We start from the raw sequence: 57,671 nt of genomic DNA, 5'->3' as shown, positions 1-57,671 counted from the left end.
GCGTCTGCCGGCTGATCGGCTCGCCGCAGACCGGGCAGTGCGGACGCCCCGCCCGTGCGAAGAGGAGGCGCAGGTAGTCGTAGATCTCGGTGATCGTGCCCACGGTGGAGCGCGGGTTGCGGTTGGTCGACTTCTGGTCGATCGAGACCGCCGGGCTCAGGCCCTCGATGAAGTCGACATCCGGCTTATCCATCTGACCCAGGAACTGCCGCGCGTAGGCCGACAGCGACTCCACATAGCGACGCTGCCCCTCGGCGAAGATCGTGTCGAACGCCAGCGACGACTTGCCGGACCCGGACAGGCCGGTGAACACGATCAGGGCGTCCCGCGGCAGATCGAGGGAGATATTGCGGAGGTTGTTCTCGCGCGCGCCGCGCACGAGGAGTCGATCATTCACGGCGCTCATCGTAGGCGGTGGCTCCGACACTTTCCCCGCGGGGATGCCCCCGAGGGAAGGAGGCCCTAAGTTGGAGGCATGCGCGACATCATCCGCCTGGGCCAGGTCGAGACGGTGCGCAAACGCCTCAACGAGGCCACCCAGAGCCTGCTGGGCGACACGATCGTGCTCAGCGACGCCGAATGGCAGCAGCCGAGCCTGCTGCCGGGCTGGTCGCGCGCCCACGTCGCCACCCACCTCGCGCGGGGCGCCGACGCGCTGTCGCACGTCGTGCGGAACACGGCGTCCGGGCGGATGGTTCCGCTGTACGCGAACGAAGGGCAGCGACTCGCCGACATCGAGCGCGGCTCCGAGCGCTCGGGGCTGGAGTTGCAGATCGACCTCGACACGGCCGCCGGAGCGCTGGAGGAGGCCTTCGCCGAGGTCGTCGACTGGCTCGTGCCGGTGACCCTGCCGATCGGGGAGCATCCGCTGGCCGCGGTCACGATCGCGCGGCTGCACGAGGTGTGCCTGCACCACCTCGACCTCGACACCGGCTTCGCCAGTCACCTCATCGACCCTGTGCCGGCGCGCTGGCTGCTGCAGTGGTCGTGCGATCGACTGGCAGAGAGCGCGCACGTGCCGGCCGTGGACGTGCGCAGCGCGTCCGGGGTCAGCGAATCCCTCGGGGGCGTGGGTGAACGACGCGAGGTGACCGGCACCGATGCCGCCCTGTGGGGTTGGGTCACGGGCCGCGAAGATGGCAGTACCGTGGACGCGGCGGAAGGCGTCCTCTTCCCCCTGTCGAGCTGAAAGGGCCGCACTCATGCGCGTGTCGACCATGTCCGTCGGGCCGATGGACAACAACGCTTACCTGCTCACCGACGGCGACGTCGGTGTGCTCGTGGACGCCGCGAACGATCCCACCAAACTGCTGGAACTCATCAACGGCACACGGCTCGAGACGATCGTCACGACCCACCGGCACCCCGACCACATCCAGGCGCTGGTGCCGGTCGCGAAGGCGTCCGGGGCGCGGCTCATCGCCGGGACGCCCGACGTCTCGGCGATCGAATCGGCCACGACGCTGCCGCTGGAGGGCGTGTGGGACGGGGACTTCGTGGACGTCGGCGCCGAGCGGCTCGAGGTGATCGGCCTCGTCGGGCACACGCCCGGGTCGATCGCGCTGGCTTATACGCCGGAGGGGGGCCCGGCCGAGCTGTTCACGGGCGACTCGCTGTTCCCCGGCGGCGTGGGCCGCACGAACAACCCCGAGGACTTCGACTCCCTCTACCACGACGTGACGACGAAGCTCTTCGACCGCTTCGGCGACGACACGGTCGTCCGGCCGGGCCACGGCGCCGGCACGACGCTGGGCGCCGAGCGTCCGCACCTCGCCGAGTGGCGCGAGCGCGGTTGGTGATGGAGATCCGCGCGGCCCGGGAGGAGGACGCCCCCGGCATCGCCGCGATCTACAACGACGCCGTCGCCCACTCGACCGCCATCTGGAACGACGAGCTCGTCGACGCCACGAATCGCGCCGCCTGGCTGACGGCCCACCGCGACCTCGGCTACCCGGTGCTCGTCGCCGCCGAGGACGACCGGGTGCTGGGCTACGCCACCTTCGGCGACTGGCGCGCCTTCGACGGCTACCGCCACACGGTCGAGCACTCGGTGTACGTGCACGCCGACGCGCGCGGACGCGGCCTCGGCCGCACGCTCATGGTCGCCCTCATCGACGAGGCCCGCCGCCTCGGCAAGCACGTGATGGTCGCGGGCATCGACGCGAGCAACACCGGATCGATCCGGCTGCACGAGCGGCTCGGGTTCACGTCCGTCGGTTTGCTGCCCCAGGTCGGCATGAAATTCGGCCGCTGGCTCGACCTCGCCTTCCTGCAGCTCACCCTCGACGGTCGGCCGGCCCCCGACGGGCCCGCCGGGGCCTGAGCGGACGCCTGGCCTACCCTGAGTGGCTGCGGCGGCACCCCAGCGCGGACGCCGCCGGCTTGATCGCCAGCGCGACGACCGCCCCACCCACGACACGCTCGTCGAGACGGCGGACGGCCGGGAGGCGCTGCGCCAGCAGGACGCCGAACGCGATGCAGCACCCCTTCACCAGAGCAATGTCGCCCGGCGACAGCCGTCGCGTGGCCGTGGTCACCCAGTCCGGATACGTCATCATGAGCCCTCCTTGCGCTCGCGTCCGTGCTGCGCCGACCGGCGTCCGAGAGCTGCGACCCGGACGCCGCGCGGCTACTTCGTCGCCGCGACCATCTGCCGCAGCGTCTTCTTCAGGTCGGCGATCTCGTCGCGCAGGCGCGCCGCGACCTCGAACTGCAGCTCCTTCGCCGCCTGGTGCATCTGCTCGGTGAGCTCGGTGACCAGCCCGGCCAGCTCGGACGTCGGCAGCGCCTCCACGTCGCGCGCCTCCCGGGACGGCGTCGGGGAGACCTTCTTCGCACCGGCCTTCGCGACGAGCTCCGCCGTATCCGCGTCTTCCCGCGCCAGCATGTCGGTGATGTCGGCGATCTTCTTGCGCAGCGGCTGCGGGTCGATGCCGTGCTCGCGGTTGTAGGCGATCTGCTTGTCGCGGCGGCGATTCGTCTCGTCGATCGCCGCCTCCATGGACGGGGTGATCTTGTCGGCGTACATGTGTACCTGGCCCGCGACGTTGCGCGCGGCGCGGCCGATGGTCTGGATCAGCGAGCGTTCCGACCGCAGGAAGCCCTCCTTGTCGGCGTCCAGAATCGACACGAGGGAGACCTCAGGCAGGTCGAGCCCCTCGCGCAGCAGGTTGATGCCGACCAGCACGTCGTACTCCCCCAGCCGCAACTCGCGCAGCAGCTCGACCCGCCGCAGCGTGTCGACCTCGGAGTGCAGGTACCGCGTGCGGACGCCGTTCTCCATCAGGTAGTCGGTCAGGTCTTCGGCCATCTTCTTCGTCAGCGTGGTGACCAGGACGCGCTCGTTGCGCTCCACGCGCAGCTTGATCTCGCCCATGAGGTCGTCGATCTGGCCCTTCGTGCCCTTCACGACCACCTCGGGGTCGACCAGGCCGGTCGGCCGGATGACCTGCTCCACGAACCCGTCGCCGCGCGCCAACTCGTAGGGCCCCGGCGTCGCCGACAGATACACGGTCTGGCCGATGCGCTCGGTGAACTCCTCGAAGCGCAGCGGCCGGTTGTCCATCGCGCTCGGCAGCCGGAACCCGAAGTCGACCAGCGTGCGCTTGCGGCTCATGTCGCCCTCGTACATGCCGCCGATCTGCGGGACGGTCACGTGCGACTCGTCGACGACGAGCACGAAATCTTCGGGGAAGTAGTCGAGCAGGCAGTTCGGCGGCGTGCCGGGGCCGCGGCCGTCGATGTGGCGGCTGTAATTCTCGATGCCCGAGCAGGTGCCGATCTGACGCATCATCTCGACGTCGTACCCGGTGCGCATGCGCAGCCGCTGCGCCTCCAGCAGCTTGTTCTGCCCCTCCAGCTCGGCGAGCCGGCCCTCCAGCTCCGACTCGATGCCGTCGATCGCCCGCTCCATCCGCTCCGGACCCGCCACGTAGTGCGAGGCCGGGAAGATGTACACCTCCTCATCCGTGCTGATGATCTCGCCGGTCAGCGGGTGGAGCGTCGTGAGCGCCTCGATCTCGTCGCCGAAGAACTCGACGCGCACCGCGTTCTCCTCGTACACCGGGAAGACCTCGAGCGTGTCGCCCCGCACCCGGAACGTGCCCCGCGTGCCCGCCAGGTCGTTGCGCGCGTATTGGATGTCGACGAGGCGGCGCAGCAGCGCATCCCGATCCCACTCTTCGCCCACCCGGAGCCGCACCATGCGGTCGACGTACTCCTGCGGCGTCCCCAACCCGTAGATCGCCGAGACCGTCGCGACGACGATGACGTCGCGCCTGGTCAACAGCGAGTTCGTGGCCGAGTGACGCAGCCGCTCGACCTCTTCGTTGAGCGACGAATCCTTCTCGATGTACGTATCGGTCTGCGGCACGTACGCCTCGGGCTGGTAATAGTCGTAGTAGCTCACGAAGTACTCCACCGCGTTGTCGGGGAAGAACTGCCGCAGCTCGTTCGCGAACTGGGCCGCGAGCGTCTTGTTCGGCTGCATGACCAACATCGGCCGCTGCAGCCGCTCGGCCAGCCAGGCGATCGTCGCCGTCTTGCCCGTGCCCGTGGCGCCCAGCAGCACGACGTCTTGCTCGCCCGCCTTCACGCGCCGCTCGAGGTCGTCGATGGCCGCCGGTTGATCGCCGGCCGGGGCGAAGTCGGCCACCACGTGGAAGGGTGCGACGCGGCGCTGGATGTCTGTCACGGGGCGCATGGCTCCAGCGTACGGTCGGACTCCGACAAAAACGGACGCCCGCCGTCCGCCCACGGCGGACGGCGGGCCCGGCGTCCCCCGCTCTGGGACCACTCGCCCCCGGGGGACGGCGCGTCAGCCGGCGAACGGGTCGGGCAGGCAGACGTAGATCGTCTCGAGGTACTCCTCGATGCCGTCGTGGGCGCCCTCGCGCCCCAACCCGGACTGCTTGATGCCCCCGAAGGGCGCCGCGGCGTTCGACAGGACGCCCTGGTTGATCGCGATCATGCCCGTCTGCAGCAGCTCGGACGCCCGCAGCGCCCGCTTCAGGTCGCGCGTGTAGACGTACCCGGCCAGCCCGACGGACGCCGCGTTGGCCAGGGCGAACGCCTCCTCCTCGGTGGCGAACGTGACGATCGGGGCGACCGGGCCGAAGATCTCCTCGGTGACGACGCGGGCGTCCCGGCCGACGCCGGTCAGCACCGTCGGCGGGTAGAACCAACCGGGTTCGTCTCCGGGCTCGCCGCCGGTGAGCACCGTGGCGCCGGCCGACGTCGCCTCGGTCACCAGCTCGTGAATGCCGTCGCGGGCGTCCGCGTTGACGAGGGCGCCGATGTCGTGGCCCTCCAGGCCGTCGCCGACGCTGAGCCCCGAGAAGCGGTCTGCGAGGAGGCGTCCGAACTCGTCGGCCACCGACTCGTGCACGATGAACCGGTTCGCGGCCGTGCAGGCCTCGCCCATGTTCCGCAGCTTGGCGAGCTGGGCGCCCTCGGCGGCCGCGGCCAGGTCGGCGTCCTCGAACACCAGGAAGGGGGCGTTGCCGCCCAGCTCCATGGAGGTCCGCAGGACGCCGTCGGCGGCCTGCTTGAGCAGCGCTTTGCCGACCGGCGTCGAGCCGGTGAACGACAGCTTGCGCAGGCGCGGGTCGGCGAGAAGGGCGTCCGTCACGTCGTGCTGACGCGAGGTGATCAGGTTCACCACGCCCGCCGGGACGCCGGCGTCCTCGATGGTCTTGAGGAACAGCAGGGCCGTCAGCGGCGTCAGGCCCGCAGGACGGACGACGACCGTGCAGCCGGCCGCGAGCGCCGGAGCGACCTTGCGCGTGATCATGGCGAGCGGGAAGTTCCAGGGGGTGATGAGCAGCGACGGCCCCACCGGACGCTTCGTCACGAGCTGGCGGAAATTGCCCTCCGGCGAGGGGCGATAGTTGCCGTCGATGCGGGCGGCCTCCTCGGAGAACCAGCGCAGGTACTCCAGGCCGTAGGTCACCTCGCCCTGCGACTCCGCCAGCGGCTTGCCCATCTCGAGGGTCATGACGCGGGCCAGGTCGTCGGAACGCTGCCGCGCGAGCTCGAAGGCGGCGCGCAGGATCTCGGCTCGCGTCCGGGCGGGCGTGCGGGCCCAGGAATCCTGGGCGGCGACCGCGGCGTCCAGGGCAGAGATGCCGTCCTCGACGCTCGCATCGGCCACCTCGGCGAGCACCTCGCCGGTCGCGGGGTTCTCCACGGCGAAGGTACCCCGGGAGCCGTCGACCCAGCGGCCGTCGATGAACAGTTGGTTCGGCACATCCTGTGGGAGCGAATGATCGGTCATACTCACCATCTCATCACTCGTGGCAAGGGCTGGGGCCACCCCCGCGGGGTTTCAGGGCTTGAACCCCGGGACGCCGGCGCCCAGCCAGGCCAGCCCCTTGGGCACCTGTGGACGCCAGACGCTGAAGTTGTGCCCGCCCGCGGAGTCGATGGCGGCGGTGACCGACATCGGGGCCCGCGCGCTCTCCAGGAACGGCTTCGTGCTCGCCCAGGACGAGGCGTCCTTCCTGGTCGAATGCACGGAGAGCGCGACGCGCGGCGGCTTGGTTTTCGCCAGCGCGACCAGGTCGTAGCCGGCCAACCGCTGCGCGTTGAGCGGCGGCTTGGACGTCCACGCCGGCCGGAAGTAGCCGCCCAGGCTCACCGCCGCCGAGAACCTGTCGGGGTGCCGCATCGTCACCATCGACCCGCACCAGGCGCCGGCCGAGAAGCCCAGCCAGGCCCAGCCGCTGCGCTGGGGCACGACGCGCAGCCGCTCGGCGACGAACGCGGGCACGTCCCGGGCCAGCCACGTCTCCACCTGGGTGTCGCCGCCGGGGCCGTGGACACACTCGGTGTCTTTCCCGTTCGGCATCAGGCTCGGCACGACGGTGATGAATGGGGCGATCTTCCGTTGCGAGACGGCCTGGTCGCCGACCGTGGCCATGTCGATCACCGACTGGAACTGCCGCGTCGAGCCCGGCATCCCGTGCCCCGCCATGAGCACCGGGTAGGCGCGCTGCGCCTCGCCGGGCTCGAAGTAGCCGCTGGGCAGGATCACGGTCACCGCCCAGGTGGCGTTCCCGACCGACGTCGGCACGTTGAACACCTGGGTGCGCTGCCCGGGGGCGGGCAGCGCGGGAAGGGCGCGGGTGTCGGTGCGGGTCACCGCGTCCTCGCGGACGAACGTGTCGGACGCCGCCCCCTTCTGCTGATGCTCCTCCTTGCTCTCGGCGCCGCCCAGGATGTCGGACGGCTTCTCGAACCAGGCGTTGGAGCGGTTCAGCACGAGCCCGACGCCGGCCAGGATCAGCACCGACGAGACCAGGATCACCAGGCCGTTCAGGGCGGCGCCGCGGAGGTTCCGCGGCGTCCGGGAGGTCAGCCACGCTCCCCCGCCGAGCCCGGCCACGGCCAGCACGGCCACGACGACGTAGATGGAGTCATCAAGCAAGTTCACGGCTACCCCCCGGGCGCACGAAGGGGAAGGCCAGCACCCCACGGATCGGTTGGCCGGTGAGCAGCATCACGAGGCGATCCAGCCCGATGCCGAGCCCGCCCGTGGGCGGCATGCCGAGCTCGAGCGCGGCGAGGAAATCCTCGTCGACCTCCATCGCCTCGGGGTCGCCCTCGGCCGCGCGGAGCGACTGCTCGGTGAGGCGACGCCGCTGATCGAGCGGGTCGGTGAGCTCGGTGTACGCGGTGCCCAGCTCCATGCCGTCGACGACGAGGTCCCACCGCTCGACGTGGCCGGGCGCGGTGCGATGCGGCCGGGTGAGCGGGGAGGTCTCGAGCGGGAAGTCGGTGTAGAACGTCGGCGCGGTGGTGCGCGGCTCGACGAGCTCGCCGTACAGCTCCTCCAGGACGCCGCCCGCGCCGAGCCCGTCGCCGACCTCGATGCCGTGGTCGAGCGCCAGCCGGACGAGGTCGTCCAGCGGGTCGGACAGGCTCACCGGGCGGCCGACCGCGGCCGACACGGCGTCCGTCACGCTGACCACCGCGAAGGGGCCGCTGAGGTCGACCTGCTCGCCCGAGCGCAGGGTGAGCGACGGGCGTCCGGACGCCGCCACCGCGGCCGCGCGCACCAGGTCTTCGGTGAGGAGGCGCATCGCGGTGTAGTCGGCGTACGGCTGGTAGGCCTCCAGAGAGGTGAACTCGGGGTTGTGGGTCGCGTCGACCCCCTCGTTGCGGAAGTTGCGGCTGATCTCGTACAGGGGGCCCATGCCCCCGACGACCAGGCGTTTCAGGTAGAGCTCGGGGGCGATGCGCAGGGAGACGTCGAGGTCGTAGGCGTTCACGTGCGTCACGAACGGACGCGCCGTCGCGCCGCCGTGCACCGCGTGCAGCACCGGCGTCTCGACCTCCAGGAACCCCCGTTCGTCGAGCAGGCGGCGCACCGCCCGGACGATCGCCGTCCGCGTCCGCAGGACCTCGGCCGCCGCGGGGTGGACCACCAGGTCGTCCGACCGGCGGCGCGCCCGCCCCTCCGGGTCGCCCCAGGACGCCTCCGGCAGCGGCCGCAGGCACTTGGCCTGCAGGCGCCACGCGGTGAGGAGCAGCGACGGCGTCCCGGTGCGGGAGGCGCCCCAGCGACCCGTCACCTCGACGAGGTCGCCGCGGTCGGCCCAGCGGGCCAGCCGGTCGAGCGCCTCCGCGCCCAGGCCCGCGCGCTCGGCGAGCGCCTGGACGCGGGCGGCGCCGTCGATCAGGTCGACGAAGACGACCCCGCCGTGGTCGCGGACGCGGGCGACGCGCCCGACGGCCGACACCGTCTGAGCCCCGCACGCCTGCCCAGACGCCAACTCGGACGCCAGCTCGGCGAGCGTCGCCGTCGGCGGCTCACCGGCCGCCGGGTAGCCGTCGCCGCCGGCGTCCGTCAGCTCGGCGAGGTGCCGCAGCCGGACGCGCTCGCCGTCGGTGCGCCGGACCGACGGCAGCGCGAGGGCCGGCGCGGCGGCGTCCAACTCGGCGACGGCCGCGAGGTCGAGCGGCGACAGCGAGCGGTCGCGCGCCCGCCGTCGGGCCAGCGGCCCCTGCGGCAGGAAGCCCTCGGCCGACCCCATCGCCAGGATCGTCTTCGGCAGCAGGAACGCCGCGTCGTAGCAGACGTAGCGCGGCACCCAGCGCGGGCGGTAGCGACGGTTGGAGCGGTACAGCCGTTCGAGCTGCCAGAAGCGGTCGAGGAAGCCCAGCACCGAGCCGTTGAGCTTGGTCAGACCCCCGGAGCCCAGCTTGGCCGATTCGGCGAACACCGACCGGAACATGCAGAAGTTCAGCGAGACCCGCGCGACGGAAACCTCCGGGCCTCGGCGCATCAGCTCGCAGACCATGAGCTCGGTCACGCCGTGCGGCGCGTCCGGACGCCGGCGCATCACGTCCAAAGACACCCCGCGCCGGCCCCACGGCACGAACCCGAGCACCCCGGCCAGCGACCCGTCGGCCTCGTGAGCGGTCACGTAGAGGATCCGCCCGTCCGCCGGATCCATCTCCCGGTTGAGCGCCATGGAGAAGCCACGCTCCGACTCGCCGTGCAGCCACGACCGCGCCGCCACGGCGATCTCGCGGCGCTCGGCCGGGGACAGCTGGGCCTGGCGACGCAACTGCACGTGCAGCCCGGACGCCTCCGCGGCCCGCACGGCGTGCCGGACGTCCGCCATCGCGGGCCCCTCCAGCGTGAACCGGGACGCCTCGAGCACCGCCTCGTCGCCCATCGCCCGCACCTGGAAGCCGGCGTGCGCGTACGCCCGCGCGCCGGACTCGCTCGCACTCAGCACCGCGGGCGACCAGCCGTGCTCGCGGGCCTCGGCCCGCCAACGGCCGATGGCCTCCTGCCACGCGTGTGGGTCGCCGATCGGGTCGCCGGCGGCCAACGCGACGCCGTTGACGACCCGGTACGAGACGACCGCCCGGTCGCCGGGCGTGAGGATCGCGGAGCGGTCGCGCCGGGTCGCGAAGTAGGCGAGCGAATCGTCCTCCCCGTGGTCGCGGACGAGCCGCCGGATCGCCAGCTCGTGCCGGCCCGACCACGCGTGCGGGTCGCGGGCGGTACGGAGGAACACCACGGACGCCGCCACGATCGACAGCGCCGTCAAGATCGAGGTGAGCCCCGGAACCCACGGCGGGACGCGGCCGATCGCGCCGGCCAAGGCATCGCTGTACCCGAATCCGTCCGCGACGACGGCCAGCAGCAGCGCGGAGGAATCCACCGCCGTCAGGCCGAGCCCCCACAAGATCGCCACCGTGACGCCGACCGTCACCGCCAGCCCGGCGAGGCCCGCCACGGTGGCCAGCACCCAGGAGCCGGGACGGATGCGCGCGCGGAACGCCGGTCGCAGGCGCCACAGCCACCAGCACGCCACGACCCCGACGACGATGGAGAAGACGTCGAGCCAGGTCCACCACGCCAGCTGTCCAGCGCCCGCCCCCTCGGCGTCGGGGGTCAGCAGGTCCTCGGTAGAGGCGGCGATGCCGAACACCTGGAAGGCCACCACGGTCCATAAACCGAGGCGTTTACGGCGCGCGAGTGCCGTCGCCGTCAGGCTCAGGAGGGCCACCGACACGACCGAGAACGAGAACGGCATGTTCAGCGCGCTGACGAAGCTCTCCGCCCACGTCTGATCGGCCCGGCCGCCGTGCAGAATCAGCCACCCGACGAACGCCGTGCAGGCGGCCACGAGCCACACCGTGGTGAGCAGCCGGCCACCGCGTTCCGACGAACCCTGCCGCCCCACGTGTACCTCCCGAAAAAAGCCGTCGCCCACACTAGCCATGCCGGGGAGCGCGCAGGGGCGACCATGGGCGTCCTTGGGTCAGACCAAAGTCGACGTCTGCACCGGACGCCTACGACCGCGGCTCGCCGGCGAGCCGGGGCCACAGCGCGTCGACCTGGGCCTCCAACTCGGGCAACCCCGCCGAGTTGTCGATGACAAGGTCGGCCGCCTCGAGCCGCTCGGCCCGGGACGCCTGCGCCTTGAGCCGCGCGCGCGCCTGCGAGGGCGTGTAGCCGTTGCGTTGCATGAGCCGCCGCAACTGCACCGCTTCGTCGGCATCGACGACGACCACGAGGTCGAAGTCGTCGGCCTGCCCGGTCTCGACCAGCAGCGGGATCACCTGCACCACGACCGCGCCCGGCGGCGCCTGGAGTTGCAGTTCGGCCGCCCGCGCCCGGACCGCCGGGTGCACGATCGCGTTCAGGTCGGCCCGAGCCACCGGGTCGTCGAACACGATCTGACCGAGCTTGGCGCGGTCGAGCGCGCCGTCGGGTGTCAGCACGGTCGTGGCGAAGCGCTCGACGATGGCCTCGAGCCCGCGCGTGCCCGGCTCGACCACCTCGCGCGCGAGCGTGTCGGAGTCGATGATCACCGCTCCCCGCCGCGCCAGCATGTCGGAGACGGCCGTCTTGCCCGACGCGATGCCCCCCGTCAAACCGATCCTGCGAGTCATGGTCGTCATGCTGTCAGCCGCCTGTGACATTGTCCGGCGACGCGCGCGTTTCTACCTGACACTCTCCACACGCCAGTGTGGAGAGTGTCACACGCCCCCCGCGGAGCGAGTCCGCTCCTGAGATCCCCCGGACGCCTGCCGCAGTCCGCCTCGGCTGGGCCGCGCGTGCGCCGGCCGCTTCGGCCCCGACCGCGCGTGCGCCGGCCGAGCCCGGGGTTGGATCGTCCTGTCCTGGGAGCGTCCTGCCCTGGGAGCGACCTGCCCTGGGGGCGTCCCTGTCCGGCTGACCCTGACTGGCCCGTTGCCGGTCCGGCGTCCCGAGCGGACGTCCGCTCAGTGACCAGGCGCGAGAACGCGCCAGTCAGGGTCGCCCACCGAAGGACGCCTCGCCGCCGGGCGTCCGACACCCTCGCCGCCGGCCGACACGCGACACAGACACGCCCCTCGCAAGGACACGCGCTCGGACGCCACCAGGCGGGCGTCCGTGGGAAACGGCGCGGCGTCCCGTTAAAGCGTGTGACGTTCTCCACACCGGAGTGTGGAGAACGTCACGTAGAAACGCCCTCAGCGGGCCGGGGTCACCCTCAGCGGGCGCCGCCGGTCAGCTTGTCGCGCAGGGCCTGCAGGGCCTCGTCGGACGCCAGCGAACCCTCGGGGGCCGCCTGGCTCGGCGCGCCTCCGGCGGAGTAGCTGGAGGTGTTGCTCGGGGACGCCGCCGCGTTGAGATCCGCAGCCTCGGCCTCCTCGACCTGACGCTTGTGCGCCTCCCAGCGGGCCTGAGCCTCGGCGTACTGCTGCTCCCACGCGCGCTGCTGCTCTTCGTAACCGGGCTTCCACTCCTGGGTGTCGGGATCGAAACCCTCGGGGTAGATGTAGTTGCCCTGGTCGTCGTAGCTGGCGGTCATGCCGTACAGCGACGGGTCGAAATCGTCCGCAGCCACGTCGACGCCCTCGTTCGCCTGCTTCAGCGACAGGGAGATGCGGCGACGCTCGAGATCGATGTCGATGATCTTGACCATGACCTCGTCGTTGACGGAGACGACCTGCTCGGGGATCTCCACGTGGCGCTCGGCGAGCTCGGAGACGTGCACCAGGCCCTCGATGCCCTCCTCGACGCGGACGAACGCGCCGAACGGAACCAGCTTCGTGACCTTGCCGGGCACGATCTGGCCGATCTGGTGGGTGCGCGCGAAGGTCTGCCACGGATCTTCCTGCGTCGCCTTGAGCGACAGCGAGACGCGCTCGCGATCCATGTCGACGTCGAGCACCTCGACCGTGACCTCCTGGCCCACCTCGACGACCTCGCTCGGGTGGTCGATGTGCTTCCAGGACAGCTCGGACACGTGCACCAGGCCGTCCACACCGCCGAGGTCGACGAACGCGCCGAAGTTGACGATGCTGGAGACGATGCCCCGGCGGATCTGGCCGCGCTGCAACTGGTTGAGGAAGGTGTGCCGCACCTCGGACTGCGTCTGCTCGAGCCAAGCCCGGCGCGACAGCACGACGTTGTTGCGGTTCTTGTCGAGCTCGATGATCTTCGCCTCGAGCTCCTGGCCGACGTAGGGCTGCAGGTCGCGGACGCGCCGCATCTCGACCAGCGACGCGGGCAGGAAGCCGCGCAGGCCGATGTCGACGATCAGACCACCCTTGACCACCTCGATGACCCGGCCGGTCACCACGCCGTCCTCTTCCTTGATCTTCTCGATCGTGCCCCAGGCGCGCTCGTACTGAGCCCGCTTCTTGGACAGGATGAGGCGGCCTTCCTTGTCTTCCTTCGTCTGGACGAGAGCCTCGATCACATCGCCCACGTTGACCACGTCGAACGGATCGACGTCGTGCTTGATGGAGAGTTCCTTGGACGGGATGACGCCTTCGGTCTTGTAACCGATGTCGAGCAGGACCTCGTCCCGATCGACCTTGACGACGGTACCGGTCACGATGTCACCGTCGTTGAAGTACTTGATAGTGGAGTCGACGGCGGCGGCGAAGTCTTCCGCCGAGCCGATGTCGTCGACAGCGACCTGAGCGGCCTCAGGAGAGGAGGTCATGTAGTAGGGCTCCGATTACAGTGTCAATGGTTGTGGACGGCGTAACCCTGCGCGCCTGCCACCCTAGGTCCGGCAGCAGACAGACCACGCCGATTCCTCAGCCTACCCAGCGCCCCTGACCAGGTCAAAGCCGGACCCCTCAAACCACCCCTTGGGACGCCCGCCTCCGCGTCCTCCTCCCGAGGACGGACCGCCGAACCCTCTCGCCGGAGGATGCCCGCGCAGGCGTCCGGACGATGCACTGGTCGCCATGCCACACAGTGCACCCACCCACACCGCCGTCGCCGCGGGGCTCGCGGCGTCCGGGCTGACGAAGACCTTCGGGAGCGTCCGCGCGCTCGCGGACGTCGACCTGGTGATCCGCCCCGGAGAGGCCGTCTCGATCATGGGCCCGTCCGGCTCGGGCAAGTCGACGCTGCTGCACTGCCTCGCGGGCATCCTCGTCCCGGACGCCGGCGCGGTCACGCTGGGCGCCGACCGGGTCTCCGCCCTCCCGGACGCCGCCCGCAGCCGCCTGCGCCGCGAGCGGTTCGGCTTCGTGTTTCAGGACAACCAGTTGCTCACCGAACTGCCCGCCGACGAGAACGTCGCGCTCCCCCTGCTGCTCACCGGACGCCCGCGGCCGCGCGCGATCGCCCTCGCCCGCGACTGGATGGCCCGGTTCGGGCTCGCCGGCCTCGAGGGACGCCGCCCGGGCGAGCTGTCCGGCGGGCAGGCCCAGCGCGTGGCGATCGCGCGGGCGCTCGTGGGGCGTCCGGCGGTCGTCTTCGCCGACGAGCCCACGGGCGCGCTTGACCAGGCCACCGGCGCGGAGGTCATGAGCGTGCTCACGGACGCGGCGTCCGACCTCGGCTCGACGCTGATCGTCGTGACGCACGACCCGCACGTCGCCGGCTGGTGCTCGCGGCACGTGGAACTGCGCGACGGGCGCGTCAGCGCCGACGAACGGCGGTGAGCGCGGTGCGCACGATGACGTCTCTGGCCCCGCACCTGTTCCGCGGACGCCGCGGCACCGCCCAGGGCGGGATCGACCTGCTCGCCGTCGCCGCGTTCGCCGCGAGCGCCGCGCTGCTGGAGGCCGTCGTGGGCGGCTTCCATCTGTTCTGGCAACGGCAGACGGACGTCCCGCCGGCGCTCGCCGCGGCCGCCGACCCCAGCATGGGGGCGGCCGCCACCGCCGCGGTGTGGACGATGCTCGCCGCGGTCGCGTCCGCGATGTTGCTCGTCCCGATCATGACGCTCGGGGGCGCCGCCGCCCGGATGGGCGCCCTCGGACGCGATCGCCGGCTGGCGGCGCTGCGCCTGCTCGGGGCGACGTCCGCCGACGTCACCTGGCTGACCACGCTCGAGACCATGCTGCAGGCCGCGGTCGGTTTCGCCGCCGGGACGCTCGTCTATCTCGTGACGCTGCCGGGCTGGGCGCTGCTGACGTTCCAGGGGCAGCCGCTCGGGGCCGGTGAGATGCTGCTGCCGCCGCTGTGGATCGCGGGGATCGGCGCCGGGCTCGTCGTCCTCGCGGGGCTCGCGGCCCTGCTGGGCCTGTCGGCGGTGCGCATCTCGCCGCTCGGGGTGGCCCGCTCCGCCGGGCGCGCCCGGCTGCGCCTGGTCCGGCTGCTGGGGATCGCGGTGGTCGTCGGGGGCTGGCTCGTGGTCGCGCCGATCGTCGGCCGGCTCGACGTCGCGCTCGCCGCCGTGCTGATCGTCGTCTCGCTCGGTCTGTTCCAGGGGACGATCAACCTGGTCGGACCCCTGCTGGTGCAGCTCGCGGGCACGGTGCTGCGCCGGGGACGCGGGGCCGTCGGCGTCCTGGCCGGCCGGCGCCTGCTCGCCGACCCGAAGGGGGCCTGGCGCGGCGTGGGCGGGCTGGCGGCGGTCGGATTCGCCGCCGGGGCGATCCTCGTGATGCCACCGGCGGGCGCGTCCGCGTCCCGCACCACCCTCGCCCGGATCCTCGCCCACGACCTGCCCGCCGGGCTGCTGCTGACGCTCGCGATCGCGCTCGTGGTCGCGGCGGCGTCCACGGCGCTGAACCAGACGGCGTCCGTGCTCGACCGGCGGGCGAGCCTGGTGAACCTCGATCACCTCGGGACGCCGCGCGGCGTCCTGCATCGCGCCCGGCTATTGGAGTCGGTCGTCCCGACGGTGATCGCCGCGCTGGGCTCCACCGCGCTGTCGACCACCTTCTTCGCGGCCCTGCTCGGGACGTCCGGGATGGCGGGGGCGACGGCGTCCGGTCTGCTGCAGCTCGCGGCCGTGCTGGGCGCGGGGTTCGCGCTGGTCGTCGCGGCGTCCGAGGGGTGCCGTCCGGTGCTGGCGGCCACGCTCGCCGGCGCCGGGGCGCGGATCGACGGACCTGTCGCTCGCGCCAAAGGAGCCCGCGGCGTCCATCTGCCCGCGCCCCTCGCACCGGCTGCACGGATGTCACCACCCCGGACGCCCCTTGTGGCCGGTTTGCTCGGCCGCGGCCGGGCGGCGTCGGCTAGCCTTCCACCTGAGCAAACCCAGCGAAGGAGAACCCTCATGAGCGGCATCGCAGAAGTCCACCCGGACGCGACCCTCGTTCCCAGCAAGCTCGAGCTGATCGCCTCCTGGCTGCCGCAGCAGCCGTGGTTCAAGGGCGACGCCGCCGACCTCGAGAAGGTCGCGCGCTTCCGGTTCGTCGACCCGGCCGGCGAGGTGGGCATGGAGACGATCCTCGTGAAGTCCGGCGGGGTCACCTTCCAGGTGCCCCTCACCTACCGCGCCGAGGCGATCGACGAGGGCGCCGACTACCTGCTCGGCACGATGGAGCACTCGCTGCTCGGCACCCGGTACGTCTACGACGCCACCGGCGACCCGGACTACCTCGGGGAGCTGATCCGGGTCATCCGCGAGGCGGACAACGAGGCGTCCCTGTCGTCGGGCGAGAAGACCATGGCCGTCGAGGGCAGCGGGGCGAGCCTCGTGGCGAACTCGGCGGGGCAGGTGCGGCTGGCGCGCGTCCTCGACGACGACCACAAGCTGCCCGGCCGCGTCGTCGGCAACCTCACCGGCACGTGGACCGACGGCGACACCGAGCGCACCGCAGTCCTCGCGACGCTGCACTGAGCGACGCGCACTGAGCGACACTGCACTGAGCGCTTTGTGACGTTTCTGTGCTGCGTTCTCCACGCCTGAGTGTGGAGAACGCAGCCTAGAAACACCCACGGGCGGCCCCGCGACGCCTCAGTGCGCGGCGTCGTGCCAGGAGCGCCCGACGCCGACGGAGACGTCGAGGGGGACGGCGAGGTCCACGGCGTGGCCCATCTTCTCCCTGACCAGGCTCTCCAGGGCCTCCCGTTCGCCGGGCGCGACCTCGAACACGAGTTCGTCGTGCACCTGCAGCAGCATCCGCGACGACAGACCGGCCCGGGCCAGGGCCGCCTCCACGTCGAGCATCGCGACCTTGATGATGTCGGCCGCCGACCCCTGGATCGGAGCGTTCAGCGCCATCCGCTCGGCCATCTCGCGCCGCTGCCGGTTCGACGACGTCAAGTCGGGCAGGTAGCGCCGGCGTCCGAGCAGGGTCTCGGTGAAGCCGGTCTTGCGCGCGATGTCGACCACCTCGGTGAGGTAGTCGCGCACGTGCCCGAACCGCTCGAAGTACTCCTCCATGAGGCCGCGGGCCTCGGCCGTCGAGATGCCGAGCTGCCCCGACAGCCCGAACGCGCTCAGGCCGTACGCCAGCCCGTAGTTCATCGCCTTGATCTTGGCCCGCTGCTCGCCGGTGACCTCCAGCGGATCCACGCCGAACACGCGCGCGGCCGTCACCGAGTGGAAGTCGGCGCCCGAGTTGAACGCCTCGATGAGCGCCGCATCCTCCGACACGTGCGCCATGATGCGCATCTCGATCTGGCTGTAGTCGGCGCTCATCAGCGCCTCGTAGCCCGCGCCGACGACGAACCCGTCGCGGATGCGGCGGCCCGCCGCCGTCCGGATGGGGATGTTCTGCAGGTTCGGGTCGGTCGAGCTGAGGCGTCCGGTGGCCGCGATGGTCTGGCTGTACGTCGTGTGGATGCGGCCGTCGTCCGCGATGGACTTCTGCAGCCCCTCCACCGTCTGCCGCAGCCGGATCTGGTCGCGGTGCCGCAGCAGATGCGCCAGGAACGGGTGCTCCGTCTTCGCGAACAGCTGCTCCAGGGCGTCGGCGTCGGTCGTGTAGCCGGTCCGCGTCCGGCGGGTCTTCGGCATCTTCAGCTCGTCGAACAGCACGGCCTGCAACTGCTTCGGCGAGCCCAGGTTGATCTGCTTGCCGAGGACGCCGTAGGCGTCCGACTCCGCCTGCCGCACCTCGGCGTCGAACTCGACGTGGAGGCGCTCGAAATGGTCGGCGTCCACGGCGATGCCGGTGCGCTCCATGACGGCCAGCGTCCGCGACAGCGGCAGCTCGACCTCCTCCAGCAGCGGGGTCCCGCCGTGGGACGCCAGCTCCTCGGCGAGCACCTCCGCCAGGTCGACCACCGCCCGCGCGCGAATCATCGCGTCGGACCCCACCGCGTCCTCGCCGACGTCGAGGTCGAGCGTGAGTTGGGCCGACTCGGCCGCCGGCTCGGCGGCGTCCAGGGACAGCTCGCGCTTCAGGTGCCGAACCGTCAGATCGGCCAGATCGAAGACCCGCTGATCCGGACGCAGCAGGTACGCGGCCAACTGCGTGTCGCAGGCCAGCCCCGCCAGGTCCCAGCCGCGCGCCCACAGGGCGAGCAGCGGCCCCTTCGCGTCGTGGAACGCCTTGGGACGCCCCGCGTCCGCCAGCCACGCCGCCAGCGCCTCGTCGTCGGCCGGGGACAACGTCGACACGTCGATCCACGCGCCGTCGCCGGCGGGCGTCGCGAGGGCCAGCCCGACGAGGTCGCCGGTGCCGGCCCGCCACTGCCCCACCGGGTGGACGCCGACCAGCCCGGACGCATGCTCCTCCAGCCAGGCGCTCACCTCGCCGGGCTCGAGCGTCGCACCGTCGAGGTCGAAGCCCCCGGTCGGCTCATTCTCCGACTCGGGCAGCGTCTCCAGCAGCCGGTCGCGCAGCACGCGGAACTCCAGGCTGTCGAACAGCGTGTGCACGGCCTCGCGGTTCCAGTCGCGCCGCTCCAGCCCGCCGAGCGTGACGCCCGGGAGCTCCAGGTCGGCGACGAGGGCGTTCAGCGTCCGGTTCCTCCGGACGTCGTCGAGGTGCGCCCGCAGCGAGTCGCCCACCTTGCCGCGGATCTCGTCCGCGTGCGCCAGGACGCCCTCCAGCCCGTCGTACGCGGCGAGCCACTTCGCGGCCGTCTTCGGCCCCACCCCCGGGACGCCGGGCAGGTTGTCGGACGTCTCGCCCACCAGCGCCGCCAGCTCGGGGTACCGCTTCGGCGCGACGAGGTACTTCTCCTCCACCGTCGCGGGCGTCATGCGCGCCAGGTCGGAGACGCCCTTGCGCGGGTAGAGCACCGTCGTGAGGTCGTCGACGAGCTGCATCGAGTCGCGGTCACCGGTGCAGATGAGCGTCTGGAACCCCGCCGCGGACGCCTCCCGGCTCAGCGTCGCGATGATGTCGTCGGCCTCGAAGCCGTCGGCGTCCACGTGGACGATGTTGAGGGCGTCCAGCACCTCCTTGATGAGCGCGACCTGCCCGCGGAACTCCTCGGGCGACGTCGCGCGATTCGCCTTGTAATCGGCGTACGTCTCCGACCGGAAGGTCTGCCGCGACACGTCGAAGGCGACCGCCAGGTGCGTCGGCTGCTCGTCGCGCAGCACGTTGATCAGCATCGAGGTGAACCCGTAGACCGCGTTCGTGTGCTGCCCGGTGCTCGTCGAGAAGTTCTCCACGGGCAGAGCGAAGAAGGCCCGGTAGGCCACGGAGTGCCCATCGATGAGCAGCAGCCGGGGCCGGTCGGACGTGGTGTCGGGGCTCGTCGCGGTCACAGGCGCACTCTAGTCTGGGCCCCGTGACCGAGCTACCGGACTGGCTGGCGGCGTGCCGCAGCCCCCTCATCGAGACCATGGGCTTCACGCTGACCGAGATCACGCCCGAACGCTGCGCCGGCGTCTGCCCGGTCGACGGCAACACCCAGCCGGCCGGGTTCTGGCACGGCGGGGCGTCCTGCGTGATGGCCGAGACGCTCGGGTCGATGGCCGCCTACGCCGAGGTCGGCGAGGGCGGGATGGTGTTCGGGGTCGACATCAACGCGACGCACCACCGCGCGGTGCGCAGCGGCAGCGTCCACGGGGTGGCGACGCCGCTGTTCGTGGGGGGCACGACGGCGTCCTACGACGTCGTCCTGACAGACGACGACGGGCGGCGCATCTGCACCGCCCGTCTCACGTGCGCCCTGCGGCGCCCTCGTCGCTGATCAGTCGTCCGCCTCGTCCTCGGGCTCGGGACGCCGCGCCCGCCGCCTGGGCTTGGGTGCGGCGTCCTTCTTGTTGTGCTCGATAACGCTCTCGGCGACCTCGCGCATCGACTTGCGCAGGTCCATCGCGGTCTTCTGAATCCAGCGGAACGCCTCCGGCTCGGAGAGCCCGAGGCCCTCCATGAGCAGGCCCTTCGCGTGATCGACCGCCTTGCGCGACTCGAGACGCTCGGTCAGGTCGCTCACCTCGTCCTCCACCGCGCGGATCTCCGCGTAGCGGCCCATGGCCAGCTCGATCGCGGGGACGACGTCGGAGGCGTCGAACGGCTTCACAACGTACGCCATCGCGCCGGCCTGCCGCGCACGGTCGACCAGGTCGCGCTGGCTGAACGCGGTCAGCATCACGACGGGCGCGATGCGCTCCTTGGCGATCTCGGACGCCGCGGTGATGCCGTCCATCTTGGGCATCTTGACGTCCATCACCACGAGGTCGGGGTCGAGCTCGCGCGCCTTGGCGAGCGCTTCTTCCCCGTCGGCCGCCTCGCCGACCACGTCATAACCCTCGCCGGTCAGCAACTCGACGAGATCGAGGCGGATCAGCGCCTCATCTTCGGCCACGAGCACGCGGGGACGCCTCGCCGCCGGTTGATCGGAACTCACTTCAATATCCTCTTCCTTGTCGTCCCGGGGGATTCCCAGAATACGGGACGTTTGTCCACGGTGGGCGCTTCGCGTCTCGGACGCGCGCCCACCGCGGCTCTTGTGGCACACTGATGCAGCACCCGGCCGGGGTGGCGGAATGGTAGACGCGGACGGCTCAAACCCGTCTGGCCGTAAAGGCTGTAGGGGTTCGACTCCCCTTCCCGGTACGGCCGCCCGCGGCCCCTCACGGCAGTTCGGCGACCCGCAACGAGTTGGTCTTACCGGCCGAATGGCGCGGGTTGCCCGCGACGATCACGACCTTGTCTCCCGACACGACCCCCATGTCTTCCTGCTTCAGGGCTGCGGTGACCGCCTCCACCATCGCGTCGATCGTGGTGAACTCCGGCGTCGTCCACGCCTTCACGCCCCACACCAGCGTCATGCGCTGGCTGGTGTGCGAGCTCGGGCTGAACGAGAGCACCTGGATGTCGGAGCGCAGCCGCGTCAGGCGCAGCGCCGTGTCGCCCGACTTCGTGAACGCGACGAGGTACTTCGCCCCGACCCGCTCGGCGACCTCGACGGCGGCCTTCGCGATGATGCCCGACGTGGTGTGCGGGTTCCACTCGATCGGGTGGATGTCGCCGATCTCCTCGCTTCGGTTCACGATGCGCGACATGGTCTCGACCGTCTGGACCGGGTACTTGCCGACCGCGGTCTCACCGGAGAGCATCACGGCGTCCGCGCCGTCGAGCACCGCGTTCGCCACATCGGACGCCTCCGCCCGCGTCGGCCGCGGGGCGCCGATCATGGATTCCAGCATCTGCGTCGCCACGATGACGGGCTTCGCGTTGCGCCGGGCCAGGTGGATGATGCGCTTCTGGGCGGCCGGCACCTCCTCCAGCGGCAGTTCGACGCCCAGGTCACCGCGGGCCACCATGAAGGCGTCGAACGCCGTCATCAGGCCGTCGAGGTGCTCGAGCGCCTGCGGCTTCTCGATCTTCGCGATCACCGGGAGGCGCAGCCCCTCCTCGTCCATGATCTGGTGGACGATCTCCACGTCGCTCGGCGAGCGCACGAACGAGAGCGCGATCATGTCGACGCCGTGACGCAGTGCCCAGCGCAGGTCGCGCTGATCCTTCTCCGTCAGGGCCGGGACGCTCACAGCCACGCCGGGCAGGTTGATGCCCTTGTGGTCGCTCACCGGGCCGCCGACGACGACCTCGGTCAGGACGTCGGTGTCGGTCACCTCGAGGGCACGCAACTCGATCGCGCCGTCGTTGATGAGGATCTGGTCGCCCGACGTGACGTCGTCGGTCAGCGTGGAGAGCGTGGTGGAACAAATGTCCTTGGTGCCGGCCACGTCACGCGTCGTGATCGTGAACCGGTCGCCGGGGGTGAGAATCTGGGGGCCTTCGGCGAACGTGCCGAGGCGGATCTTCGGGCCCTGGAGGTCGGCGAACACGCCGACCGGACGCCCCGCTTCGGTCGCCGCCTCCCGGACCGTGTGGAGGCGCTGCAGGTGCTCGTCGTAGCTGCCGTGGCTCATGTTGAGCCGGGCCACGTTCATGCCCGCGCGGATCAGGGCGCCGACCACCTCGGGGCTATCGGTGGCAGGACCAAGGGTGCATACAATTTTGGCTTTTCGCACGCTCAAACCCTACTCAACCGCCGCCGGGGCATCCATCCGAGGTTGCTCGGTTGCACAGCTTTCTCGGATCCGTTACATGACGCGGCTAGTCGGCTCTGACGACGGCCAACGCGTGCTCGAGATCGTCGGGATACGGCGAGGTGAACGTCACGCGGTCGCCCGATGACGGATGGATGAACGACAACTCGACGGCGTGCAGCCATTGCCGGATCAGGCCCAGCCGCTCGGCCAAGACCGGGTTCGGGCCGTACAGCGGATCTCCCACCACCGGGTGCTGGATCGCCAGCATGTGCACCCGGATCTGGTGGGTCCGGCCGGTCTCGAGGTGGACCTGCAGCAGCGTCGTCGACCGGAACGCCTCGAGCGTGTCGTAGTGCGTCACCGAGTGCCGGCCGCCGTCCACGATCGCCATCCGCCATTCCGAGCCGGGGTGGCGCCCGATCGGGGCGTCGATCGTGCCGGCGAACGGGTCGGGATGGCCCTGGACGAGCGTGTGATACACCTTGTCGACGCTGCGATCACGGAACGCGCGCTTGAGCGCGGTGTAGGCGGGCTCGCTCTTCGCGACGACCATGAGCCCCGACGTGCCCACGTCGAGGCGCTGCACGATGCCGCGCCGCTCCGGCGCCCCCGACGTCGAGATGCGGAACCCGGCCGCGGCGAGATGCCCCAGCACGTCCGGCCCGTCCCACCCCAGCGACGGGTGCGCCGCGACGCCCGCGGGCTTGTCGACGACGACGATGTCGGCGTCGTCGTGCACGATGCGCATGCCCGCCACCTCGCGCGGCACGACGTGCGCGACCTTCGGCTCGCCGATCTCCACCTCGAGCAGCTCGCCGCCCCGCACGCGCTCCGACTTGCCGACCACCCGCCCGTCCAGCCGGACGCCGCCCTCGGCGATCAGCTCGGCCACGCGGCTGCGGCTGACGCCGGTCATGCGGGACGCCGCCGCGTCCACCCGTTCCCCGGCCAGCCCGTCGGGCACCAGATGCACGCTCACGAGGACGCCCGCCCCCGCGCCTCCTGCTCGCCGGCGTCCATCCGACGGCCGTCGGCGGAGACCTGCCGGACCACGCTCAGCCAGATGATGAGTACGGCCGCCCCCGTGATGCACATGTCGGCGACGTTGAAGATCGCGAAAGACGGCAACTGGATGAAGTCGATCACGTGGCCGTGCAGCGGCGACGGGGGCCGGAACAGCCGGTCGGTCAGGTTGCCGAGGATGCCCGCGAGCAGCAGGCCCGTCGCGACGCCCCACGCCCGGACGCGCACGCGCGGCACGAGCCACGCCGACACGACGACGAACGCGGCGATGGCCACGAACGAGAGCACGACGGTGAAGTTCTCCCCCATGCTGAACGCCGCCCCGGGGTTCGAGATGAGCTGCAGGGTCACCAGCCCGCCGAGCAGCACCGGCGGGTTCGCCGGATCGAGGTGGGCGAGGGCGGCCGTCTTGGTCGCCAGGTCGGCGGCGTAGCCGGCCACCGCGACGACGAAGACGAGCACCCGCGCGGTGGTCGCGTGGGTGCTCGTCTCGTCGGTGTGCTCGGTCGTGGTTATCGCCGTTCCTCCCGCTGCTTGCAGTCCAGACACAGCGTCGCGCGCGGGAACACGATCAGCCGATCCTTGCCGATCGGCTTGCCACACACTTCGCAGTAGCCGTAGTGACCCGACTCGAAACGCCGGAGGGCCAACTGGGCCTGCTCCAGCATCTCACGGGCGTTCTGCACGAGCGACATCTCCTGATCGCGTTCGAAGTTGGTCGACCCCACGTCGGCCGGGTCGCGGCCCGCACCCTCGGTGCCTTCGTCGAAGAGGTTGGCGAGCCCGGCCTGGGCGGTCTCGATCGCCCGCTCCATGCGCGCGATGTCCGACTCCAGCTCGTCACGGACGTCGTCCAACTCCTCCTGCGTCCAGGGCTCTTCCCCGTCCGCGATCGGGAATGCGGCCTGCGCACCGGCATCCGATGTAGCCATCTGCGACAACCTCCTGCTGGGTGATGAGCGCAGAGACTAGCACCCGCGGGCGCGAAGAAAAGAACCTCAGGCGTTCTCTCGACGAAGGAGGGCGTCCAACCGCGGCGACTGCGACTCCGGCTGCTCCCCATCGAGGAGTTCCGGCTTGTCAGCGGGCTCAATTACGCCGTTGCGAAGGTTATCGATGTGCCCCTGCAACTGGGCCGCGAAGCGGTCGCGGAAGCTGGCCTCGAAGGCCCGCAGTGCGTCCACCCGCTGCTGCAGCGAGCTGCGCTCGTTCTCCAGGGTGCCGAACAGCTCGTCCCGCCGGCCGGCCACCTCGACGTCCAACTCGTCGGCGCGCCGCTGCGCGTCCGACGTCACCCGGTTCGCGTTCTCGTCGGCCTCCGACTCCAGCCGGGCCTTGTGGTCGTTCGCCTCGCCGACGATGCGGTCGGCGTCCGCCCGCGCCTCGCTCACCAGGCTGTCGGCCTGCTCGGTGGCGAGCTGCAGCAGCCGGGCGACGGCGGGCGAGGCGTCCGACGCCGCGCTGACCTCGATGCGGTCGACCCGCGGCTCCCCGGACGCCTGCCCGCGCGCCTGCTCGAGCTGGGCCTTCAGGTCCTCGATCTCGGAACGCTGCCGCTCGATCTCCGTGTCCTTGTCGGTCAGCTGCGCCTGCACGTCGTCGCTGTCGGACGCCGCCGGCGCGGCCTGCGCCTCGCCGGCCCCCTCCTCGCCGGAGTCGTGGTCGCGCACGGCCTCGTCGCCGACGGCGGCGAGCTGCTGCTTCAGCGCGTCGTTCTCCTCGGTCAACTGCACCAGCGTCTCCTCGACCTGGTCGACGAAGTTGTCGACGTCGGCGGGCTCGTAGCCGGTGCGGCGGGCCAGGTGGAACTTGCAGTTCCGCACCTGATCGATGGTCAGGGTCATCTGTTCACCTCATGTGAGTAAAAGGACGCGGCAACCGCCGCGCAGGTCCAACGGCCCCACTGTAGGGCTGAGTGCCGCTCACCAGAAAACGGCGTACACCACCCGCTGGGCCAGCAACAGCAGCACCCACAGCAGGATGAATCCGAGGTCGAGCGAGACGGTGCCCAGCCGCACCGGCTTCACCACCCGCCCCAGCGCACGCAGCGGCGGGTCGGTCACGGTGTACACCGCCTCGGCGAGCACAAGCACGACGCCCTTGGGCCGCCAGTCGGGCGCGAACAGCGGGACGATCGACAGCACCGCGCGGGCGACGAGGACGTACAGGTACAGGGAGATGAGTCCGGACAGAATCGTCCCGATGAGGGTCATGCCACGCTCCGTCGCTTCGGGCGCCCGCGGCTAGCTCTGGTTGAAGAAGCCGCCCGCGATGCGCTCTTTGTCTTCGGCCGCCACGCTCACGTCGTGAGGCGACAGCAGAAACACCTTGCTGGTGATGCGTTCGATCGTGCCACGCAGCCCAAAGATCAGCCCGGCGGCGAAGTCGACGAGACGCTTGGCGTCCACATCTTCCATCTCCGAGAGGTTCATGATCACCGGGACGCCGTCGCGGAAGTGCTCGCCGATCGTGCGCGCCTCGTTGTACGTGCGCGGGTGCACGGTGATGATGCGGCTGATGTCGGCGACGGTCGGCTTCGGGGTGGGCGCCGGGGCCGCGGGGGCGACGGGCGCCCCGGCCCGCCGGCTCTCGATCGCGGTGATGCTGGCGCTCGGCTCGTCGGCGGGGAGCGCGGGACGCTGCCGCTCGGACGCCGGCTGCGGCACCTTGTCGGTGCGCTCTTCGCGCAGCTCCGCCTCCTCCGAGTACGTCGTGTCCGACATCAGGCCAAGCCACACGGCGGCCTTCTTCAACCCGTCAGCCATCGGTGTCCTCCCGTTCGCGCTTCGCCAAAACACTACCGTGCCCGTCGGCGTCGCCCCAGGTGGCACGCCCGCCGCGCAGCCAGATCAGGCCCGCCTGCCGCCCGGACGCCGCCCCGTCGCGCCGGTACGAATGCAGCGCCGGATCGGTGAGCGTGCACGCGTCGTACGCGTGCACCTCGGCCCCCAGCGACGCCAACTGCGCCGCCACCCCCGCCTGCAGGTCGATGCCGGACGTGCCCCAGCGCGTGGTCGTCGGGGGCACCCCGGTGACGCGCGCGTAGGCGTCCGCCATCTCGCGGGGGACCTCGTAGCACGCCCCGCAGACGTGCGGCCCGACCCACGCGGTGAGCCTGGTCGCCCCCGCGGCGCCCATCTGGGCGGCCACGGCGTCCAGGACCCGCTTCCCCACGCCGGCGCGCCCGGCGTGGGCGGCCCCGACGACGCCGGCGTCCTCGTCGGCCAGCAGGATCGGCACGCAGTCGGCCACCCGGATCGCGAGCGCCACCCCGGGCACCGTCGTCACCAGCCCGTCCGCCTCGCGGCCGAGGTCGACCAGCCCCCCGGACGCCTCCGCCAGCTCCGCCTCGCCCACGCGCAACACCGCGCGGCCGTGCACCTGCCGGACCACCGCGACCGCGACGCCCAGCCCGGACGCCAGCCGCCCCAGCGCGTGCCGGCGCGCGGCCGCGTCCTGTTGGTCGCCGAGGTCGTGGGACGCCGACGTGAAGACGACCCCGACACCACCGGTGCCGAGGTCGTCGTCGAGAAACGATGCGCTCACTTCAGGAAATCGGGCACGTCCAGCTCGTCGTCGCCGCCGGAGGCGGGCCGGCTCGCCGGGCGCTGCGTCGGGTAGCCGCCCGGAGGCGTCCGGTACGTCGGCGCTGCCGGCCGGCGCGGCGGCGGCGCGCTGGGCGGCTGGGCCGGGCGCTGGTGCGCCGGCGGCTGCTGCGCCTGGCCGGGCTGCGGCCGGGCCTGGCCGGGCACCCGCTGCGACGGCTCGGACGCCGACGGCGCCGACGGCCCCTGCCCCGGCTGCTGCCGCGGCGGGTTCTGGCGGGCGGCATCGGGCTGCCGCGTGACGCCTGGCTGACGCTTCGGCGGCTGGCCGCCGTCGAAGCCGGCCGCGATCACGGTGACGCGCACCTCGTCGCCGAGGGCGTCGTCGATGACCGTGCCGAAGATGATGTTCGCCTCCTCGTGCGCCGCCTCCTCGATGAGGTTGGCGGCCGCGGAGACCTCGAACAGGCCGAGGTCGGAGCCGCCCGCGATCGACAGCAGCACGCCGTGCGCCCCGTCGATGGACGCCTCCAGCAGCGGGCTGGACACCGCCATCTCGGCCGCGGCCCGCGCCCGGTCTTCGCCCCGGGCCGAACCGATGCCCATGAGCGCCGACCCGGCGTTGCTCATGACGGCCTTCACGTCGGCGAAGTCGAGGTTGATCAGGCCCGGCGTGGTGATCAGGTCGGTGATGCCCGAGACGCCCTGCATGAGCACCTGGTCGGCCTGCTTGAAGGCGTCCAGGATCGCCACGTGGTGGTCGGTCATGTCGAGCAACTTGTCGTTCGGGATGACGATCAGCGTGTCGACCTCTTCGCGGAGGTTCACGATGCCGTTCTCCGCCTGCGTCGAGCGGCGCTTGCCCTCGAAGCTGAACGGCCGGGTGACGACGCCGATGGTCAGCGCGCCGAGCGAGCGGGCGATGCGGGCGACGACGGGCGCGCCGCCCGTGCCCGTGCCGCCGCCCTCGCCGGCGGTGACGAAGACCATGTCGGCGCCCTTCAGCACCTCTTCGATCTCGTCCGCATGATCTTCAGCCGCCTGACGACCCTTGTCGGGATCGGCACCGGCGCCGAGCCCGCGGGTCAGATCGCGGCCGATGTCGAGCTTGACGTCGGCGTCGCTCATGAGCAGCGCCTGCGCGTCGGTGTTCACCGCGATGAACTCGACGCCACGCAGACCGGCCTCGATCATCCGGTTCACGGCGTTCACCCCGCCACCGCCGACGCCGACGACCTTGATGATGGCCAGGTAGTTCTGGGATGCAGTGCCCACTGGGAGGAACCAACTCTCTAACGTTTTCCGTTGTCATGCCCACGCTCAAAGCTGCGGCGCGCCGGGGGAAGGCAACCGGGTCGGGGGCGTTGGGACAAGGCTACGGTTCCCCGCGAGCGCCTGCCAAACATCCCCAGCCCTCCGGGCGCGCCCCTCAACCTGAGGTTGAGACTCGCTCATTCTACCGGGCGGGCTACTGCCGGGTCGTCGGGTTCGCGGGCGCGGACACGTCGTAGACGGACGCCTTCGTGTTCACCAGGGCATCCGCCACCTGACCCTTCAGGGGCGAGGAGTCGGCGCTTCCCCAGACGATCTTCGAGCCCGACGTGAGCGCGATCTCGATCGAATCCGGCCCGGACGCGGTGATCTGCTTGGTCTGCCCGCGCAGCTTGGGCGACAGGGCCTGGGCGACCGTCGCGACATCCGCGCGGAGCTGGCCGTCGTTGCCGGAGAGCTGGCCCAGGACCGATCCGCCCGGGCGCTGGGCGGTCTCGTTGAACACCTGCCCCGACGGGTCGACCCACTGGAACTTCTTGTTCTGGTTCGTCACGAACGCCACGACCCGCTCGGACACCGCGATCGAGACCGTGTCGGGCAACTCGACGCGCACGTCGACGCTGCCGACCCCCGGGATGACCGAGACCCGCTGCGCGATCGCCGCGGTGTCCACCCTCGCCAGCGGCACGTTCAGGGGCACGGCGGCCGCCTGGCGGATCTGGCCCGCCGGCACGGTCTTGTTCCCCGACACGGCGACGGTGCGCACGGAGAACACCGGCGACTGCGCGAGCCCGACCAGCCCGACCGCCACCACCGCGAGGGCGACGACGACCAGCACGAGCCGGCGCAGCCAGACGCGGCGGCGTCCGCGGACCCGCTCGCGGGACCGGTGGGCGAGGTCGATCGGGGAGGTCACGCGCCGGTCGCCTCCTGGGCGTGGAGCAGCCCGAGGAGGGCTGGCCCGACGGTCGTCACGTCGCCGGCGCCGAGCGTCAGGACGAGGTCGCCGGGGCGCACCAGCGCGGCGAGGGCGGCCGGGGCGTCCGCCACCGCGCCGATGTAGGTGGCCTCGCGGCCGTGGGCGGCGACGGCGTCCGCGACCAACTGGCCCGTGACGTTCGGGAAGTCGGCCTGGCTCTCACGGGCCGGGTAGACCCCGAGGACGACCGGCACGTCGGCCAGGCACAGGGCCCGCCCGAACTCGTCGGCGAACTCCTCGGTGCGCGAGAACAGGTGCGGCTGGAAGCAGGCGACGAGGCGTCCCTCGCCGACGCGGGGGCGCGCGGCCGTGAGGGTCGCGGCGACCTCGGTCGGGTGATGGGCATAGTCGTCGAAGATCGCGACCCCGCCGGCCTCGCCGACCGGCTGGAAGCGGCGGTCCGTGCCGCGGAACTCGGTCAGCGCCGCGCGGAGAGCCGGCCCGTCGAGCCCCAGCTCGCGGCCCACCAGGTAGGCGGCCGCGGCGTTCAGCGCGTTGAACTGGCCCAGCACGCTGAGCTCGATGGGCCCGGAGTCGCCGTCGGCGTCCAGGTGCGCGGTGAATCCGGACGCCGTGGGCGCGTAGGCGGAGACGCGCACGTCGGCGTCCGCGGACTCGCCGTAGGTGACGACGCGCTTGCCGGCCGCCCGGAGACGCTCGGCCACCCAGCGGGCGCCCGGATCGTCGGTGCCCGCGATGACGACCCGGACGTGGTCGGCCGACCCCAGCGTCACGAAGCCCTCGTGGTAGGCCTCGGAGGTGCCCCAGTTGTCGAGGTGGTCGACCTCGACGTTCGTGATGACGACGATCTCGGCCGGGTACTGCAGGAACGACCCGTCGGACTCGTCGGCCTCGATGACGAAGGCGTCCCCCGACCCCAGGTGCGAGCTCTCGCCCGTGGACGCGAGCGGCGAGCCGATCACGTACGACGGGTCGGCCCCGACGCCGATCAGCATGGTCGACGTCAGGCCGCTCGTGGTCGTCTTGCCGTGCGTGCCGGTGATCGCGACGCCGCGGCGCCCGGCCATGAGGCCCGCGAGGGCCGCGGAGCGGTGCCACACGCGCAGCCCGCGCCGGCGCGCCTCGGCCAGCTCGACGTTGCTCTCCTTGATCGCCGACGAGACGACGACCGTCTCGGCGTCGCCGAGGTTCGCCGGGTCGTGCCCGACGACCGCCCGGATGCCGAGCCCCTGCAGGTGCCGCAGCGTCGGCGAGTCGGCCTGGTCGCTGCCGGACGTCGGGACGCCCAGCTCGTGGTAGGCCGCCGCGATGCCGCTCATGCCGGAGCCGCCGATCGCGATGAAGTGGACGCCGCCGACCCGGTCGGCGGGTTCGACGGGGACGGGGGTGATCAGGGGCACGTCAGGCCTCCTTCTGGGCGGCGACATCGAGGACGGCCTGGGCCAGGTCGCCCGCCGCGTCCGCCGGGACGAGCCCGCGGCACTTCTCGCTCATCTCGGTCAGGCGCCAGGGCTCGGTCACCAGCGGCAGCACCTCGTTGCGCATGCGCTCGCCGGTGAACTCGGCGTTCGGCACCAGCCGGGCCGCGCCCGCCCGGACGAGGAACGTCGCGTTCTTCGCCTGCTCCCCGTTGCCGTGCGGCAGCGGGACGAAGATCACCGGCAGGCCGACGACGGCCGTCTCCACGACGGTGCCGGCGCCCGACCGGCCGACCATGAGGTCGGCGGCGGCGTACGCCTGCTCCATGTGGTCGACGTAGGCGACCGGCTTGTAGACGGCCTTCGTGTCGTCGTTCGTCACCTCGACGCTGTCGTCGCCCATGTTCTTCGGCCCGAGCACGTGCAGGATGTCGACGCCCTCGGCGAGGATCGCGTCCCGCGCGGCGAGCGTCGCGTCGTTGATCGCGACCGCCCCCTGCGACCCGCCGCTGACCAGCAGCAGCGGCCGGTCGGACTCGATGCCCAGCGCCGAGCGCGCCTCGGCGCGCTCGGCGGCGCGATCGAGGTGGGCGATGCCCTTGCGCACGGGCAGGCCCAGGTACCGCGCGTGCGGCAGCGGCGTGTCGGGGAAGCTCACGGCCACGACCTTCGCGAACCGGGACGCCGCCTTGTTCGCCAGCCCGGGCACCGCGTTCTGCTCGTGGATCACCACCGGGACGCCCATCGTGCGGGCCGCCAGGTACACCGGCAGCGACACGTACCCGCCGAACCCGACGACGACGTCGGCGGCGTGCTGGCGCAGGATCGCCCGGGACTGCGCGACGGCCTTCGCCAGCCGGGCCGGGACGCCGAGCAGTTCGGTCGTGGGTTTCCGCGGCAGGGGCACCGGGGGGATCATCTCGAGCCGCAGCCCGGCCTCGGGGATGACGCGGGACTCGAGGCCCTTCGGCGTCCCCACGCAGGAGATCGTCACGCTCGGGTCGAGTTCGCGCAGCCGCTCGGCCGTGGCGATGAGGGGAGACGTATGGCCGGCGGTTCCACCACCGGCCATGATCACTGACACCATCGTTCCTCCGTCAGGTTCCACGCCGCCCGGGCAGGACGGCCGACAGCCGGCGTCGCGGCTGCTTGTGCCGGCGCTGACGGTCCAGCCAGCGCTTGGCCTCGGGCTCCTCGCGGGCACAGACCACCAGGATTCCGACGGCCAACAGGTTAGCGAGGAGTGCCGACCCGCCATAGGACACGAGCGGCAGCGGGACGCCGAGCACCGGCAGCAGCCGCAGCACGACCATCGTGTTGATCAGCGTCTGCAGCATGAGCCAGCAGGTGATGCCGCCCGCGACGATGCGCCCGTAGAAGGTCGCCGAGCGCAGCGCGATGCGGAACCCGGCGTAGCCGAGGATCAGGAACAGGGCCAGCACGGCGAGCGTGCCGATCAGGCCCAACTCCTCCCCGATGATCGCGAGGACGTAGTCGGTGTGCGCCTCGGACAGCGAGCCCCACTTCTGGCGGCTTGCGCCGATGCCGACGCCCCACCAGCCGCCGGTCGCCATCCCGTACAGCGCCTGGTTCGCCTGGTGGTTCGACCCGGTCGGGTCGCTGTTCGGGTCGAGGAAGGCCAGGATGCGCGTGAGGCGTCCGGCATTCGTCGCGACCAGGAAGGCGGCCCCCGCCGCGACCGTCACGGCGATCGAGCCGAGCACGCGCCAGGACGCCCCGACGCACCACAGCACGGCCACGACGATCGCGCCCATCACCAGCGCCGTGCCCAGGTCGTGCTGCAGCAGCACCAGCAGGATCAACAGCAGCGAGCCGGGCAGGAACGGCACGAGGAGGTGCTTCGGCTGGTCGAGCAGCTTCCGTTTGGCCGACATGATCGTGCCGCCCCACAGGATGATCGCGAGCTTCGCGAACTCCGACGGCTGCAGCCGGATCATCGCCGAGCCGGCGCCCAGGTTGATCCAGTTGCGGTTGCCCTTGACGCCGTAGCCGATGCCCGGGATGAACGTCACGGCCAGCAACAGCCCCGACACCGTGAAGATGAGCCAGCCCAGCGGTCGCAGCCGCTCGGTCGGCACGCGGGTGAGGAGGAAGCCGCCCACGAGACCGAGCGCCAAGAAGATGATCTGGCGCTTCAGGAAGTAGTAGGTGTCGCCGAACTGGAAGTGGGCGTACACGCTGGACGCCGACAGCACCATGGCGGACCCGAGCGCCAGCAGCAGGACGGCCGGCACGAGCACGAGCACCATGCTCGCCAGCGGGTGGTTGAGCCAGGTCTCCGCGGCGTCCCGCAGGCGCCGCGCCTGGCTGGGCTGCGCATCGGCGGCCGGGCGGGACGCCCCCCGCGACCGCGTGGACGTGATCGACGCCACGTGCCTCCCCTACCGCTCGTCGGACAACTGCGCGACCGCGGCGGCGAAGTCGGCGCCCCGGGCGTCGTACCCGGACCACATGTCCTTGCTCGCGCACCCGGGCGCCAGGAGGACCGTGTCGCCGGGCTTGGCCATGCCCGCCGCGGCTCGCACCGCGTCCTCCATCGCTTTAGTGTCGGCCCGGTCGATGACGATCACCGGGACATCGGGCGCGTGTTGGGCAAGTGCCTCGGCGACGACCGCCCGGTCGACCCCCAGGACGACCGCGCCGCGCAGCTTCTCGCCGTAGGTCTGCACGAGATGGTCGAAGCGCGTGCCCTTGGCCTGGCCGCCGGCCAACCACACGATCGAGTCGAAGGCGCGCATCGAGGACGCCGCCGCGTGCGGGTTGGTCGCCTTGCTGTCGTCGACGTACGTGACGCCCCCGACCTCGCCGACGGTCTGGATGCGGTGATCGCCGAGCTTCAGGTCGCGCAGGCCCTGCGCCACCGACTGCGGCCGGACGCCGATGCTGCGCGCCAACGCGGCCGCGACCAGGGCGTTCTCCACGTTGTGGGGCGCGAACGGGTGCACGTCGTGCACCTCGGCCAGCGGCATCGCCGAGTCGCGGCGCTGCTCGATGAACGCGCGGTCGACGATGAGGTCGTCGACGACGCCGACCATGGAGACGTCGGGGACGCCGAGCGTGAACCCGATCGCCCGGGCGCCCTCGGCGACCTCGGCCTCCTCGACCATGGTCCGGGTGGCCTCGTCGGCGACGTTGTAGACGCACGCATGCGTGACGCGCTCGAAGATCTTCGCCTTGTCGGCCGCGTAGGCGTCCATGGGGTCGGGCTCGTGGGCGTACCACTCGAGGTGGTCGGCGTGCAGGTTCGTGCACGCGGCCCCCCACAGGGCCACCGTGTGCACCCAGTGCAACTGGAAGCTCGACAGCTCCACGGCCAGGACGTCGTAGTCGACCTCGTCCAGGATCGCCTCCACGATCGGACGCCCCACGTTGCCGACCGCCGCCACGCGGCGTCCGTCGGCGGACAGGATCGACTCGAGCATGTTCACCGTCGTCGTCTTGCCGTTGGTGCCCGTGACGCCCAGCCACGGGATCACGCGGTCGGGGTGCATCATGCGCCACGCCAGTTCGACCTCGCCCCAGATCGGGACGCCGCGCTCCGCGGCCTGCGCGAGCAGGGGATACGTCGGACGCCAGCCGGGCGAGGTGACGACCAGATCGGCGTCCTCGGGCAGGGTCGCCGACGAGCCGGGCCCGATGCGGGTCTCGACGCCGAGCTTCTCCAGCAGGGTCGCCTTCTCGACGTTCTCGCCGGAGTCGGCGTCGTCGAGCACCGTCACGCGCGCGCCCAGGCTCCACAGGCCGTCGGCGGCGGCGAACCCCGACGTGCCGAGCCCCGCGACCACGACGTGGGCCTGCGCCCACGGCGAGAGCCTGTTGGCGCCGGCGATCCAGTCGAGGGTCATTGCCCCACCACCCATTCCGCGTAGAAGAGACTGAGCCCGAGGGCCACGAAGATGCCGCAGATGATCCAGAAGCGGATCACGATCGTCACCTCGGCCCACCCGAGCATCTCGAAGTGATGCTGCAGCGGCGCCATCTTGAACAGCCGCTTGCCGTGCGTCAGCTTGAAGAAGCCGACCTGCAGCACGACCGACATCGTGATGATGACGAACAGCCCGCCCAGCAGGACGACCAGCATCTCGGTGCGGGTCATGATCGCCAGGCCGGCGAGCGCGCCGCCGAGCGACAGGGAGCCTGTATCCCCCATGAAGATCTTGGCCGGCGACGCGTTCCACCACAGGAAGCCGAAGCACGCGGCGGCCAGGGTGCCCGAGATGAGCGCGAGATCGTAGGGGTCGCGCACCTCGTAGCACTGCGGGCCGCTGGTGGCCCACGCGCACGAGTTGTTGTACTGCCACAGGTTGATGAGCGCGTAGGCGGCGAAGACCATCGTGGACGCCCCGGTCGCGAGCCCGTCGAGGCCGTCGGTCAGGTTCACGCCGTTCGACATGGCCGCGATGACGAAGACCATCCACACGACCGCGAGCACGGCCGGCAGGGCGAGCCACTGGACGTCGCGCAGGAACGAGATGAAGTGCGTCGCCGGGGTGACGCCGCGGGCGTCCGGCAGCAGCAGCGACCCGGTCGCGAAGAGGATCGCGACCAGCGTCTGCCCGATCAGCTTCGCGCGCGAGTTCAGGCCCAGGCTGCGCGCCCGGCTGATCTTGATGTAGTCGTCGAGGAAGCCCACGAACCCGAGCCCCGTGAACAGGAACAGCAGCAGCAACCCGGACGCAGTCGGCGGCTCCCAGAAGACCAGGTGCGCGATCGCGTACGACAGCAGGACGGCCACGATGATGACCGTGCCACCCATCGTCGGCGTGCCCGCCTTCTTGAGGTGCTCCTTCGGCCCGTCGTCGCGCACGTACTGCCCGTAGCCCTTGCGGACCAGGACGCCGATGGCGACCCGCGTGCCCAGCAGCGTGCCGACGAGGCCCAGCCCGGAGGCCAGCAGGATGCTCCTCACCGTTCCCCTCCCTTGTCCGCGAGCAGGTCGTCCGCCACCGTATCGAGGGCCAGCCCCCGGGACGCCTTCACGAGCACGACGTCGGCCGGGGTCAGCGTGGCGCGCAGGCGCGCCACGGCGTCCTCTTTGGAGGAGACGTGTTCGCCGGACCCGCCCGCCTCGGTGAACCCGGCGAGGATGTCGTCGCCGAAGTCGCCGATCGTGAGCAGCTCGTCGACGCCGGCCTCGCGCGCCGTCGCCCCGATCTCGCGGTGGGCGCGCGGCGAGTCGTCGCCGAGCTCGAGCATGGTGCCGAGCAGGGCGACGAGGCGTCCGCCCGGACGCCGCATGCGCGCGAACGCATGGAGAGCCGCGGTCATGGACTCGGGGTTCGCGTTGTAGGAGTCGTTCAGGATCGCGAGCCCGTCGGCCCGCTCGTCGAGCTGCATCCTCCACGGCGACCGCGGGGTCGCGGCGCTCAGCGCGGCCGCGACCTCGTCGAGCGGGACGCCCGCGGCCAGCCCGACGGCCGCAGCGGCGAGCGCGTTGCTGACGTTGTGCTCGCCGAGCACGCGCAGGGCGACGGACGCCTCGCCCGTCACCGCGCCGGCGGCGTGGAGCGTGAACGAGTAGCGCTGGAGGTCGTCGGCCTCCACGCCCGACGACCAGACCGACAGGTCGGCCCCGGCGTCGGGGCCGTCGTGGGAGAAGGCGGCGATGCGCGCGGGCGTCCGGTCGCGCATGCGGGTGACGAGTGGGTCGTCGGCGTTCAGCACGGCCCAGCCGTCGGCGGGCAGCGCCTCGACGAGCTCCCCCTTGGCCTCGGCGATCGCCTCCTGCGAGCCGAACTCGCCGAGGTGCGCGTGGCCGACGTTGATGACCGCCCCGATGCGCGGCGGGGTGATCGAACACAGCCAGGCGATGTGCCCCTTGCCGCGGGCACCCATCTCGCTGACGAGGAACTTGGTCCCGGCGTCGACGCCGGCCGCGGTCAGCGGCGCGCCGATCTCGTTGTTGAACGAGCCCAGCGGCGCGACGGTCGGGCCGGCCACGGGGAGCACCTGCGCGATGAGGTCCTTCGTGCTGGTCTTGCCGGACGACCCCGTCACCCCGACGACGACCAGCCCGGCGGCCACGGCGTCCGCGACGACGCCCCGCGCGAGGGCGGAGAGGCCCCGCACGGTGTCCGCGACCACGACCTGCGCGAGCTCGTCGTCGACCGGATGCTCCACGAGGGCCACGCCGGCGCCGGCCGCGCGGGCGGCGCCCAGATAGTCGTGGCCGTCGACGCGCTCGCCCGGGATGGCCACGAAGACGGAGCCCGGGGTGGCCTTGCGGGAGTCGATCACGACGTCGGGACCCACCGGATCCTTGCGCGCCCCGCCGGCGACGTGGCCGCCGGTCCATTCGGCGACCTGCCTCACGGTGGTCGGGTCCACGGTCACTCCCCCTGTCCGCGGAGGTCGCGCACGACCTCCACATCGTCGAACGGGGTGATAACCCCCGAGATATCTTGCCCGCGCTCGTGCCCCTTGCCCAGAACGGCGACCCAATCGTGGCGTCCAGCCATGTCCAAGGCCGTCCGGATGGCCGAGCGCCGGTCCCCGCCGTCGACCACACGCACCCCGCCGGACGCCGCCTCCCGCGCGCCCGCGAGGACGGCCGCGCGGATGGACGCCGGATCCTCCGACCGCGGGTTGTCGTCGGTGACGACCACGACGTCCGCATGGCGGGCGGCGGCGGCGCCCATGGGGCCGCGCTTCGTCGCGTCCCGGTCGCCGCCGGCCCCGAGGACGGCGATGCGGCGTCCGGTGGTGGGCAGCGCGGTGAGCGCCGCCTCGACCGCCTGGGGGGTGTGGCCGAAGTCGACGATCACGTGGGGGTCGTCGGGGCCGAGCGGGACGCGCTGCATGCGTCCGGGGACCTGCGCCGCCAGCAGCCCGGTCGCGGCCCGGCCGACGTCGAGCCCGGCGGACCCGACCATCGCCAGGGCCGTCAGGGCGTTGCGGACGTTGAACTCCCCCAGCATCGTCAACCCGAAGCGCACCTCGCCGCCGGGGGTGGCGAGCGTCACCTCGGCGGAGCCATCGGGCGCGTGCCCGTACTCGGTCACCCGGTAGTCGGCGTCGGAGTCGACCGCCGTCGTGACCAGGCGCGCGTGACCGTCGGCGCGGACCATGTCGGCGAGCCGGCGTCCGTGCGGGTCGTCCACGTTCACGACCGCGACGCGCGCGCGGCCGCCCAGGAAGAGCTGCGCCTTGGCCTGGAAGTAGTTCTCGAGGGTCTTGTGGAAATCCAGATGATCCTGGCCGAGCATCGTGAACGCGGCGACGTCGAAGGAGATCGCGTCGACGCGGTGCAGGGCCAGCGCGTGAGAGGAGACCTCCATCGCGATCGTGTCGGCGCCCCGCTCGACCATGAGCGCCATCATCCCTTGCAGATCCGGGGATTCGGGCGTGGTGATCGTGGTGCGGGCCGCGTCCACCGGCTGGCCCTCGAGCCGGAACCCGATCGTGCCGATCGTCGCGACGCGCCGCCCGAGCGCGCCCAGGGCGGCCTCGAGCAGGAACACGGTGCTGGTCTTGCCGTTGGTGCCCGTGACGCCGAACACCTCGACGCGGGAGGTCGGGTCGCCGTAGACGCGCGCCGCGATGCCCGCCATGGCGACGCGCGGGTCGTCGGTCAGCACGACCGGCAGCGCCTCCGCCGCCAGGGCCGCGCCGGCGGCGTCCGTCAAAATCGCGAGCGCACCGCGCTCGGCGGCAGCCTGGGCGAAGCGCGCCCCGTGCGTGCGGGTGCCGGGCAGCCCGACGTACAGGTCGCCGGGCTGCACGAGCCGGGAGTCGAGGCAGACGCCCCGCAGGCGTCCGGACGCACCCGGCAGCAGTTCTTCCAGATCGAGCCCCGCCGGATGGGCGGGCCGGGCCGTCGCGTCGGCGGCGCCGGTCACGGCTTCTTCGGCCTCGCGCTCGCGGACGGCTTCGCGGACGCCGTGGAGCCGCTCGGCGCGGTCGCCGCCGGCGACGCGCTGGGCGCGTTCTTCTCCAGCGGCAGCTGGTTCGTGACGGTCGTGGCGCTCGGCTTGATGCCGTAGCGCGGGATCGCGAGGCTCATGATGTCTTTGTACACCGGACCGGCCACCCCGAGGCCAGCCCCCGAGCGATCGTCTTTCCCGATGACGATGTAGGTGAGGATCTGCGGATCCTCCATCGGGGCCACCCCGATGATGGACGTCACGAGGCCCTTGTACTTGCCGGTCTTGGGATCGATACCCCACGCGGTACCCGTCTTGGCGGCCGTCCGGTAGCCCGGAATGTAGAGCTGGTCCTTGTAGTGGATGACCATCTGCTCCATCATGTCGCGCATCTGTGCGGACGCCGAGTCGGAGATCACGCGGTGGGTCGCGCCGAGCGGCGCCTCGTCCACCTTGCCGTCGGGCCCGGTGGTCGACTGCACGATCGTCGGGGCGACGTAGACGCCCCCGTTCACCACCGAGTTCACGGCCGCGGCCATCTGGACGGCCGTCACCGACAGGCTCGTGCCGAACGCGACGCCGTCGCGGGTGTAGTCGCGCATCTTCTCGTTCGGGATCCGCCCCGCCGACTCGCCCGGCAGGCCGACGCCCGTGCGCTGGCCGAGGCCGAACGACTTCAGGTAGCCGGCGGTCGTCCCCTTGTCCATCCGGCGGGCCAGCGTGATCGTGCCGATGTTGGACGAGCGCACGAGGATGCCGCGGGTGGTCAGATCCATGTCGCCGTGCTTGAAGGCGTCCTTCACCTCGTTGTCGCCGACCTTGATCGTCGGGCCGATGTGGGTGATCTCGTCGGGGTTGGTCAGCCCGGCGTCCAGCAGCGAGCCGAGCGTCAGGACCTTCATCGTCGAGCCCGGCTCGTACACGTTGGTGACGGCGCGGTTGCCGAGGGCCTCAGGCGTCGCCTTGCCGGGGTCGTTGCTGTTGAACGACGGCGTGTTGGCCAGGGTCAGGAGGCGTCCGGTCTTCACGTCCATGACGATGCCGATCCCCCAGGACGCCTTGTTGTCCTTGACCGCCTGCGCGAGCCGCTGCTCGGTCTGCCACTGCAGGCCGGAGTCCAGCGACAGGGTGACGTTCTCGCCGTCGACCGCCGGCGTGACCACCTGCGTGCCGAGCGGGATCTTGCCCTTCGGCGAGGTCTGGTAGGTCTCCTTGCCCTGGGCGCCCGCCAGCTTGCTGTTCAACGCCAGCTCGAGACCGCCCGCGCCCTTGTTCTGGTTCATGAAGCCGACGACGTTCGACGCGACGGAGCCCATCGGGTAGTTGCGGCGCGGGTTCGGCTCGCGGAAGATGCCGATCCAGCCGCCGGCGTCCACGTCGGACGCCACGGCCGCGTAGGTCGACGAGGTGACCTGCCGGGCCAGCACGGCGTAGCGGGAGGTCGTGTTGCGCAGCTTCGCCTCGATCTGCCCCGCGTCCTCCCCCGTGCGGGCAGCCACGATCTTCGCCAGCTCCGCCGGCGCCCGCTGGGCGCGTTGGCGGTCGGCGTCGCGCATGGTCGACGGCTCCTTGCCGTTGGACGCGATCATCGCCGGGTCGGCGATGATGTTGACCGTGTCTTCGGTGAACGCCATCACCTGGCCGTTGCGGTCATAGATCGTGCCCCGCTCCGCCTCGATGGAGCGGGTGACCTGCATCTGCTGGGCCGCCTCCTGGGCGATGCCGTTCGGGTCGAGCACCTGCACCTGCACGGCCCGCGCCCCGCACACCGAGAACATCACGGCCAGCACGAGGACGAGCACCCGCAGGCGTCCGGCGGAGGCCGCCAGGGGCCAGCGCCGGCCGGCGCGGCCCCCTCTCTTCGCGGGACGGGTGGGGCTCATCGGAAGACTCCTAGCGGTTGGTGCTGCCCGCCTGAGCGGGCGTGGACTTCGTCGCGGCCGGCTTGGTCGTCTTCGCGCCGGACGCCGGCTTCGCCTTCGTGGACGCCGCCGAGCCGGCCTTCGCGGTGCCGGCCTTCGCGTTGGTCGTCGCCTGAGAGGACTTCGCGCCCGCCGGCGTGGCGCCGACGTTGAACCACGGCTGGACGGCCGAGTCGATCTGCTCCGTCGGCTGCGGGACCGCCGTCGTCGCGCCCGTCGGCTGGACGCGCAGGCTCGGGATCTCGTTGCCCGTGACGGCCTTCGGCTCGCCGACGATCCGGCCGGTGGCGAGGTCGACGTAGACCGCGTTCGGGTTGGGCACCATGCCCAACTCGGTCGCGCGGCCCGCGAGCTGCGCGGGGGCCTCGGCCTCGTTCACCTGCGCCTCCAGATCCGACAGTCGGTCACCCAGGGCGGCCGCCTGGGTCTGCGCCCGGCGGAGCTGGAACGCCTGGTCCTGCAGGTAGGTGTTGAACACCAGCAGGCCCGCCATCCCCACCGCGAGCAGCAGGATCATGAGACCCGCGAACGGGACCCGCGCGATCGCCCGCACCGACGGGGCGGGCAGCCCCCGCAGCCGGGGGCGTCCCTCGCCGGTGGATTTCGCGCTCGGGTGGGTCGCGGACAGTTCCCAGGCACTCATGAATCCTCGCTCAGTCTCTCAGCAGCGCGCAGCCGGGCAGAGGCGGCGCGCGGGTTGGCTTCGTGCTCTTCGTCGTCGGGACGCTCGGCCCCCCGCGTCAGCAGGCGGAACCGGGCGCGGTGCTCGGCGGGCACCACGGGAAGATCCCGCGGCGCGTGATCGGTGGACGCCTTCCGCAGGGCGTTCTTGACGAGCCGGTCCTCCAGCGAGTGGTAGGCCAGCACGGCGATGCGGCCGCCGGGCGCGAGGGCGTCCAGGGCCTGGGGCAGGAGGCCGGCGAGGGCGTCCAGCTCGCGGTTGACCTCGATGCGGAGGGCCTGGAAGGTGCGCTTGGCCGGGTGGCCGCCCGTCTTGCGGGCGGCGGCCGGGATCGCGCCGGCGACCGTCTCGACGAGCCGGGCCGACGTCTCGAACGGACGCCGCGCGCGCTCGGCGACGATCGCGCGGGCGATGCGGTCGGCGAAGCGCTCCTCGCCGTAGGTGCGCAGGACGCGCGCCAGGTCGGACGCCGCGTACGTGTTGACGACGTCGGCGGCGCTCGGCCCCTCGGACTGGGTCATCCGCATGTCGAGGGGCGCGTCGACCGCGTACGCGAAGCCGCGCTCGGCCGTGTCGATCTGCAGGGAGCTCAGGCCGAGGTCGGCGAGGATCGCCTGCACCCGCGGCGTCCGGGCCTCGGCAAGGACGTCGCCGAGCTCGTCGTAGACCGCCTGGTACAGCTCCACGCGGTCGGCGTGGGCGGCCAGGCGCTCGCGCGCGGCGTCGAGCGCGTCGGCGTCGCGGTCGATGCCGATGAGGCGGGCGTCCGGGCAGCGCTCGAGGATCGCCCGCGCGTGCCCGCCGAGGCCGAGGGTGCAGTCGACATAGACGGCCCCTTCGGACGCCAGCGCGGGGGCCAGCAACTCGACGGTGCGGCCAAGCATCACGGGCACGTGACGTGCACCCGCGTTCTGCTCGATCATCGCTGCCCCCTGGGGTGGTTGGGCCGGCCGTGGAGCCGGGTGGTGCGTGGTGGTGGAACGGGTGGAGGGAAGTGGAGTGGATCGCGGCGTGGATGAAAAGGGAGAGACGTGCGACGAGGTTTCAATCCCGGGGTTCTGCCTGGCACCGGGGAAGTGGAGCCAGCCAGTCCCGCGGATTGAAGCCACCTCGCACGTCTCACATGGGCGGCTCCCCGGGGGCGATCTCGCCGTCCAGTCGAGCGAATTCCTCTTCCTGGGCGGTCTGGTAGGCCTCCCAGGCTGCGAGATCCCAGATCTCGATGCGGTTGAACGCACCGATCACCGCGATCTCCTTGTCGAGCCCCGCGTACTGCCGCAGCATCGGCGGGACCGTGAGGCGTCCTTGCTTGTCAGGCACCTCCTCCGAGGCTCCGGAGGCGTACATGCGCTGAAAGTCGCGGATGCCGCGAAGGGTGGACGGACCGGACATGGCCCTCGCCGCCTCCTGCTGGAAGCCCTCGGGGGTGTAGATCGCGAGACAGTGCTCCTGCCCCTTGGCGATCACGAGACCCTCGGCGAGCTCGTCGCGGAACTTGGCGGGGAGGAAGAAGCGACCCTTCTCGTCGAGCCGCGGGGTATAGGTACCCAAGAACATCGTGGGATCACCCCTTCCCCAAGGCCCATCTTCCTCCACTTGGCTCCACCGTACCCCACTTTCCTCCACCTGCGACCCTTAGCGACGCCTGTTTCTTTCCCGGACGCCCCCACGGCGGGTGAGGCGGCGGCGGGTTGCCCGTTCAGTAAGGTGGCCGCGTGGAGACGAAGACGGGCGCCGACGTGGCAGCGGTCGCCGAACTGAGCGACCGGCTCCGAGGCGCCATCGCCACCGTGATCGAGGGCAAGACCGACGCGATCGACATGTCGCTGGTCGTGCTGCTGGCCGGCGGGCATCTGCTGATCGAAGACGTGCCGGGCGTCGGCAAGACGATGCTCGCGCGCACGCTCGCGCGGGCGGTCGACTGCACCGCGCGGCGCATCCAGTTCACCGCCGACCTGCTGCCGACCGACATCACGGGCGTCTCGGTGTTCAACCCCGACACCCGCGAGTTCCAGTTCAAGCCGGGCGGCGTGTTCGCGAACCTGGTGATCGGCGACGAGATCAACCGCGCCTCCCCAAAGACGCAGTCGGCGCTGCTGGAGGCGATGGCGGAGAGCCGGGTGTCGGTGGACGGGGTGACGCACGAGTTGCCGACGCCGTTCATGGTCGTCGCGACGCAGAACCCGATCGAGATGCAGGGCACCTATCCCCTGCCCGAGGCCCAGCGGGACCGGTTCATGATCTCGATGTCGATGGGCTACCCCGCGCGCGGCGCCGAGCTGGAGATGCTCGACCGGCACTCGGCGTCCGACCCGCTGAGCGAGCTGCGGCCGGTGACGGACGCCGCAGGCATCGTGCTGGCGAAAGAGGCCGTCCGCGAGGTGTTCCTCCACCCGAAGCTGAAGGAGTACGTGGTCACGCTGCTGGAGCGGACGCGCACGAGCGAGCTGCTGCGGCTGGGGGCGTCCCCGCGCGCCGGGCTGCACCTGACGCGGGCCGCGCGGGCGCGCGCGGCCATGCAGGGCCGCGGCTACGTGGTGCCCGAAGACGTGAGCTCGCTCGCCGTGGCCGCGCTCGCCCACCGCGTCCTGCTGAGCCCGCTGGCGATGCAGGCGAGCCACCGGACGCCGTCCGACGTGCTGGCCGAGCTGGTCGCCGAGGTGCCCACCCCGCGGCGGACGTGAGCGGGAGCGCGCGGTGAGGGTGCCCATCGTCCGGCCGACGACGCGCGGGGCCGTCCTGCTGGCGGTCGGCGTGGGGCTGCTCGTGACGGCGTACGTCGCGCGCGAGCCGAGCCTCGTGGGGGTGGGCGTCCTGCTGGTCGGGCTGGTGCTCGTGGCGCTGGCGGCCGCGTGGCTGGGGCTGCCGCGGCTGCGGGCGTCCCGGCGGGTGACGCCGTCGCAGGTCGAGGCCGGACGACCCACGAACGTGGAGCTGAGCCTGGCCGCCCGGGGGGTCGGCGTCCCGGCGCTGTACCGGCTCGACGACCGGATGCCGCCCTCGTTCGGCGGCGCGCAGGCCCTCGACGTGCCCATGCCGGCGCGGCAGCCGATCCGGGTGGCGTACCAGTGCCGGCCGCTGCGCCGGGGGCGGTTCCGGCTCGACCGGCTGACGGTCGAGGCGACCGACCTGCTCGGGCTCGCCCAGCGGACCACCCGGCTGCGCGCGGACGCGTCCGTGCTCGTCACGCCGCCGGTGCTGCCGCTCAGCGCGGCGCGGCGACAGGTGTCGGGGACGTCCGGGGAGACGCCGATCCCCCAGACCGCGATCTCCGGGCCCGACGACGTGCTGGTGCGCGACTATCAGCCGCGCGACGACGTCCGGCGCATCCACTGGCCGTCGACGGCGCGGGCGGGCCACCTGATGGTCCGGCGCGAGGAGCAGGCGTGGGATCCGACGGCGTGGGTCGTCCTCGACTCGCGCTCCGCCGCGCACGGCGGCGCCCAGGTCACGAGCGCGTCGTTCGAGTGGCTGGTGACGCTCGCGGCGTCCGTGGGGGCGCACCTGTTGGACGCCGGCTACGTCGTCAGCATCGCCGACGCGGGCGCGCGGACGTTCTCGTCGCGGCGCGAGCACCTGCAGCCGCGTCAGGCCTGGCTCGAACACCTCGTGGATTCCCGCCTCAGCCCCGAGACCGGCCTCGGCGAGGCGACGCGGATGGTCTCCCGGGAGACGTCCGGGCACCTGGTGGTCGCGCTGCTCGCGACGCTGGACGCCGCCGACGCGGCCCAGCTCGTCGACACCGCCGACGCCAACGGCGGTTGGGTGCTGCTGCTGGACGACGCGGCCGGCACCTCACGCGTCCCCGCCGGGGGCGGACACACCGACGGAGGGCTCGACCAGGGCCTCCGGATCCTCGCCGCGCACGGCTGGTCGGTCGCGCGCACCGCGCCGGGCACCGACCCGTCGGGCGCGTGGCAGCGGCTCGGCGTCCGGGCGGCGGCGACGGGGGTCTGGTCGTGAGGCGCGCCACCCGGCAAGGGCTGGCGGTCGTCGTCGCCCTGCTGCTGCAAATCCCCGCGTGGCGGGCGATCACGACGGACGCCTCCGCCCTCGTCGTCGCCGGCCTCGCCATCGTGGGGGTCGGGCTGGCGGGGGTGGTCCTGCGGGCGCTGCGGGCCACGGACGCCGTCGTGATGATCGTGCAGACCCTCATCGTCGCCGGCGGGGCGGTCGGGCTGTGGCAGGTGTTGGCGCCGCGCCAGAGTCCGTCCGGCCTGGTCAACGGGGCGATCGAGCACCTCCAGCGCAGCGTCGCCCCGGTCGAGGCCCACAGCGGGCTGACCGTCTTGATCTTCGTGCTCGTCGGGCTCGTCGCCCTGCTCGCGGACGCGCTCGTCGTGAGCCTGCGGCGTCCGGCGTGGGTGCTGCTGCCCCTGCTCGTGATCGTGCTCGTTCCCGCCATCGGCCCGCGGGACCGGTCGCTTCCGTTCGCGTCCGTGGCGCTGCTGGGTATCGGGCTCGTGCTGGTCATGGCGACCGCCCGGCGACCCGCGTTCGCGCCGGGGGCCGCGGGCGCCGGCCAACGGGCCGGCGGCGTCCTCGCGCTGGCCGCGGCCACCGCGCTCGCCCTGCTCGTGACCGGCGTCGTCACGCCGCTGATCCACGTGCCGCCGTCGCTGCGCGGCGACAGCGGGACGCCGATCCGCATGAGCGACCCCAGCCTCGACCTGCGCCGCAACCTCACCCAGCCGCGCGACGTGACGGCCCTCACCTACACCACCGACCGGCCCGGCGGCGCATACCTGCGCATGGCGACGCTGCCCGCGTTCGGCGCGCAGGGCTGGCACCTGGCGAACAGCGACGTCCGGGTCGGGTCGCTGCCCCGGCCCCCGGGCCTGACCGAGGAGGCGCCGACGCGGCACACCGCCATCCGGATCGACCGGCTCCAATCGGAGTATCTGCCCTTGCCGTACGCGCCCCGGGCCGTCCGCGGGCTCGACGACCGGTGGGGCTACCTGCCCGACTCGCTGGTCATGCTGGCCCTGGGCATCCCGAACCGGGGGTCGGCGGCGTCGTGGGGCCTGACCTACGACGTCGAGAGCGTCGACGTGCAGCCGAGCGCCGCGCAGCTGGCGGCGGCCGCCGACGGCGGTCGTCCGGCGGAGGGTGACCTGGTCTCGCAGGTGCCCGCCGACCTGCCGCGGAGCGTCGTCCGGCTCACCGACCGGGTCACGCGCAACGCCCGGACGCCCGGCGAGCGCGCGCAGGCCATCCTCGCCTACCTGCGGCAGCCGGAGTTCACGTACAGCCTGGAGCCCGCCCCCGGGTCGGGCTACCGGACCATCGAGCGCTTCCTCCTGGAGGACAAGGAGGGTTACTGCGAGCAGTACGCGGCGTCCATGGCGATCATGGCGCGCATCGCGGGGATCCCGTCGCGGGTCGCCGTCGGGTTCACGCCCGGGCGGCAGACCGGCGACGGGTGGCGCGTTTCGATGCGCGACATGCACACCTGGCCCGAGCTGTACTTCGCCGGCTGGGGCTGGGTCGCGTTCGAGCCGACGCCGTCCTCGGGGCTGAACAGCCCGACGCCGACCGCGACGCCGACGGCGTCCCCGACCGCGTCTCCGACGCCCACCGCCGAGCCGACGTCCGAGCCGACCGGCGAGCCCACCGCGGAGGCGACGCCGGCGCCCGGCCAGGCCGGGGACGAGGGGGCCGGACCGGGCGGCTGGCCATGGTGGATCGCGCTGGTGGTGCTGGCGGCCGCGGTGGTCGTCGCGGGGCCGGCGTCCGTGCGGGCGTGGGTGCGCCGTCGGAGGCTGGCTGCGGGACGCGACCCCGCGGTCGAAGCGCTGGACGCCTGGGACGAAGTTCGCGACACCTTCCTCGACCACCGGCACGCCTGGCCGCCCGGGTCGCCGCGGTTCGCGGCCACGGTGGCGTCCGGGGAGCTGCCGGAGAGCGCGCGCCCGGCGCTGTTCCGCGTCGCGATGGACGCCGAGGCGGCCCTGTTCGCCGCCCCGGGGACGTTGGAGGGCGTCCGGGCGGCGGGGGCCAGTGGCCCCGCGTCGGGCCCGGCGGACGGTGCGGCGGGCGCGGGAGAAGGCGAGCGGGACGCGGGAGAAGGCGAGCGGGGCGCGGGCGGAGGCGTCCGAGAGGGGTACGCCGGCGACGTGTCCGCCGTGGCGTCCGGGCTGGAGGAGGGGACGTCGTCGCTCGACCGGACGCGCGCGCGGCTGTGGCCGGCGTCCCTGTGGCGCCGCGCCTGACCGGCCCGCTCAGACGATCCCGACGATGCCGGACGCCGCCCGCCCGGCGCGCTGCCGGCGATGGTCAGCGACTCGTCTGACTGCGGGCACCAAGACTCGTCTCCCTCCGGGCACAAAAAAAGCGGCCCCGAAGGGCCGCTGTGGAGTGTACGGAACGCCGGTCAGAGGGTCAGAGACCGTCGTCTTGACGACGCCGCCACCGCTCCTCCATTTTGTCCATGAACGGCGTATCCGTCGTGGGCGACTTCGGACGCGGCTGCGACGGCCGTGCGGGGACGCCGTCGTTCCCGTTGCCGACGTGCTGCCACGAGGTGAGCGCCGCGATCGTCGAGACGAGCATGACGACGAACCCGATGACGCTGACGGCCGGATGCGTCTCCATCCCCGCGATGAGGCCGGCGATGCCGACCACGAAGCCGAGGCCGGCGAGCGCGACGCGACGCTTGTGCAACCGTCGAGTACTCGTCCCGCGGAGAGTGTTGGCGAACTTCGGATCGTCGGCCGCCAGCGCGGCCTCCATCTGCTCGAGGAGCCGCTGTTCTTCCTCCGAGAGGGCCATGTCAGCCTCCCTTGGTCGTTGATGTGCACGCCAACATCGGCGCTTTCCACAAGTGTAGGCGCCGTCGGCTCCAAACGGAACCGAACTATCGGGTGTAGCCAGGGTGGCTCACCGCCTCCGGCCGGTCAAGGTGGCCCGCTGGACGGCCGCGGGGCCGAACTTCTCGATCGCCGCGTCCGCGGCCCGCTCGGCGTCACGCCAGCCGTGCTCGGGATCGCCCAACATCGGCTGCTGGTAGGCCTGCTCGAGGTCGACCAGACCCCCGACCCGCACTCCAACCCTGCGCAGCCGCGGCCGCTCCAGCCGCATGCCGCGGAACAGCGACACCGCCGTCGCATGAATCTCGTCGGTCACGTCGGTGGGGCTCGGCAGGGTCAGCGACCGCTGCGTCACCCGGAAGTCCGCGAACCGGACGTGCACCGTCACCGTCCGCCCCAGCACCCGGGCCCGGCGCATGCGGGACGCCACCCGCGAGGCGACCCGCAGCAACTCGGTCTCGACGAACCGGGCGTCGTCGGTGTCGCGGTCGAACGTCTCCTGGCAGCCGACGCTGCGCTCGCGGTCGCGCGCGATGACCGGGCGCGCGTCGACCCCCCACGCCAGGTCGTGCAGTTGGGCGCCGGTGTTGCCCAGCGCGCGCTGCAGCGTGGCCCGCGACGTGTGCGCCAGGTCGGCCACCGTCGCCAGCCCCAGCCGGCGCAGGGACGCCGCCGTCACCTCCCCCACCCCCCAGATCTTCTCCACCGGCAGGGGGTGGAGGAACGGGATGACCCCCTCGGGCGGCACCTCGACCAGCCCGTTCGGCTTCGCCGCGTTGGACGCCAGCTTCGCGATGAACTTCGTCGGCCCGATGCCCACCGAGCAGGGGATGCCCTGCTCGTCGGCCACCATCGCCCGCACGAGCTCGCCGATCTCGGCGGGCGGCCCGAGCCGGCGCACCGCGCCCGTCACGTCGAGGAACGCCTCGTCGAGCGACAGCGGCTCCACCCGCGGCGTGATGGTCTCGAAGATCGCGAACACCCCCTCCGACACCGCCTGATAGGTGTCGTGGTCGGGACGCACCGCCACCGCGTCGGGACACAGCCGCCGCGCCCGCGTCGAACTCATGCCGCCCTCGACGCCGAACGCGCGCGCCTCGTAGGTGGCCGACAACACGACGCCGCGGTTCTCCCCGCCCACCCACATCGGCCGCCCCCGCAGCTCGGGACGCCGCCGCAACTCGACCGAGGCGTAGAACGCGTCCATGTCGACGTGCATGACGATGCTCATCGGCCCGAACTCCCCGGGCTCGAGTGCCACAGCTTGCGGCCCGGCTCGGTGAACTCGGCCGGCACGGATGCCGGCGCCGGCCCCGCGGGCCTGACGTCGGTGTACGGCGATTGGACGAACCCGCTCGCGTGCAGGAACACCCGCCGCTGGCCCATGCCGCCGCCGCGCCCGTGGCGCTGCGGGTCGGCCACCGGCTCGTCGGACGCCCGCCCGTCGCCCTCGGACGCCTCGGGTGCGGTCGGGTCGTGCTCGGGCATCTCGGCCGGGGCGTCGATGATCGCCCGGACGGCCGCGACCGCGGCCTCCGCGTCCCCCGTCGCCTCGAGCACCTGCGCCCAGACGCCGTGCAGGTGCGTCAGCTCCCACGCGCCGGTCGCGCGCAACGAGACGCCCCGCGGGCCGGTGCGCCGCAGCTCGCCCCGCCCGACGACCAGCCACGAGTTGAACACCGTGCGCGCGTAGGGGCCCTGCGCGTCTTCGAAGAAGGTGAGGTCGACCGGGCCCGTCGTGTCGTCGAGCGTGAGGAAGATCACCCGCCGGCCCGACCGCACCGGCGGCGTCTGGGTGGCGACCTTCACCCCGGCGACCAGCAGCGAGCTTCGGCTGCGCCGCTCGAGCAGCTCGCTGCTCCACGTGACGCCGATCGCGGCCAGGAACTCCCGGTAGTCGCTCAGCACGTGCCGCGTCGCGTCCATCCCCAGGATGTCGAGCTCCGCCGCCATCCGCTCCGACGCCGTCATCTCGGGCAGGCCCGTGACCGCCACGTCGCCCGGCACCCCGGACGCCCAGGCCGCGCCGGCACCCTCCTCCCCGACCCCGTCAGCGTCGAGGGGGCCGCCCCCCTCCCCGGTTCCCCCCGGCCCGCCGGGAGGAGCCGGGGCGGTGAAGTCGAGCGCGAGCTGGACGGCCTGCCGGTCGCCGGACGCCCCGCCGCCCAGGCCGCGCGCGCGGCGTCCGTTCACCCGCTGGTCGACGCGCGCCTCGCGCGCCAGGTCGGCCAGGGCGAGCATGAGGTCGCGACGGGTCACCGCGCCCCGCGCCGCGACCGGCCCCGGCAACCCCACCCCGTAGAGCTCGTCGAACGCGCCGGCCAGCACGAGGCGCTCGGCGACGTCGATCGACACGGCGGCCCGCCGCCAGAAGTCGACGAGCCCCGCGTACGGCTGCCCGGCGACGATGCGGGTCAGCTCGTCGGACGCGATGCCCTTCACGTCGGCCAGCGCCAGCCGGATGCCGCGCTCGGCGCCCACCGGTTCGACGACGTATTCGACCCGGCTGTGGTTCACGTCGAGCGGCAGGACGGGCAGGCAAAGGCGCCGCGCCTCCTCCAGAATCAGGCGCTTGGGATACATGCCCGGGTCGTGCGTGAGCAGCCCCGCGACGAAGTGCGCCGGGTAGTACACCTTGAGCCACGCCGACTGGTAGGTGGGCAGCGCGAACGCGGCGGCATGGGCTTTGCAGAACCCGAACGAGGCGAAGCTGACCAGCACCTGCCACACCTCGTCGACCAGCGCCGGGTCGTACCCCTTCGCCAGCGCGGCGGGCACGAACCAGCGCCGCACATCTTCTTGCCCCTGGGGGCTGCCGAGCGCCCGGCGCGCCTCGTCGCCGTACGCGAGGCTGCAGCCGGTCATGACCGCGACCAGCTTGATCACCTGCTCGTGAAACACGACGACGCCGCGCGTCTCGGCGAGCGCCGGGACGAGGTCGGGGTGCAGGTACCGCGGCTCGGCCCAGCCGTTGCGGGCGCGGAGGAACGGGATCACCATGTCGGACTTCACCGGCCCCGGCCGGAACAGCGAGATGTCGATGACGATGTCGGTGAAGTCGCTCGGCCCGAACTTGCCGACGAGCTCACGCTGCCCGGGCGACTCGATCTGGAAGCAGCCGATGGTCTCGGCCCGGCCGATCATCGCGTAGACGGCCGGGTCGTCGAACGGCGCGAGGGCGTCGAGGTCGACCCGCTCCCCCTCCACCCGCTCGATCTCGGCGACCGCATGGGCCATCGACGACTGCATGCGGATGCCCAGCACGTCGAGTTTCAGCAGCCCGATGTCTTCGACGTCGTCTTTGTCGAACTGGCTCATCGGGTAGTCGCCGAAGCTCGCCTCCACCGGCGTGCGGTCGTACAGCGTCGCATCCGACAGCAGGACGCCGCAGGGGTGCAGCGCGACGTGCCGCGGCAACCCGTCGAGGCTCTCGACGAGGTCGAACAGCACCCGCAACTGCTCGTCGGCCAGGTTCGCGCTGCGCAGCTCGGGCAGGTCGCGCAGCGCGTGCCGCACGTCGCGCGCCCGGATGTGCGGGAACGACTTCGCGATCGCGTCGACGTCGCCCGGCGGCAGGCTCATCGCCTTGCCGACGTCGCGGATCGCGTGCCGGACGCGGTACGTCTCCATCATCGCGACGCACGCCACCCGCTCGCGGCCGAACATCGCGAAGATCATGTCGTAGACGTCGGTGCGGCGCGCCGACTCCACGTCGATGTCGATGTCGGGCAGCGCGACGCGCAGGGGCGACAGGAACCGCTCCATGATGAGGTCGTAGCGCAGCGGATCGACCCCCGAGATGCCCAGGGCGTAGTTGATGAGGCTGCCCGCCCCCGACCCCCGCGCGGCCACCCGGACGCCCAGCTCGCGCACCCCGTCGACCACCTGGGCGACCGTGAGGAAGTAGGGGCTGAACCCCAACTCGCCGACGACGGCCAACTCGTCGTCGATGCGGTCGCGCGCCCGCGCATCGACCGACCCGTACCGCGCGGCCAGCCCCGCCTCGCACCGCCGCCGCAGCTCGGCGAACGCGTCGCCCGAGCCTTGCAGCACCTCGAACTCGGGCAGGTGGATCTCGCCCAGCCCCAGGTCGGCCCGCGGGTCGAGCCGGCAGCGCACGGCCAGGTGCCGGGTATCGCCGAACAGCCGCACCGCGTCGCGCCGGCCCGCGAGCCGGCACACCTCGTCGGCGATGGCGACCATCTCTTTGCCCGACTTGAGGTACCCCTCGGCGTTGCGCCGGTCGACGTTGCGCAGGTCGAGCGGGACGAGCCGCCGCGTCGCGTCGAGCACGTCGGCCACCGGCGCGTCGGTGCGGCGCGCCATGCGCACCGCGTTGGTGAGGACGCCGGCCAGCCCGTGCGCGTCGGCGAACGCGAGCATGCGCCCGGCGTGGCCGGCCGACCAGGGGCCCGCCCCGGCGACCCGGTGATGGGTGACCCCGACGACGAGCGACTCGCGATCGACCACCTCGAGCCACCGCCGCAGCACCGCCTCGGCCCGCGCGTCGTCGCGCTCGGCGAGCGCCCGGCCCAGGTCGGAATCGGCCCCGAGCATCACCACGACGTCGTCGCGGTGCGCCCCGATCTGCCCGCGCGTGACCCGCGGCCGCCCCCGCTCGCCGCCCAGGTGGACGGCCGACGTCAGCCGGCACAGCGACGCATACCCGCGCCGCGAGGTGGCCAGCGCGACCACCCGCCCCGCCGAGGGCGCCCCGGCCCGCTCGCCGGCCAGCGCGAGATCGACGCCGACGATCGGCGCGATACCGGCGCCGAGGCACGCCTTCGCGAACCGGACGGCCCCGTACAACCCGCCGCGATCGGTGATCGCCAGCGTGTCCATCTCGAACCCCGCGGCGGCCTCGACCAGGGCCGAGGGGTGGCTCGCCCCGTACTGCAGCGAGTACCCCGACGCCACCCGCAGGTGCACGAACGGGTCACCCATGGCGCCCCCCCCCCTCTTATAGAACAATTGTTCGAGCCATTCACTATAGGAGCCGCCGCCGCGGCGGCGTCAAGACCTCAATCGAGGACGCCGCGCAGCCGCCACCCCGACCCCCCGGACGCCTCTGCGCACGCCAGCTCGAACACCCCTGGCGTGCCCGACCGGCCGTCGGCCGCCACGACCCGCCAGACCTCCGACTCCGCCAGCAGGTCGCCCCCCGGCCGGCTCCACCAATCGGCCGTCTCCCGCCAGCGCGCCTCGACCCCCAGCACCCGCCACAGCCGGCGCCGCCAGATGAACCGGGCGGGCCGCGGCTCCCCCTCGCCCTCGTCGACCCGCACGTCGATCGCCTCGTCGTAGCGCCTCATCGCCGACCCCTTTCGTACGATTGTTCGATACTCAGGATGCTAGCCGGGCCCTCTGACAAAACGAAGCGGCCCGAAGCGAATTGCCCCTCACTTGGCCGCACGCATTACCCTTCCGCCATGGAGATGCTTCCGGCGGCGTTCGCGAGCGGGTGGGCCAGCGGGATCAACGCGTACGTCACGGTCCTCGTCCTGGGCCTGCTCGGCCGGTTCGGCCACGTGCCCGGCATCCCCGAGGCGGTCCAGCGCACTGACGTGCTGGTGCTGGTGGGCGTCCTGGCCCTGATCGAGTTCGTGGCCGACAAGGTGCCCTACGTCGACTCGCTGTGGGATTCGCTGTCGACCGTCGTCCGTCCCGTGGTCGGCACCGCGCTCGGCGCCCTCTTCGCCAGCGGCACGGGCGATCTCTGGACGATCCTGCTCGCCTCCACCGGCGGCATCACCGCCCTGGCCAGCCACCTCACCAAGTCCGGCCTGCGCATGGCGGTCAACACCTCGCCCGAACCGGTCACGAACGTCGCGGCGTCCGTCGGCGGCGACATCGCCGTCACCGGCGTCAGCGCGCTCGTGGCGTTCGTGCCCGTCGTCGCGGCGCTCATCGCCGGCGTCCTGCTGCTGGTGGGGCTCGTCGTGCTCATCGCCGTGGCGCGCCGCGTCCGCCACGGCTGGGACACCTTCCACCGCTGGCGACGCCGCGAACTGAAGCCCGACGCCTGAGCCCATGGGCCGCATCACCGTGCTCGGCGGGACCCTCGCCGGCCTCGCTGCCGCCGCCCGCCTGGCCCGCCTCGGCCACGCGGTGACGCTCCTCGCGGCCCCCGGCGACCAGCCCGACCCGGCGCGCGACCAGCTCGCCGGCCCGGTCGCCTTCCCGGCTCCCTGGCGCGACTTCTTCACCAAGACCGGGCGTCCAGCGGCCGGGGCGCTCGGCGTCCACGGCCTCACGCTGGCGCCCGCCGGCGACGGCTGGCCGACCGACCGGGGCGCCCAGTGGCACCACCTGTCGGAGCGCTTCGGCGAGCCGGTCGCCGCCCGCTGGCGCGACCTGCTCGACCGGCACGACGCCACGTGGCAGGCGCTCCGCTTCCTCGGCCTGGAGGCCGAACTCACCCCCGGACGCCTCCGTGCGGCCCGCCTCGACCCGCGCCGCACGGTGGAGGACGAGGCGCGCGCCTTCGCCGACGCTCCCCCGCTGGCCGGACGCCTCCGCGACGTCGCCCGCGCGGTCGGCTCCGAGCCGACGGACGCCCCCGCCTGGCTCGTCTCGCGGCTGTCGGTCGAGCGGACGTTCGGGCGCTGGGTCCTCCTCGACCGCGACGGCCGCGTCGCCCCGTCCGCCACCCTGCTCGACCTGGTCGCCGAGCGGGCCGCACGCGTGGGCGTCCGGGTGACGGCCGGGCCGCCGCCCGAGCCGGGCACGGTCACGGCGCCCGGCTCCACAGGTTCCGCAGGTTCCGCCGACGCCACCGCCCCCCGGACCGCCGCCGACGCTGACGCCATCATCGAGGCGCGGCCGACGGGGGCGTCCTGGCGGAGGCCACGGCCCTTCCGGCCGGACTTCGTCGCCCAGCTCGCGGCCCGCCCACCCCTGCGCGACCCGCACGACGCGACCCGCTTCCACGCCTCGCCGTCGAGTCCGGGCGGGGCCGAGCCATGGGCGCAGCTGCTGACGGGCGCGCTGGCGTCCTACGCCTGCCACGAGGCGCTGACGGGCGAAGACGTCCGGCCCACCAACCGCGACCTCACCCGCCACTGAGGCCGCGCGGCCGGCGGCCGCGGCGTCCGAGGGGCAGAATGGGCAGATGACCAGGCTCGACGACGCGTTCGCGGCCCTGCCGCGCGTCGATTTCCTGCCGCCCGATCAGCGTCCGTTCGCCGGGCGCGACCACCCGCTGCCGATCGGGTACGGCGCGACGAACAGCCAACCGTGGACCGTGCGGTACATGCTGCGCCTGCTGGACGCCCGCCCGGGCGACCGCGTCCTCGACGTGGGCAGTGGGTCGGGCTGGACGTCCGCCCTGCTCGGCCACCTCGTCGGGCCGTCGGGGTCGGTGCTCGGCGTCGACGTGGTGCCCGAGCTGGTCGAGATGGGGCGCGCGAACCTCGCCGGACGCCTCGGGTGGGTGCGCTTCGAGCGCGCGCGTCCGGGGGTGCTGGGCTGGCCGGACGCCGCCCCCTTCGATCGCATCCTGGTGTCGGCCGACGGCGGCCGCGTCCCGCCGGAGCTCGAAGGGCAGCTCGCGACGGGCGGGCGCATGGTGGTCCCGGCGGGTCACGCCATGGTCGTCGTCGACCGCACCGCGACCGGCCTCACCCGGACGCCGACCGGCGACCTGTTCACCTTCGTCCCGCTGCTGTGAACGCCGCCCCGGGGCGTCGAATCGGCTTCTCACCGCGGGTGCTTGACGGGTGCCGTAAAATGCTCGGTCTGGCAAAACGAAGGGTTCGCTGTTGACTCAACCGACCGTTCCGAACACTCCGGACGCCGGCGTGTCGGCCGACGTGCTCGCCCACGAGCTGGCGATCGAGCAGGCTCACGTGGACGCCGTGTACGACCGCCTCGCCGAGGCGACGCGCTCCGCGCGGTCCGCGGCGTCGCAGGGCCAGTCGCTGTATCACTCCGATCGCGAGACGTACGTCCGCGAAGAGGACGGCACCGCGCTCTTCGAGCGCGACGCCTTCGCCTACCAGGCCGCCCGGCGCCTCGCGGTGTTGGACGCAGAGCACGAGGGCCTCGTCTTCGGACGCCTCGACCACACGGACGACGAGGTGCGCTACATCGGCCGCATCGGCGTCCGGGACGACGATTACGAGCCGCTCGTCATCGACTGGCGCGCCCGCGCCGCCGAGCCGTTCTACCGGGCGACGCCGAGCGACCCGATGGACGTCGTCCGGCGCCGCGTCCTGCGCTGCCGGATGGACCGGGTCGTCGGCATCGAAGACGACCTGCTGGACGCCTCCGCGAAGCGCGACGACCTGCCGATCATCGGCGAGGGCGCGCTCATGGCGGCCCTGTCGCGGGCCCGCGGGCCGCACATGCGCGACATCGTGTCGACGATCCAGGCGGAGCAGGACGAGGCGATCCGCGCCGACTACCGCGGCGTGACGGTCATCAACGGCGGCCCGGGCACCGGCAAGACCGTCGTCGCGCTGCACCGCGCCGCCTACCTGCTCTACAGCAACCGCCGCCGGTTCGAGCGCGGGGGCATCCTCGTGGTCGGCCCGGGTCCGGTGTTCATGAACTACATCGAGCGCGTCCTGCCGTCGCTGGGCGAGGATTCGGTGACGCTCCGCGCGATCGGCTCGGTGGCGTCCGACGTGCTGCCGGGGCTGGACGCGACGCGGGTGGACGCCGCGCCCGCGGCCGCCGTGAAGGGCAGCCTGCGCATGGTCGAGGTGCTGAAACGCCTGGTCGACCTGCCGTTCACGCAGGCCGGCGAGGAGTTGGTGCTGCGGGTGACCGTCAAGGGCGAGCCGCTGACGCTCCGCGAGGAGCAGCTCCACCGCATCCGGGCGACCATCCTGGCCCACCAGCGCGTGAACGTCGCGCGCGGCGCCGCCGAGAAGGCGCTCGTCGCGGCGCTGCAGCAGCAGGTGCCCGCCGAGCTCGACCTGGAGGACGAGGTGGTGGCCGACCTCATCGCCGACTCGGCCCCGTTCAAGATGTTCCTGAACGCGTGGTGGCCGCCCCTGTCCGCCGCCGATGTGCTCCGCCGGCTGGCCGACCCGGCCGTGGTGGCGCGGGTGGCGGGCGGCGTCCTGAGCGAAGAGGAGCAGCGGGTGCTGGCCGACAGCCTCACCGGGCATCGAGATTTCTCGGTGGCGGACACCGCGCTCCTCGACGAGCTGGTGGCGACGCTCGGCCCGGTGCCGCAGGAGGAGACCGACGACCCGACCCTCTTCCTCACCGCGGAAAGCGACGTCTCGGAGCTCGTGACGACGGCGGACACGCTGGCGCGGCCGTCCGAGGCGCCGGACCCGAACGAGGACACGTTCGAGACATACGCGCACATGCTGATCGACGAGTCGCAGGACATCACGCCGATGCAGTGGCGGATGCTGCGGCGCCGCGGGTCGCAGGCGTCCTGGACCGTGGTCGGCGACCTCGCGCAGAGCTCGTGGCCCGACCTCGACGAGGTCGGCCGCGCCGTGCGGGAGCTGATCGGGACCGCACCGCACCGCGAGTTCCGGCTGTCGGTGAACTACCGGTCGCCGGCCGAGGTGTTCGAGCTGGCGGCGCAGGTGGTGCGCGAGGCGTTCCCGAAGGCGGACCTGCCGCAGGCCGTCCGCTCGACGGGCCTGGAGCCGGAGCTGCGGGTCGCGGCGTCGGCCGGCCTGGCCGACGAGCTGGCGGGCATCGTGCGCGGGCTGCTGGGCGAGGTCGCCGGAACCGTCGGCGTCATCGTGCCGCCGTCGCGCCTGGACGCCGTCCGCGATCAGGTGCGCGAGCGCCTGGGGTCGGAGGCCGGCGCCGAGGACGCCGACCGCGCCTGGTTCATCACCCCGCTCGAGGCCAAGGGCCTGGAGTACGACGCGGTCGTCGTCGTGGACCCCGACGGGGTCGTCGCGGAGAGCCCCGGAGGCGTTCGGGTGCTGTACGTAGCGCTCACACGTCCGACCCAGCGGCTGGTCACCCTCGATCTGGACGCCCCCGGCGCCTGGCGTCCGCCGGGCGTGGGCGTTTCTACCTGACGTTCTCCACACTCTGAGGTGGAGAACGTCACACGTCTCCTCGTCGGCCCGCCGTCAC

General features: G+C 72.4%; 47 protein-coding genes, 1 tRNA gene and 1 pseudogene (1 of these 49 running past the window's edge). 14 read left to right on the top strand and 35 right to left on the bottom strand.

Annotated elements, in window-relative coordinates; genetic code table 11:
- Positions 1-406, bottom strand: a pseudogene (gene uvrA / locus WMJ97_RS01005) (excinuclease ABC subunit UvrA); its annotated part reaches 2,435 nt to the left of the window's first position; the annotation flags it as partial.
- A 69-nt stretch (positions 407-475) separates the two neighbouring features.
- Between uvrA and WMJ97_RS01000 the strand changes: the two are divergent.
- From WMJ97_RS01000 to WMJ97_RS00990, 3 genes are read left to right on the top strand one after another with little or no spacing between them, the layout of a single operon-like run.
- Positions 476-1,189 (top strand): maleylpyruvate isomerase N-terminal domain-containing protein, encoded by a 714-nt coding sequence (locus tag WMJ97_RS01000; RefSeq protein ID WP_347347088.1) that lies wholly within the window; start codon positions 476-478, stop codon positions 1,187-1,189.
- A 13-nt stretch (positions 1,190-1,202) separates the two neighbouring features.
- Positions 1,203-1,799 (top strand): MBL fold metallo-hydrolase, encoded by a 597-nt coding sequence (locus WMJ97_RS00995; RefSeq protein ID WP_347347087.1) that lies wholly within the window; start codon positions 1,203-1,205, stop codon positions 1,797-1,799.
- Positions 1,799-2,323 (top strand): N-acetyltransferase family protein, encoded by a 525-nt coding sequence (locus tag WMJ97_RS00990; RefSeq protein WP_347347086.1) that lies wholly within the window; start codon positions 1,799-1,801, stop codon positions 2,321-2,323. Before WMJ97_RS00995 ends, WMJ97_RS00990 begins: the two co-directional genes overlap by 1 nt.
- Before the next feature lie 13 nt (positions 2,324-2,336).
- On the opposite strand, the gene WMJ97_RS00985 is transcribed toward WMJ97_RS00990, so the two are convergent.
- From WMJ97_RS00985 to rpsA, 7 genes are all read right to left on the bottom strand, one after another.
- A complete protein-coding gene (locus tag WMJ97_RS00985) occupies positions 2,337-2,558 on the bottom strand; it encodes a hypothetical protein (RefSeq protein ID WP_347347085.1) in 222 nt (73 codons plus the stop codon).
- A 71-nt stretch (positions 2,559-2,629) separates the two neighbouring features.
- Positions 2,630-4,702 (bottom strand): excinuclease ABC subunit UvrB, encoded by a 2,073-nt coding sequence (gene uvrB / locus WMJ97_RS00980; protein ID WP_347347084.1) that lies wholly within the window; start codon positions 4,700-4,702, stop codon positions 2,630-2,632.
- A 114-nt stretch (positions 4,703-4,816) separates the two neighbouring features.
- Positions 4,817-6,280: an NAD-dependent succinate-semialdehyde dehydrogenase gene (locus WMJ97_RS00975; protein ID WP_347347083.1), complete on the bottom strand. Its 1,464-nt coding sequence runs from the start codon at positions 6,278-6,280 to the stop codon at positions 4,817-4,819.
- Between the two features lie 45 nt (positions 6,281-6,325).
- Positions 6,326-7,432 carry an alpha/beta hydrolase-fold protein gene (locus WMJ97_RS00970; protein WP_347347082.1) on the bottom strand — a complete coding sequence of 369 codons (1,107 nt, stop codon included), beginning with the start codon at positions 7,430-7,432 and terminating at the stop codon, positions 6,326-6,328.
- Positions 7,419-10,703, bottom strand: a complete 3,285-nt coding sequence (gene lysX, locus WMJ97_RS00965; protein ID WP_347347081.1) for a bifunctional lysylphosphatidylglycerol synthetase/lysine--tRNA ligase LysX — start codon at positions 10,701-10,703, stop codon at positions 7,419-7,421. Before lysX ends, WMJ97_RS00970 begins: the two co-directional genes overlap by 14 nt.
- Positions 10,704-10,812: 109 nt before the next feature.
- Entirely contained in the window at positions 10,813-11,415 is a 603-nt protein-coding gene (gene coaE / locus WMJ97_RS00960; protein ID WP_347347080.1) for a dephospho-CoA kinase, read from the bottom strand.
- 584 nt (positions 11,416-11,999) lie between these two features.
- A complete protein-coding gene (gene rpsA, locus WMJ97_RS00955) occupies positions 12,000-13,463 on the bottom strand; it encodes a 30S ribosomal protein S1 (protein WP_347347079.1) in 1,464 nt (487 codons plus the stop codon).
- A gap of 250 nt (positions 13,464-13,713) precedes the next feature.
- Between rpsA and WMJ97_RS00950 the strand changes: the two genes are divergently transcribed.
- Together WMJ97_RS00950 and WMJ97_RS00945 are read left to right on the top strand one after the other, a co-directional pair.
- Positions 13,714-14,418, top strand: a complete 705-nt coding sequence (locus WMJ97_RS00950; RefSeq protein WP_347347078.1) for an ABC transporter ATP-binding protein — start codon at positions 13,714-13,716, stop codon at positions 14,416-14,418.
- A 14-nt stretch (positions 14,419-14,432) separates the two neighbouring features.
- Positions 14,433-16,550, top strand: a complete 2,118-nt coding sequence (locus WMJ97_RS00945; protein ID WP_347347077.1) for an FtsX-like permease family protein — start codon at positions 14,433-14,435, stop codon at positions 16,548-16,550.
- Positions 16,551-16,667: 117 nt separating this feature from the next.
- Here WMJ97_RS00945 and polA read toward each other — a convergent pair whose 3' ends face one another.
- Positions 16,668-19,379: a DNA polymerase I gene (gene polA, locus WMJ97_RS00940; RefSeq protein ID WP_347347076.1), complete on the bottom strand. Its 2,712-nt coding sequence runs from the start codon at positions 19,377-19,379 to the stop codon at positions 16,668-16,670.
- A gap of 23 nt (positions 19,380-19,402) precedes the next feature.
- On the opposite strand from polA, the gene WMJ97_RS00935 reads away from it, so the two are divergent.
- Positions 19,403-19,807, top strand: coding sequence for a hotdog fold thioesterase (locus WMJ97_RS00935; protein ID WP_347347075.1), 405 nt, complete (start codon positions 19,403-19,405; stop codon positions 19,805-19,807).
- Here the strand turns inward: WMJ97_RS00935 and WMJ97_RS00930 are convergent, their stop codons facing one another.
- A complete protein-coding gene (locus WMJ97_RS00930) occupies positions 19,808-20,473 on the bottom strand; it encodes a response regulator (protein WP_347347148.1) in 666 nt (221 codons plus the stop codon). It lies immediately after the preceding gene.
- Positions 20,474-20,592: 119 nt separating this feature from the next.
- On the opposite strand from WMJ97_RS00930, the gene WMJ97_RS00925 reads away from it, so the two are divergent.
- Positions 20,593-20,676 (top strand) — tRNA-Leu (locus WMJ97_RS00925).
- A gap of 17 nt (positions 20,677-20,693) precedes the next feature.
- Here the strand turns inward: WMJ97_RS00925 and pyk are convergent.
- From pyk to mraZ, 21 genes are all read right to left on the bottom strand, one after another.
- Complete coding sequence (gene pyk, locus WMJ97_RS00920; RefSeq protein ID WP_347347074.1) at positions 20,694-22,097, bottom strand: pyruvate kinase; 1,404 nt, start codon at positions 22,095-22,097, stop codon at positions 20,694-20,696.
- Positions 22,098-22,182: 85 nt separating this feature from the next.
- Complete coding sequence (locus WMJ97_RS00915; RefSeq protein WP_347347073.1) at positions 22,183-23,097, bottom strand: RluA family pseudouridine synthase; 915 nt, start codon at positions 23,095-23,097, stop codon at positions 22,183-22,185.
- Entirely contained in the window at positions 23,094-23,657 is a 564-nt protein-coding gene (locus WMJ97_RS00910) for a signal peptidase II (RefSeq protein WP_347347147.1), read from the bottom strand. Before WMJ97_RS00910 ends, WMJ97_RS00915 begins: the two co-directional genes overlap by 4 nt.
- On the bottom strand, positions 23,654-24,073 hold the full coding sequence (locus WMJ97_RS00905) for a TraR/DksA C4-type zinc finger protein (protein ID WP_347347072.1): 420 nt from the start codon (positions 24,071-24,073) through the stop codon (positions 23,654-23,656). The genes WMJ97_RS00910 and WMJ97_RS00905 overlap by 4 nt, the downstream gene beginning before the upstream one ends.
- A 66-nt stretch (positions 24,074-24,139) precedes the next feature.
- The gene (locus tag WMJ97_RS00900) at positions 24,140-24,985 is read right to left on the bottom strand and encodes a DivIVA domain-containing protein (RefSeq protein ID WP_347347071.1); all 846 of its coding nucleotides are present in this window, start codon (positions 24,983-24,985) and stop codon (positions 24,140-24,142) included.
- Positions 24,986-25,063: 78 nt separating this feature from the next.
- Positions 25,064-25,354 (bottom strand): YggT family protein, encoded by a 291-nt coding sequence (locus tag WMJ97_RS00895; RefSeq protein ID WP_347347070.1) that lies wholly within the window; start codon positions 25,352-25,354, stop codon positions 25,064-25,066.
- Between the two features lie 30 nt (positions 25,355-25,384).
- A complete protein-coding gene (gene sepF, locus WMJ97_RS00890; protein ID WP_347347069.1) occupies positions 25,385-25,906 on the bottom strand; it encodes a cell division protein SepF in 522 nt (173 codons plus the stop codon).
- The gene (locus tag WMJ97_RS00885) at positions 25,899-26,687 is read right to left on the bottom strand and encodes a polyphenol oxidase family protein (protein ID WP_347347068.1); all 789 of its coding nucleotides are present in this window, start codon (positions 26,685-26,687) and stop codon (positions 25,899-25,901) included. The genes sepF and WMJ97_RS00885 overlap by 8 nt, the downstream gene beginning before the upstream one ends.
- Positions 26,684-27,961 carry a cell division protein FtsZ gene (gene ftsZ / locus WMJ97_RS00880; protein ID WP_347347067.1) on the bottom strand — a complete coding sequence of 426 codons (1,278 nt, stop codon included), beginning with the start codon at positions 27,959-27,961 and terminating at the stop codon, positions 26,684-26,686. The genes WMJ97_RS00885 and ftsZ overlap by 4 nt, the downstream gene beginning before the upstream one ends.
- Before the next feature lie 193 nt (positions 27,962-28,154).
- Entirely contained in the window at positions 28,155-28,874 is a 720-nt protein-coding gene (locus tag WMJ97_RS00875; RefSeq protein WP_347347066.1) for an FtsQ-type POTRA domain-containing protein, read from the bottom strand.
- The gene (murC, locus tag WMJ97_RS00870) at positions 28,871-30,298 is read right to left on the bottom strand and encodes a UDP-N-acetylmuramate--L-alanine ligase (protein WP_347347065.1); all 1,428 of its coding nucleotides are present in this window, start codon (positions 30,296-30,298) and stop codon (positions 28,871-28,873) included. Before murC ends, WMJ97_RS00875 begins: the two co-directional genes overlap by 4 nt.
- A 1-nt stretch (position 30,299) precedes the next feature.
- Complete coding sequence (gene murG / locus WMJ97_RS00865; RefSeq protein ID WP_347347064.1) at positions 30,300-31,403, bottom strand: undecaprenyldiphospho-muramoylpentapeptide beta-N-acetylglucosaminyltransferase; 1,104 nt, start codon at positions 31,401-31,403, stop codon at positions 30,300-30,302.
- Between the two features lie 10 nt (positions 31,404-31,413).
- Complete coding sequence (gene ftsW / locus WMJ97_RS00860) at positions 31,414-32,709, bottom strand: putative lipid II flippase FtsW (protein ID WP_347347063.1); 1,296 nt, start codon at positions 32,707-32,709, stop codon at positions 31,414-31,416.
- A gap of 9 nt (positions 32,710-32,718) precedes the next feature.
- Positions 32,719-34,197, bottom strand: a complete 1,479-nt coding sequence (murD, locus tag WMJ97_RS00855) for a UDP-N-acetylmuramoyl-L-alanine--D-glutamate ligase (RefSeq protein ID WP_347347062.1) — start codon at positions 34,195-34,197, stop codon at positions 32,719-32,721.
- Entirely contained in the window at positions 34,179-35,246 is a 1,068-nt protein-coding gene (gene mraY, locus WMJ97_RS00850; RefSeq protein ID WP_347347061.1) for a phospho-N-acetylmuramoyl-pentapeptide-transferase, read from the bottom strand. Before mraY ends, murD begins: the two co-directional genes overlap by 19 nt.
- On the bottom strand, positions 35,243-36,664 hold the full coding sequence (gene murF, locus WMJ97_RS00845; protein ID WP_347347060.1) for a UDP-N-acetylmuramoyl-tripeptide--D-alanyl-D-alanine ligase: 1,422 nt from the start codon (positions 36,662-36,664) through the stop codon (positions 35,243-35,245). The genes mraY and murF overlap by 4 nt, the downstream gene beginning before the upstream one ends.
- Positions 36,665-36,666: 2 nt before the next feature.
- Entirely contained in the window at positions 36,667-38,121 is a 1,455-nt protein-coding gene (locus tag WMJ97_RS00840) for a UDP-N-acetylmuramoyl-L-alanyl-D-glutamate--2,6-diaminopimelate ligase (protein ID WP_347347146.1), read from the bottom strand.
- Between the two features lie 50 nt (positions 38,122-38,171).
- Positions 38,172-40,082, bottom strand: a complete 1,911-nt coding sequence (locus WMJ97_RS00835) for a penicillin-binding protein 2 (protein WP_347347059.1) — start codon at positions 40,080-40,082, stop codon at positions 38,172-38,174.
- A 10-nt stretch (positions 40,083-40,092) separates the two neighbouring features.
- Complete coding sequence (locus WMJ97_RS00830) at positions 40,093-40,764, bottom strand: hypothetical protein (RefSeq protein ID WP_347347058.1); 672 nt, start codon at positions 40,762-40,764, stop codon at positions 40,093-40,095.
- Positions 40,761-41,726: a 16S rRNA (cytosine(1402)-N(4))-methyltransferase RsmH gene (gene rsmH / locus WMJ97_RS00825; protein ID WP_347347057.1), complete on the bottom strand. Its 966-nt coding sequence runs from the start codon at positions 41,724-41,726 to the stop codon at positions 40,761-40,763. The genes WMJ97_RS00830 and rsmH overlap by 4 nt, the downstream gene beginning before the upstream one ends.
- Before the next feature lie 196 nt (positions 41,727-41,922).
- Positions 41,923-42,360 (bottom strand): division/cell wall cluster transcriptional repressor MraZ, encoded by a 438-nt coding sequence (gene mraZ / locus WMJ97_RS00820; RefSeq protein WP_347347056.1) that lies wholly within the window; start codon positions 42,358-42,360, stop codon positions 41,923-41,925.
- Positions 42,361-42,518: 158 nt separating this feature from the next.
- Between mraZ and WMJ97_RS00815 the strand changes: the two genes are divergently transcribed.
- Genes WMJ97_RS00815 through WMJ97_RS00805 form a run of 3 tightly spaced genes read left to right on the top strand, consistent with a single transcriptional unit; the run spans position 42,519 to position 47,015 of the window.
- On the top strand, positions 42,519-43,487 hold the full coding sequence (locus WMJ97_RS00815; protein WP_347347055.1) for an AAA family ATPase: 969 nt from the start codon (positions 42,519-42,521) through the stop codon (positions 43,485-43,487).
- Between the two features lie 13 nt (positions 43,488-43,500).
- Complete coding sequence (locus WMJ97_RS00810; protein ID WP_347347054.1) at positions 43,501-44,766, top strand: DUF58 domain-containing protein; 1,266 nt, start codon at positions 43,501-43,503, stop codon at positions 44,764-44,766.
- Complete coding sequence (locus WMJ97_RS00805; RefSeq protein WP_347347053.1) at positions 44,763-47,015, top strand: transglutaminaseTgpA domain-containing protein; 2,253 nt, start codon at positions 44,763-44,765, stop codon at positions 47,013-47,015. Before WMJ97_RS00810 ends, WMJ97_RS00805 begins: the two co-directional genes overlap by 4 nt.
- Positions 47,016-47,184: 169 nt before the next feature.
- On the opposite strand, the gene WMJ97_RS00800 is transcribed toward WMJ97_RS00805, so the two are convergent.
- From WMJ97_RS00800 to WMJ97_RS00785, 4 genes are all read right to left on the bottom strand, one after another.
- Positions 47,185-47,574 carry a DUF3040 domain-containing protein gene (locus WMJ97_RS00800; protein WP_347347052.1) on the bottom strand — a complete coding sequence of 130 codons (390 nt, stop codon included), beginning with the start codon at positions 47,572-47,574 and terminating at the stop codon, positions 47,185-47,187.
- A 108-nt stretch (positions 47,575-47,682) separates the two neighbouring features.
- Complete coding sequence (gene dinB, locus WMJ97_RS00795; RefSeq protein WP_347347051.1) at positions 47,683-48,843, bottom strand: DNA polymerase IV; 1,161 nt, start codon at positions 48,841-48,843, stop codon at positions 47,683-47,685.
- The gene (locus WMJ97_RS00790; RefSeq protein ID WP_347347050.1) at positions 48,840-52,556 is read right to left on the bottom strand and encodes a DNA polymerase III subunit alpha; all 3,717 of its coding nucleotides are present in this window, start codon (positions 52,554-52,556) and stop codon (positions 48,840-48,842) included. Before WMJ97_RS00790 ends, dinB begins: the two co-directional genes overlap by 4 nt.
- 77 nt (positions 52,557-52,633) lie before the next feature.
- Positions 52,634-52,924, bottom strand: a complete 291-nt coding sequence (locus WMJ97_RS00785; RefSeq protein ID WP_347347049.1) for a DUF6504 family protein — start codon at positions 52,922-52,924, stop codon at positions 52,634-52,636.
- Positions 52,925-53,041: 117 nt separating this feature from the next.
- Between WMJ97_RS00785 and WMJ97_RS00780 the strand changes: the two genes are divergently transcribed.
- The 4 genes from WMJ97_RS00780 to WMJ97_RS00765 all read left to right on the top strand — a co-directional run bounded on the left by WMJ97_RS00780 (position 53,042) and on the right by WMJ97_RS00765 (position 57,613).
- Positions 53,042-53,638, top strand: a complete 597-nt coding sequence (locus tag WMJ97_RS00780) for a DUF4126 domain-containing protein (RefSeq protein WP_347347048.1) — start codon at positions 53,042-53,044, stop codon at positions 53,636-53,638.
- Positions 53,639-53,642: 4 nt separating this feature from the next.
- A complete protein-coding gene (locus tag WMJ97_RS00775; protein ID WP_347347047.1) occupies positions 53,643-54,677 on the top strand; it encodes a hypothetical protein in 1,035 nt (344 codons plus the stop codon).
- 46 nt (positions 54,678-54,723) lie between these two features.
- Positions 54,724-55,281 carry a methyltransferase domain-containing protein gene (locus WMJ97_RS00770; RefSeq protein WP_347347046.1) on the top strand — a complete coding sequence of 186 codons (558 nt, stop codon included), beginning with the start codon at positions 54,724-54,726 and terminating at the stop codon, positions 55,279-55,281.
- Positions 55,282-55,372: 91 nt separating this feature from the next.
- Positions 55,373-57,613, top strand: a complete 2,241-nt coding sequence (locus tag WMJ97_RS00765; RefSeq protein WP_347347045.1) for an AAA family ATPase — start codon at positions 55,373-55,375, stop codon at positions 57,611-57,613.
- The last annotated feature ends 58 nt before the right edge of the window (positions 57,614-57,671 follow it).

The organism is Nigerium sp., assembly GCF_039811905.1.
In the GTDB taxonomy this organism is placed as follows: domain Bacteria; phylum Actinomycetota; class Actinomycetes; order Propionibacteriales; family Propionibacteriaceae; genus Propioniciclava.
The sequence above is the reverse complement of the archived record's forward strand: the minus strand, read 5'-3'. Positions and strand labels throughout refer to the sequence as shown.

Bases quoted from the DNA above. Each gene is read 5' to 3' on its own strand.
- WMJ97_RS01000 (WP_347347088.1), top strand. From the start codon at position 476: ATGCGCGACATCATCCGCCTGGGCCAGGTCGAGACGGTGCGCAAACGC.
- WMJ97_RS00995 (WP_347347087.1), top strand. From the start codon at position 1,203: ATGCGCGTGTCGACCATGTCCGTCGGGCCGATGGACAACAACGCTTAC.
- WMJ97_RS00990 (WP_347347086.1), top strand. From the start codon at position 1,799: ATGGAGATCCGCGCGGCCCGGGAGGAGGACGCCCCCGGCATCGCCGCG.
- WMJ97_RS00985 (WP_347347085.1), bottom strand. From the start codon at position 2,558: ATGATGACGTATCCGGACTGGGTGACCACGGCCACGCGACGGCTGTCG.
- uvrB (WP_347347084.1), bottom strand. From the start codon at position 4,702: ATGCGCCCCGTGACAGACATCCAGCGCCGCGTCGCACCCTTCCACGTG.
- coaE (WP_347347080.1), bottom strand. From the start codon at position 11,415: ATGACTCGCAGGATCGGTTTGACGGGGGGCATCGCGTCGGGCAAGACG.
- rpsA (WP_347347079.1), bottom strand. From the start codon at position 13,463: ATGACCTCCTCTCCTGAGGCCGCTCAGGTCGCTGTCGACGACATCGGC.
- WMJ97_RS00950 (WP_347347078.1), top strand. From the start codon at position 13,714: ATGCCACACAGTGCACCCACCCACACCGCCGTCGCCGCGGGGCTCGCG.
- WMJ97_RS00945 (WP_347347077.1), top strand. From the start codon at position 14,433: ATGACGTCTCTGGCCCCGCACCTGTTCCGCGGACGCCGCGGCACCGCC.
- WMJ97_RS00905 (WP_347347072.1), bottom strand. From the start codon at position 24,073: ATGGCTACATCGGATGCCGGTGCGCAGGCCGCATTCCCGATCGCGGAC.
- WMJ97_RS00900 (WP_347347071.1), bottom strand. From the start codon at position 24,985: ATGACCCTGACCATCGATCAGGTGCGGAACTGCAAGTTCCACCTGGCC.
- WMJ97_RS00895 (WP_347347070.1), bottom strand. From the start codon at position 25,354: ATGACCCTCATCGGGACGATTCTGTCCGGACTCATCTCCCTGTACCTG.
- sepF (WP_347347069.1), bottom strand. From the start codon at position 25,906: ATGGCTGACGGGTTGAAGAAGGCCGCCGTGTGGCTTGGCCTGATGTCG.
- murG (WP_347347064.1), bottom strand. From the start codon at position 31,403: ATGGTGTCAGTGATCATGGCCGGTGGTGGAACCGCCGGCCATACGTCT.
- murD (WP_347347062.1), bottom strand. From the start codon at position 34,197: ATGGGTGGTGGGGCAATGACCCTCGACTGGATCGCCGGCGCCAACAGG.
- WMJ97_RS00835 (WP_347347059.1), bottom strand. From the start codon at position 40,082: ATGAGCCCCACCCGTCCCGCGAAGAGAGGGGGCCGCGCCGGCCGGCGC.
- WMJ97_RS00830 (WP_347347058.1), bottom strand. From the start codon at position 40,764: ATGAGTGCCTGGGAACTGTCCGCGACCCACCCGAGCGCGAAATCCACC.
- rsmH (WP_347347057.1), bottom strand. From the start codon at position 41,726: ATGATCGAGCAGAACGCGGGTGCACGTCACGTGCCCGTGATGCTTGGC.
- mraZ (WP_347347056.1), bottom strand. From the start codon at position 42,360: ATGTTCTTGGGTACCTATACCCCGCGGCTCGACGAGAAGGGTCGCTTC.
- WMJ97_RS00800 (WP_347347052.1), bottom strand. From the start codon at position 47,574: ATGGCCCTCTCGGAGGAAGAACAGCGGCTCCTCGAGCAGATGGAGGCC.
- dinB (WP_347347051.1), bottom strand. From the start codon at position 48,843: ATGAGCATCGTCATGCACGTCGACATGGACGCGTTCTACGCCTCGGTC.
- WMJ97_RS00790 (WP_347347050.1), bottom strand. From the start codon at position 52,556: ATGGGTGACCCGTTCGTGCACCTGCGGGTGGCGTCGGGGTACTCGCTG.
- WMJ97_RS00785 (WP_347347049.1), bottom strand. From the start codon at position 52,924: ATGAGGCGCTACGACGAGGCGATCGACGTGCGGGTCGACGAGGGCGAG.
- WMJ97_RS00780 (WP_347347048.1), top strand. From the start codon at position 53,042: ATGGAGATGCTTCCGGCGGCGTTCGCGAGCGGGTGGGCCAGCGGGATC.
- WMJ97_RS00775 (WP_347347047.1), top strand. From the start codon at position 53,643: ATGGGCCGCATCACCGTGCTCGGCGGGACCCTCGCCGGCCTCGCTGCC.
- WMJ97_RS00770 (WP_347347046.1), top strand. From the start codon at position 54,724: ATGACCAGGCTCGACGACGCGTTCGCGGCCCTGCCGCGCGTCGATTTC.